The sequence below is a fragment of the Serratia sp. KG1D genome (assembly GCF_037150675.1).
In the GTDB taxonomy this organism is placed as follows: domain Bacteria; phylum Pseudomonadota; class Gammaproteobacteria; order Enterobacterales; family Enterobacteriaceae; genus Serratia; species Serratia nematodiphila.
The window spans coordinates 1,816,579-1,872,818 of the sequence record NZ_JBAGIH010000001.1; the positions used below are offsets into that span (position 1 = coordinate 1,816,579).

General features: G+C 60.5%; 53 protein-coding genes (2 of these 53 only partly in view). 28 read left to right on the forward strand and 25 right to left on the reverse strand.

Annotation, left to right across the window (positions count from 1 at the left end; all coding sequences use genetic code 11):
* The 3 genes in view from rstA to WFM45_RS08855 are tightly spaced (at most 34 nt apart) and all read left to right on the forward strand, a layout consistent with a single transcriptional unit that may run on beyond the window.
* A protein-coding gene (gene rstA, locus WFM45_RS08845) for a two-component system response regulator RstA (protein WP_004938307.1) crosses the window boundary here: on the forward strand, window positions 1-203 show its final stretch. The gene continues 523 nt to the left of window position 1, outside the view; 203 of the gene's 726 nt are visible here — the last part of the coding sequence; its start codon lies off the left edge, out of view; it ends in the stop codon at window positions 201-203.
* Window positions 200-1,504 carry a two-component system sensor histidine kinase RstB gene (gene rstB, locus WFM45_RS08850; RefSeq protein ID WP_031299665.1) on the forward strand — a complete coding sequence of 435 codons (1,305 nt, stop codon included), beginning with the start codon at window positions 200-202 and terminating at the stop codon, window positions 1,502-1,504. Before rstA ends, rstB begins: the two co-directional genes overlap by 4 nt.
* 34 nt (window positions 1,505-1,538) lie before the next feature.
* Window positions 1,539-3,038: a carboxypeptidase M32 gene (locus WFM45_RS08855; protein ID WP_004938314.1), complete on the forward strand. Its 1,500-nt coding sequence runs from the start codon at window positions 1,539-1,541 to the stop codon at window positions 3,036-3,038.
* A gap of 166 nt (window positions 3,039-3,204) precedes the next feature.
* Here the strand turns inward: WFM45_RS08855 and WFM45_RS08860 are convergent, their stop codons facing one another.
* On the reverse strand, window positions 3,205-4,110 hold the full coding sequence (locus WFM45_RS08860) for an alpha/beta fold hydrolase (RefSeq protein WP_033632939.1): 906 nt from the start codon (window positions 4,108-4,110) through the stop codon (window positions 3,205-3,207).
* 184 nt (window positions 4,111-4,294) lie between these two features.
* On the opposite strand from WFM45_RS08860, the gene asr reads away from it, so the two are divergent.
* The 3 genes from asr (at window position 4,295) to WFM45_RS08875 (ending at window position 5,677) form a co-directional block, all read left to right on the forward strand.
* Window positions 4,295-4,570, forward strand: a complete 276-nt coding sequence (gene asr, locus WFM45_RS08865) for an acid resistance repetitive basic protein Asr (RefSeq protein WP_004930450.1) — start codon at window positions 4,295-4,297, stop codon at window positions 4,568-4,570.
* A 35-nt stretch (window positions 4,571-4,605) separates the two neighbouring features.
* The gene (locus tag WFM45_RS08870) at window positions 4,606-4,737 is read left to right on the forward strand and encodes a hypothetical protein (RefSeq protein WP_016927581.1); all 132 of its coding nucleotides are present in this window, start codon (window positions 4,606-4,608) and stop codon (window positions 4,735-4,737) included.
* 127 nt (window positions 4,738-4,864) lie between these two features.
* Window positions 4,865-5,677, forward strand: coding sequence for a trypsin-like serine peptidase (locus tag WFM45_RS08875; protein WP_336955221.1), 813 nt, complete (start codon window positions 4,865-4,867; stop codon window positions 5,675-5,677).
* 96 nt (window positions 5,678-5,773) lie between these two features.
* Here the strand turns inward: WFM45_RS08875 and hrpA are convergent, their stop codons facing one another.
* The gene (gene hrpA / locus WFM45_RS08880) at window positions 5,774-9,661 is read right to left on the reverse strand and encodes an ATP-dependent RNA helicase HrpA (RefSeq protein WP_336955223.1); all 3,888 of its coding nucleotides are present in this window, start codon (window positions 9,659-9,661) and stop codon (window positions 5,774-5,776) included.
* A 269-nt stretch (window positions 9,662-9,930) separates the two neighbouring features.
* Here hrpA and azoR point away from each other — a divergent pair, with 269 nt between their 5' ends.
* The gene (azoR, locus tag WFM45_RS08885; protein ID WP_015377994.1) at window positions 9,931-10,536 is read left to right on the forward strand and encodes an FMN-dependent NADH-azoreductase; all 606 of its coding nucleotides are present in this window, start codon (window positions 9,931-9,933) and stop codon (window positions 10,534-10,536) included.
* A 118-nt stretch (window positions 10,537-10,654) separates the two neighbouring features.
* On the opposite strand, the gene WFM45_RS08890 is transcribed toward azoR, so the two are convergent.
* From WFM45_RS08890 to WFM45_RS08900, 3 genes are read right to left on the reverse strand one after another with little or no spacing between them, the layout of a single operon-like run.
* Window positions 10,655-10,978: a YdbL family protein gene (locus WFM45_RS08890; protein WP_015377995.1), complete on the reverse strand. Its 324-nt coding sequence runs from the start codon at window positions 10,976-10,978 to the stop codon at window positions 10,655-10,657.
* Between the two features lie 8 nt (window positions 10,979-10,986).
* Window positions 10,987-11,184 (reverse strand): YnbE family lipoprotein, encoded by a 198-nt coding sequence (locus WFM45_RS08895; RefSeq protein ID WP_004930472.1) that lies wholly within the window; start codon window positions 11,182-11,184, stop codon window positions 10,987-10,989.
* Window positions 11,181-13,793: a YdbH family protein gene (locus WFM45_RS08900; protein WP_336955225.1), complete on the reverse strand. Its 2,613-nt coding sequence runs from the start codon at window positions 13,791-13,793 to the stop codon at window positions 11,181-11,183. The genes WFM45_RS08895 and WFM45_RS08900 overlap by 4 nt, the downstream gene beginning before the upstream one ends.
* A 467-nt stretch (window positions 13,794-14,260) precedes the next feature.
* Here WFM45_RS08900 and WFM45_RS08905 point away from each other — a divergent pair, with 467 nt between their 5' ends.
* Together WFM45_RS08905 and hslJ are read left to right on the forward strand one after the other, a co-directional pair.
* Window positions 14,261-15,253, forward strand: a complete 993-nt coding sequence (locus WFM45_RS08905) for a 2-hydroxyacid dehydrogenase (protein ID WP_016927571.1) — start codon at window positions 14,261-14,263, stop codon at window positions 15,251-15,253.
* A 50-nt stretch (window positions 15,254-15,303) separates the two neighbouring features.
* Entirely contained in the window at window positions 15,304-15,732 is a 429-nt protein-coding gene (hslJ, locus tag WFM45_RS08910) for a heat shock protein HslJ (protein ID WP_033640169.1), read from the forward strand.
* A gap of 23 nt (window positions 15,733-15,755) precedes the next feature.
* On the opposite strand, the gene WFM45_RS08915 is transcribed toward hslJ, so the two are convergent.
* Together WFM45_RS08915 and ssmE are read right to left on the reverse strand one after the other, a co-directional pair.
* Window positions 15,756-16,010 (reverse strand): DUF333 domain-containing protein, encoded by a 255-nt coding sequence (locus WFM45_RS08915; protein ID WP_016927569.1) that lies wholly within the window; start codon window positions 16,008-16,010, stop codon window positions 15,756-15,758.
* A 477-nt stretch (window positions 16,011-16,487) separates the two neighbouring features.
* Window positions 16,488-16,820 (reverse strand): multidrug efflux SMR transporter SsmE, encoded by a 333-nt coding sequence (gene ssmE, locus WFM45_RS08920; protein ID WP_004930487.1) that lies wholly within the window; start codon window positions 16,818-16,820, stop codon window positions 16,488-16,490.
* A gap of 238 nt (window positions 16,821-17,058) precedes the next feature.
* On the opposite strand from ssmE, the gene nifJ reads away from it, so the two are divergent.
* The 3 genes from nifJ to WFM45_RS08935 all read left to right on the forward strand — a co-directional run bounded on the left by nifJ (window position 17,059) and on the right by WFM45_RS08935 (window position 22,305).
* Window positions 17,059-20,592 (forward strand): pyruvate:ferredoxin (flavodoxin) oxidoreductase, encoded by a 3,534-nt coding sequence (gene nifJ / locus WFM45_RS08925; protein WP_103085322.1) that lies wholly within the window; start codon window positions 17,059-17,061, stop codon window positions 20,590-20,592.
* Between the two features lie 229 nt (window positions 20,593-20,821).
* Complete coding sequence (gene ttcA / locus WFM45_RS08930; protein ID WP_004930494.1) at window positions 20,822-21,760, forward strand: tRNA 2-thiocytidine(32) synthetase TtcA; 939 nt, start codon at window positions 20,822-20,824, stop codon at window positions 21,758-21,760.
* Window positions 21,761-21,906: 146 nt separating this feature from the next.
* The gene (locus WFM45_RS08935) at window positions 21,907-22,305 is read left to right on the forward strand and encodes a VOC family protein (RefSeq protein ID WP_004930496.1); all 399 of its coding nucleotides are present in this window, start codon (window positions 21,907-21,909) and stop codon (window positions 22,303-22,305) included.
* Window positions 22,306-22,523: 218 nt separating this feature from the next.
* Here WFM45_RS08935 and zntB read toward each other — a convergent pair whose 3' ends face one another.
* Complete coding sequence (zntB, locus tag WFM45_RS08940; protein WP_004930499.1) at window positions 22,524-23,507, reverse strand: zinc transporter ZntB; 984 nt, start codon at window positions 23,505-23,507, stop codon at window positions 22,524-22,526.
* Between the two features lie 154 nt (window positions 23,508-23,661).
* On the opposite strand from zntB, the gene WFM45_RS08945 reads away from it, so the two are divergent.
* From WFM45_RS08945 to WFM45_RS08955, 3 genes are all read left to right on the forward strand, one after another.
* Complete coding sequence (locus WFM45_RS08945) at window positions 23,662-24,363, forward strand: hypothetical protein (protein WP_235363715.1); 702 nt, start codon at window positions 23,662-23,664, stop codon at window positions 24,361-24,363.
* Window positions 24,315-25,406, forward strand: a complete 1,092-nt coding sequence (locus WFM45_RS08950) for a hypothetical protein (RefSeq protein WP_336955236.1) — start codon at window positions 24,315-24,317, stop codon at window positions 25,404-25,406. Before WFM45_RS08945 ends, WFM45_RS08950 begins: the two co-directional genes overlap by 49 nt.
* A 194-nt stretch (window positions 25,407-25,600) precedes the next feature.
* Entirely contained in the window at window positions 25,601-25,849 is a 249-nt protein-coding gene (locus WFM45_RS08955) for a hypothetical protein (protein ID WP_004930507.1), read from the forward strand.
* Window positions 25,850-26,008: 159 nt separating this feature from the next.
* On the opposite strand, the gene WFM45_RS08960 is transcribed toward WFM45_RS08955, so the two are convergent.
* Both WFM45_RS08960 and WFM45_RS08965 read right to left on the reverse strand, forming a co-directional pair.
* Window positions 26,009-27,643, reverse strand: coding sequence for a peptide ABC transporter substrate-binding protein (locus tag WFM45_RS08960; protein WP_015378005.1), 1,635 nt, complete (start codon window positions 27,641-27,643; stop codon window positions 26,009-26,011).
* 160 nt (window positions 27,644-27,803) lie between these two features.
* Entirely contained in the window at window positions 27,804-28,154 is a 351-nt protein-coding gene (locus WFM45_RS08965) for a hypothetical protein (protein ID WP_015378006.1), read from the reverse strand.
* A gap of 205 nt (window positions 28,155-28,359) precedes the next feature.
* Between WFM45_RS08965 and mpaA the strand changes: the two genes are divergently transcribed.
* Window positions 28,360-29,067 (forward strand): murein tripeptide amidase MpaA, encoded by a 708-nt coding sequence (gene mpaA / locus WFM45_RS08970; RefSeq protein WP_004930517.1) that lies wholly within the window; start codon window positions 28,360-28,362, stop codon window positions 29,065-29,067.
* Window positions 29,068-29,070: 3 nt separating this feature from the next.
* Here the strand turns inward: mpaA and ycjG are convergent, their stop codons facing one another.
* Window positions 29,071-30,045, reverse strand: coding sequence for an L-Ala-D/L-Glu epimerase (gene ycjG / locus WFM45_RS08975; protein WP_250602481.1), 975 nt, complete (start codon window positions 30,043-30,045; stop codon window positions 29,071-29,073).
* Window positions 30,046-30,270: 225 nt separating this feature from the next.
* On the opposite strand from ycjG, the gene tpx reads away from it, so the two are divergent.
* Window positions 30,271-30,774 (forward strand): thiol peroxidase, encoded by a 504-nt coding sequence (gene tpx / locus WFM45_RS08980; protein ID WP_004930536.1) that lies wholly within the window; start codon window positions 30,271-30,273, stop codon window positions 30,772-30,774.
* A 57-nt stretch (window positions 30,775-30,831) separates the two neighbouring features.
* Here tpx and tyrR read toward each other — a convergent pair whose 3' ends face one another.
* The 7 genes from tyrR to pspA form a co-directional block, all read right to left on the reverse strand.
* A complete protein-coding gene (gene tyrR, locus WFM45_RS08985) occupies window positions 30,832-32,403 on the reverse strand; it encodes a transcriptional regulator TyrR (protein WP_015378008.1) in 1,572 nt (523 codons plus the stop codon).
* Between the two features lie 313 nt (window positions 32,404-32,716).
* Window positions 32,717-33,778, reverse strand: a complete 1,062-nt coding sequence (locus WFM45_RS08990) for a YcjF family protein (protein ID WP_336955242.1) — start codon at window positions 33,776-33,778, stop codon at window positions 32,717-32,719.
* Entirely contained in the window at window positions 33,775-35,172 is a 1,398-nt protein-coding gene (locus WFM45_RS08995; RefSeq protein WP_049188991.1) for a YcjX family protein, read from the reverse strand. Before WFM45_RS08995 ends, WFM45_RS08990 begins: the two co-directional genes overlap by 4 nt.
* On the reverse strand, window positions 35,153-35,419 hold the full coding sequence (gene pspD, locus WFM45_RS09000; protein WP_031299672.1) for a phage shock protein PspD: 267 nt from the start codon (window positions 35,417-35,419) through the stop codon (window positions 35,153-35,155). Before pspD ends, WFM45_RS08995 begins: the two co-directional genes overlap by 20 nt.
* A 96-nt stretch (window positions 35,420-35,515) precedes the next feature.
* Window positions 35,516-35,875, reverse strand: a complete 360-nt coding sequence (pspC, locus tag WFM45_RS09005; protein WP_015378011.1) for an envelope stress response membrane protein PspC — start codon at window positions 35,873-35,875, stop codon at window positions 35,516-35,518.
* The gene (gene pspB, locus WFM45_RS09010; RefSeq protein ID WP_004930553.1) at window positions 35,875-36,102 is read right to left on the reverse strand and encodes an envelope stress response membrane protein PspB; all 228 of its coding nucleotides are present in this window, start codon (window positions 36,100-36,102) and stop codon (window positions 35,875-35,877) included. Before pspB ends, pspC begins: the two co-directional genes overlap by 1 nt.
* A gap of 63 nt (window positions 36,103-36,165) precedes the next feature.
* Window positions 36,166-36,831: a phage shock protein PspA gene (pspA, locus tag WFM45_RS09015; RefSeq protein ID WP_004930555.1), complete on the reverse strand. Its 666-nt coding sequence runs from the start codon at window positions 36,829-36,831 to the stop codon at window positions 36,166-36,168.
* 184 nt (window positions 36,832-37,015) lie between these two features.
* Between pspA and pspF the strand changes: the two genes are divergently transcribed.
* On the forward strand, window positions 37,016-38,023 hold the full coding sequence (pspF, locus tag WFM45_RS09020; protein ID WP_033632928.1) for a phage shock protein operon transcriptional activator: 1,008 nt from the start codon (window positions 37,016-37,018) through the stop codon (window positions 38,021-38,023).
* Window positions 38,024-38,216: 193 nt separating this feature from the next.
* Here pspF and zigA read toward each other — a convergent pair whose 3' ends face one another.
* Genes zigA through folE2 form a run of 3 tightly spaced genes read right to left on the reverse strand, consistent with a single transcriptional unit; the run spans window position 38,217 to window position 40,891 of the window.
* Entirely contained in the window at window positions 38,217-39,404 is a 1,188-nt protein-coding gene (gene zigA / locus WFM45_RS09025) for a zinc metallochaperone GTPase ZigA (protein WP_015378013.1), read from the reverse strand.
* 10 nt (window positions 39,405-39,414) lie between these two features.
* Entirely contained in the window at window positions 39,415-39,975 is a 561-nt protein-coding gene (locus WFM45_RS09030; RefSeq protein ID WP_048323719.1) for a carbonate dehydratase, read from the reverse strand.
* Entirely contained in the window at window positions 39,965-40,891 is a 927-nt protein-coding gene (gene folE2, locus WFM45_RS09035) for a GTP cyclohydrolase FolE2 (RefSeq protein WP_033632926.1), read from the reverse strand. Before folE2 ends, WFM45_RS09030 begins: the two co-directional genes overlap by 11 nt.
* A gap of 204 nt (window positions 40,892-41,095) precedes the next feature.
* Between folE2 and sapA the strand changes: the two genes are divergently transcribed.
* From sapA to sapF, 5 genes are read left to right on the forward strand one after another with little or no spacing between them, the layout of a single operon-like run.
* Complete coding sequence (gene sapA / locus WFM45_RS09040) at window positions 41,096-42,745, forward strand: ABC transporter substrate-binding protein SapA (protein ID WP_033632925.1); 1,650 nt, start codon at window positions 41,096-41,098, stop codon at window positions 42,743-42,745.
* A complete protein-coding gene (sapB, locus tag WFM45_RS09045) occupies window positions 42,742-43,707 on the forward strand; it encodes a putrescine export ABC transporter permease SapB (protein ID WP_004930575.1) in 966 nt (321 codons plus the stop codon). Before sapA ends, sapB begins: the two co-directional genes overlap by 4 nt.
* Window positions 43,694-44,584 carry a putrescine export ABC transporter permease SapC gene (gene sapC, locus WFM45_RS09050; RefSeq protein WP_004930580.1) on the forward strand — a complete coding sequence of 297 codons (891 nt, stop codon included), beginning with the start codon at window positions 43,694-43,696 and terminating at the stop codon, window positions 44,582-44,584. The genes sapB and sapC overlap by 14 nt, the downstream gene beginning before the upstream one ends.
* A complete protein-coding gene (gene sapD / locus WFM45_RS09055; protein WP_016927551.1) occupies window positions 44,584-45,576 on the forward strand; it encodes a putrescine export ABC transporter ATP-binding protein SapD in 993 nt (330 codons plus the stop codon). The genes sapC and sapD overlap by 1 nt, the downstream gene beginning before the upstream one ends.
* Before the next feature lies 1 nt (window position 45,577).
* The gene (sapF, locus tag WFM45_RS09060) at window positions 45,578-46,390 is read left to right on the forward strand and encodes a putrescine export ABC transporter ATP-binding protein SapF (protein WP_004930589.1); all 813 of its coding nucleotides are present in this window, start codon (window positions 45,578-45,580) and stop codon (window positions 46,388-46,390) included.
* A gap of 146 nt (window positions 46,391-46,536) precedes the next feature.
* On the opposite strand, the gene WFM45_RS09065 is transcribed toward sapF, so the two are convergent.
* The gene (locus WFM45_RS09065; protein WP_004930590.1) at window positions 46,537-46,794 is read right to left on the reverse strand and encodes a hypothetical protein; all 258 of its coding nucleotides are present in this window, start codon (window positions 46,792-46,794) and stop codon (window positions 46,537-46,539) included.
* Between the two features lie 17 nt (window positions 46,795-46,811).
* Here WFM45_RS09065 and WFM45_RS09070 point away from each other — a divergent pair, with 17 nt between their 5' ends.
* Window positions 46,812-47,996, forward strand: coding sequence for a CMD domain-containing protein (locus WFM45_RS09070; protein WP_103085325.1), 1,185 nt, complete (start codon window positions 46,812-46,814; stop codon window positions 47,994-47,996).
* Between the two features lie 461 nt (window positions 47,997-48,457).
* A complete protein-coding gene (locus WFM45_RS09075) occupies window positions 48,458-49,006 on the forward strand; it encodes an inclusion body family protein (protein WP_015378018.1) in 549 nt (182 codons plus the stop codon).
* Between the two features lie 88 nt (window positions 49,007-49,094).
* On the opposite strand, the gene WFM45_RS09080 is transcribed toward WFM45_RS09075, so the two are convergent.
* Window positions 49,095-50,000 (reverse strand): LysR family transcriptional regulator, encoded by a 906-nt coding sequence (locus WFM45_RS09080; protein ID WP_103085326.1) that lies wholly within the window; start codon window positions 49,998-50,000, stop codon window positions 49,095-49,097.
* 65 nt (window positions 50,001-50,065) lie between these two features.
* Window positions 50,066-51,235, reverse strand: a complete 1,170-nt coding sequence (gene dacD / locus WFM45_RS09085; protein WP_049188995.1) for a serine-type D-Ala-D-Ala carboxypeptidase DacD — start codon at window positions 51,233-51,235, stop codon at window positions 50,066-50,068.
* A gap of 282 nt (window positions 51,236-51,517) precedes the next feature.
* Between dacD and WFM45_RS09090 the strand changes: the two genes are divergently transcribed.
* Window positions 51,518-53,824 (forward strand): FdhF/YdeP family oxidoreductase, encoded by a 2,307-nt coding sequence (locus WFM45_RS09090; protein WP_336955253.1) that lies wholly within the window; start codon window positions 51,518-51,520, stop codon window positions 53,822-53,824.
* A 15-nt stretch (window positions 53,825-53,839) separates the two neighbouring features.
* Here WFM45_RS09090 and WFM45_RS09095 read toward each other — a convergent pair whose 3' ends face one another.
* Window positions 53,840-54,694: a LysR family transcriptional regulator gene (locus WFM45_RS09095; RefSeq protein WP_103085328.1), complete on the reverse strand. Its 855-nt coding sequence runs from the start codon at window positions 54,692-54,694 to the stop codon at window positions 53,840-53,842.
* Between the two features lie 99 nt (window positions 54,695-54,793).
* On the opposite strand from WFM45_RS09095, the gene gloA reads away from it, so the two are divergent.
* Together gloA and WFM45_RS09105 are read left to right on the forward strand one after the other, a co-directional pair.
* Window positions 54,794-55,321 carry a lactoylglutathione lyase gene (gene gloA, locus WFM45_RS09100; protein ID WP_004930603.1) on the forward strand — a complete coding sequence of 176 codons (528 nt, stop codon included), beginning with the start codon at window positions 54,794-54,796 and terminating at the stop codon, window positions 55,319-55,321.
* Between the two features lie 185 nt (window positions 55,322-55,506).
* Window positions 55,507-56,240, forward strand: the 5' end (the start) of a protein-coding gene (locus WFM45_RS09105; RefSeq protein ID WP_060559725.1) for an exoribonuclease II. 1,201 nt of this gene lie beyond the right edge of the window; only the first 734 of its 1,935 coding nucleotides appear in the window; the start codon lies at window positions 55,507-55,509; the stop codon falls past the right edge of the window.

Sequence of the window (56,240 nt, forward strand, 5' to 3'; positions counted from 1 at the left end):
CCGGGCAGATCATGGATCGTGAGGCGTTGCTGCAAAACCTGCGAGGCGTAAGCTATGACGGCATGGATCGCAGCATCGACGTGGCGATCTCCCGCCTGCGCCGCAAGCTGTACGATAACGCGCTGGAACCGTTCCGCATCAAGACCGTGCGCAATAAAGGCTATCTGTTCGCCCCTAACGCCTGGGCATCGGTGCAACAATGAGAAAACTTTTCGTCCAGTTCTTCCTGTTGCTGTTCGTCTGTTTTCTGGTGATGGCGATGCTGGTTGGCCTGGTGTACAAGGTGACCGCCGAGCGCGCCGGCCGCCAGTCGATGGACGATCTGATGAAAAGTTCGCTGTACCTGATGCGCAGCGAGCTGCGCGAAATCCCGTTGAAGGACTGGAACAAGACCATCGCCACGCTGGATCTCAATCTGTCGTTCAAACTGCATATAGAACCGCTCGGCAAACAGGCGCTGAGCGAGGATCTGAAAAAACGGCTGCGGCTGGGGGAAATCATCGCCCTCGACGATCAGTACACCTTTATGCAGCGCATTCCGCGCAGCCACTACGTGTTAGTGGTCGGCCCCATTCCTTATCTGTTCTACCTGCACCAGATGCGCCTGCTGGATCTGGTATTGCTGGTGTTTATCGGCATGTCGCTGGCGCTGCCGGTGTTTCTGTGGATGCGGCCGCACTGGCAAGACCTGCTCAAATTGGAAAACGCCGCCCAGCGGCTCGGCGCCGGGCATCTGGATGAGCGCACCCACTTCGATCCCACCTCCAGCCTGAGCCGGCTCGGCGTGGCGTTCAACCAGATGGCCGACAGCGTCAACACCCTGATCGCCAGCAAGAAACAGCTGATCGACGGCATCGCGCACGAGCTGCGAACGCCGCTGGTGCGCCTGCGTTACCGGCTCGAAATGAGCGATAATCTGTCCGAAAGCGAGCAGCAGGCGCTGAACCGCGATATCGGCCAGCTGGAGTCGCTGATCGACGAGCTGCTGACCTATGCCCGTTTGGACCGCCCGCAGGTTGCGTTAAACATTGAACCCATCGATCTGCCAAAATGGCTTGAGGACAAGGTCGATGATATCCGTCTTATTCATCAGGAACGTGACATCCAGCTCGATATCCCACACGTCGGCGACTTCGGCGGCGTCGATCTGCGCCTGATGGAGCGCGTGCTCGACAACCTGGTCAACAACGCGCTGCGCTATTCCGAACAGCGTCTGCGCGTCGGCCTGTGGTTTGACGGCGACCTCGCCTGCTTGCAGGTCGAGGATGACGGGCCGGGTATTCCGCCGGAAGAGCGTGAACGGGTGTTTGAACCTTTCGTCCGTCTCGACCCCAGCCGCGATCGCGCTACCGGCGGCTGCGGGTTGGGACTGGCCATCGTCCATTCCATCGCCGTCGCCTACCAGGGGCAGGTGTTCGTCGAAGGCAGTTCGCTCGGCGGCGCCAGTTTCCGTTTCTGCTGGCCGGTAAAGCCGACATTCAGTTTAAAAGCCGATCTGGCATAATGCCGCCAGACCTTCTCATTGGAGCCGAATAATAATGACATCTGCACATTCCAACACGTCTGCTTACGATCACCTGCGCGCCCTATTCAGCCGGTTGTCGCGTTTCGGCCACCTGTCCGCCATCGCCGGTTGGGACATGCAAACCATGATGCCGCCGGGCGGCAGCAAGGCGCGCTCCGAAGCGCTGGCCGAGCTGAGCGTGCTGCAGCACCAGATTTTAACGGCACAAAGCACCGGCGCGCTGTTGGATCGCGCGCAGCAAGAGACGCTGGACGAACTCGACCGCGCCAACCTGCGCGAAATGCGCCGCCAATATGAAGACGCCGTGCTGCTGCCGGCGTCGCTGGTCGAGGCCAAGTCGCTGGCGGGTGCGCGCTGCGAACACGCCTGGCGCGCCCAGCGCCCTGCCAACGATTGGGACGGCTTCGCCGACAACCTGCGCGAGGTGGTCAAGCTCAGCCGGGAAGAGGCGCAGATCCGCGCGCAGGCGGCCGGCACAAGCCGTTACGATGCTCTGCTCAACCTGTATGAGCCGGGCATGCGCAGCAGCGATCTCGACCGCATCTTCGGCGATCTGAAAACCTGGCTGCCGGATCTGCTGCAGCGCGTGGTGGCCAAACAAGCTAATGAGCCCTGCCAGGCGCCACAAGGCCCGTTCAATGTGGACACCCAGCGTCAGCTGAGCCTGAGCGTGATGAAACTGCTCGGTTTCAACTTCGACAATGGCCGCGTCGACGTCAGCGCCCACCCGTTCTGCGGCGGCGTGCCGGAAGATGTACGCATCACCACGCGTTACAACGAGAAAGAGTTTCTGACCGCGCTGCTCGGCATCGTGCACGAGACCGGCCACGCCCGCTACGAGCAAAACCTGCCGCGCGATCTGCTTGGCCAGCCGGTCGCCTTGGCCCGTTCTACCGCTATCCACGAATCGCAGAGCCTGCTGTTCGAAATGCAGCTGGCGCGCGGCAATGAATTCCTGAAAATCTTGCGTCCGTTAGTCACCGCGCAGTTTGGCGAACAGCCGGCGCTGGAAGAGGCCAACTTCATTCGCCTCAACCAGCGCGTTAAACCGGGCCTGATCCGCGTCGACGCCGACGAAGTGAGCTATCCTGCTCACGTCATCCTGCGCTACGAAATTGAAAAAGCGCTGATCGAAGGCGATATCGAAGTGGAAGACATTCCGGCGCTGTGGAATGAGAAGATGAGTGCTTACCTCGGCCTCGACACCATCGGCAACTACCGCAACGGCTGCATGCAGGATATTCACTGGACCGACGGTGCCTTCGGCTACTTCCCGACTTACACCCTCGGCGCGATGTACGCCGCGCAGCTGTTCCACAGCGTGCGTCAGGCCCTGCCTTCGCTGAACGAAGATATCGCCGCCGGCAACCTGCAGCCGCTGTTCCACTGGCTGCAGCACAACATCTGGCGCCACGGCAGCCGTTTCCCGACCGAGACGCTGATCGCCAACGCAACCGGCGAAGCGCTCAACCCACGCTATTTCCGTCAGCATTTGGAAAACCGCTACCTGTAATCTCCCCTGGCGCGGCCCTGCCGCGCCCTTTTCCCACCTGCAAGACCGGATAATGCTTCATAACGCACGTTCTGTGCCGACATCGCCTTGGCTACAGAGCGACGGGTGGCGACCCACTATTAGTATGTTGTAACTAAAATAGCCAAAACGCTGGCGATCCGGCTTATCATCCCAGCGCATGACGGGCGATCATCGCCGCCAGCTGCAGCCTCAACGGCGCAGGCAGGTCATGCCCCATGCCCGGCATAATATGCAATTTGGCGTTGACGACCGCGCGGGCGATCGCCACTCCACCCGCCTTGCGTACCAGCCGATCGCGATCGCCGTGAATGACCAGCGTCGGCGCGGCTATGCGCCGGCTGTAGCGACGCAGATCGCCGCTGCCGAGCAACGCGGAAAGTTGCCGCTGCACGCCTTCGGGATCCACGCCCCGCTTCAACAACCGATTCACCAATGCATCCAGCTCCGCCTCCTCCGGCGGATAAAACCGGGTACCGAGCGCGCGCAGGAAGGCCTTCATTCCCTCGTGGCGCTGCTGCAGCGTCAAATCGGCCGCCGGCCGGCGCACCAACAGCCACAGCAGCGAAGGCGCCGGCGGTGGCAACAGCGGCTGATTGGTGCTGGAGAACAAGATGCATAACGAGGCGACGCGCTGCGGGTATTCGGCGGCCAGCACCTGGGCGATCATCCCCCCCATCGAAGCGCCAAGTACGTGAGCCTGCGGGATGCGTAAATGATCGAGCAGATGCGCCGCGTCCGTCGCCATGTCCGCCAGGGTATAAGGCACCGGCGTTTGCCAACCGAGCTGGGCGCGCAGCATCAGCAGCCACAACGGCTGCGTGCGTTGCGCCTGCGTTTTGCCGGAAAGGCCGACATCGCGGTTGTCATAACGGATCACCCGAAACCCCTGAGCCACCAGGGCGCGGCAGAAGTCATCAGGCCACAGCAACAGCTGCGCGCCGATGCCCATGATGAGCAGCAGCGGCGGGTGCGCCTCATCGCCCCAGTCCTCATAGGCCAGCGGCACCTCGCCCTGTTCGGTTACGCCATAACGAATCACTATCTCGTTCATTTTAAATCCCTTTTATCGCGCCTGGTGGTCATTATAGCAGCAATCCCCTCGCCGCCGTCGCCCTGTACATTAGGTTACATGCCGAAACCAATCACTCACGGAAAGCCGGGCGCCGTTTGCCTACTATCATTTCAACGGCCCCGCAGTGGGGTTGATACCCAAAAGTCATGTTGAGGATTCTACGATGAAAAAAGTATTAGCTCTGGTTGTTGCCGCTGCAATGGGTCTGTCTTCCGTGGCTTTCGCTGCCGAGGCTGCCACCACCGCACCTGCGGCAACCGCAACCACCGCCACCGCTGCGCCGGCTAAAGCTCAGGTGAAACACCACGGCAAGAAAGCGCCGGTACAGAAAGCGCAGGCGGCCAAGAAGCATCACAAAAAAGCCGTGAAGAAAGCCCCGGCGCAAAAAGCCCAGGCGGCTAAAAAGCACCACAAGAAAACCAGCCACAAAAAAGCGTAATGACGTGAGGGTCCCCTCACCGCTTCAGGCTTGACGTGTACGACACCCGGTTCGCCGGGTGTTTTTTCATCGGGGGGTTCTCATTGATGCTGCGCCGCTACCTGTTCGAGATCGTTCTGACCGCCCTGATCCTTTGCGGACTGATCGCCGTCTTTTTTTACCTGTAGCCTGCCGCGTCGCCGGCGGGAAATTATTGAAAAATCAATTATTGCCCATCCACATGGCTGCTAAATCAGTCTATAGTTAGCATTCAGTGTGTTTATGGATGATCCGTATTTGTCAGGCAAGAGATCTATGCGCATATCCGTTTTACTGTTGCTGTGCTCACTCCCGCTCATCGCTGCTCAGGCGGCACGCGCCGACTGCCCGTCCAAGGCCGAGCAAACGCGTCTGTTTTTCGGCAAAGATGAACGAATCAAGGTCACGGATACCGCCGCCCAGCCGTGGCAGGCCATCGGCCAGGTCGAAACCGCCAGCGGCAATCTGTGTACCGCCACGCTGATCTCCCCGCACCTGGCGCTGACCGCCGGCCACTGCGTGCTGGCGCCGCCCGGGCAACTGGATAAAGCCATCGCTCTGCGGTTTGTGGCAGGCGATAAATCCTGGCAGTATCAAACCGGCGATATCGAGACCCTGGTCGACAGCAAGCTGGGCAAAAAGCTGAAGCCGGACGGCGATGGCTGGATCGTCCCGCCCGCTGCGGCCGCTTATGATTTTGCGCTGATCCGTCTGAAAGACAAAAAGCCGCTGCCGATCGCACCGTTGCCGCTGTGGCAAGGCGACAGCAAGGCGCTGACCCAGGCCCTGAAACAGGCCAAACGGCTGATCACTCAGGCGGGTTACCCGGAGGATCATCTGGATGACCTCTACAGCCACCAAAACTGCAAGGTCACCGGCTGGGCCCAGCAAGGCGTACTGTCGCACCAGTGTGATACCCTGCCCGGCGACAGCGGCTCACCGCTGCTGTTGAAAACCGCCGACGGCTGGCAGCTGATCGCCATCCAAAGCTCGGCGCCGGCGGCGAAAGATCGCTATCGCGCCGATAACCGCGCCCTGGCGGTGCCCGGCATCCGCGACGCGCTGGACGCCCTGGCGGCGGGCAAGTAGCTCTCGCAACGGCGCATCAAGCGCCGTTGCTGTTTATCTGTTCCCTGAATTTCAACTTGCGCTGCGCCGGCCGCTTGCCGGCCGGCGCGCCTGAGCTTAGCCTGAAAGCTGTTCGATGGTTTGCAGAATGCGCTTGTCGGAGATCGGGTAAGGCGTGCCCAACTGCTGCGCGAACAGGCTGACGCGCAGTTCCTCGATCATCCAGCGCACCGCTTTCACCTCTTCTTCCTGCTGCCGCTTCGGCGGCAGCTTGTTCAGCCACTGCTGCCACGCCTGCTGCACCTGCTCCACCCGCAGCATCTGCGCGCGATCGCGGTGTGGATCGATAGCCAGTTTCTCCAGCCGGCGCTCGATCGCCTGCAGGTAACGCAGCGTGTCCGGCAGGCGTTTCCATCCGTTGCCGGTGACGAAGCCACGGTAGACCAGGCCACCGAGCTGGGTCTTGATATCCGACAGCGCCAGCGCCAACGACATGTCCACCCGGCCTTTCAGCCGCTTGTTGATATTGAAGACCGCCGTCAGGATCTGCTCAACCTGCTTGGCCACCTCGACCACCGTGTCGTTCAGCTCGGCGCGGATCTGCTCTTGCAAACGCGCAAAGCCTTCTTCCTGCCAGACCGGTCCGCCGTGTTCGGCGATCAGCTTGTCGATGCCGCACGAAATGCAGTCGTCGATCAGCTCCAGTACCTTGCCGTACGGGTTGAAATAAAGCCCCAGTTTGGCCTTGTTCGGCAGCTTCTCATGCAGATATTTGATCGGCGAAGGAATATTCAGCAACAGCAGGCGGCGCGTGCCCTGCCACATCGCCTGTTGCTGCTCGCTTTCGCTGTCGAACAGGCGGATCGCCACGCTGTCCTTCTCATCCACCAGCGCCGGGTAGGCCTTCATCGAATAGCCGCCGCGCTTCTGCTCGTAGAACGCCGGCAGTTGGCCAAAGCTCCAGACATGCAGATTGCTCTGCTCCAGCCCGTCATCGGCCACCGCCGACAGCGTCTCCTGCACCTTCTCTTTCAGCTGCAGGCGCAACGCGGCCAGGTCTTTGCCTTCGCGCAGCGTCTGGTTCTTCTCGCCCACCACGCGGAAAGTCATTTTCAGGTGATCGGGCACCTGATCCCACTGCCAGTCATCACGTGACACGGTCACGCCAGTCATGCGCCGCAGCTCGCGCTCCAGCGCGTCCAGCAGCGGCAATTCCAGCGCCGTAACGCGGCCGAGGAATGCTTCGGCGTAGTTCGGCGCCGGCACGAAGTTGCGGCGCACCGGTTTCGGCAGCGACTTGATCAGCGCGATCACCAGCTCACGGCGGATGCCGGGGATCTGCCACTCGAAGCCCTGCTCCTCCACCTGATTGAGGATCGGCAACGGAATGTGCACCGTCACGCCGTCGGCGTCGGTGCCCGGTTCAAACTGGTAGCTCAGCCGCAGCTTGAGATTGCCCTGATGCCAGAAGTTCGGGTAGTCCAGCGCGCTGATCTTGTTGGCGCCATCCTTAATCAGCATCTCTTTTTCGAAGTTCAGCAGGTCGGGCTGCTGTTTGGCGGCATTCTTCCACCAGCTGTCGAAATGACGGCCGGAAACCACGTCGTTGGGGATGCGGCGATCGTAGAAGCCGAACAGCGTCTCGTCGTCCACCAGAATGTCGCGGCGGCGCGATTTATGCTCCAGCTCTTCCACTTCGGCGCGCAGCTTTTGGTTTTCACGGAAGAAGGCGTGGCGCGTCTGCCAGTCCCCCTCCACCAGCGCATGGCGGATAAACAGCTCACGGCACAGCAATGGATCGATGGCGCCGTAATTGACCTGGCGCGCCGCGACGATCGGCAAACCGAACAGCGTGACCTTTTCGCTGGCCATCACCGCCCCTTGCGACTTCGACCAGTGCGGCTCGCTGTAGCTGTGTTTCACCAGATGCTGAGCCAGCGGCTCGATCCATTCCGGTTCGATGCGCGCGGCGATGCGCCCCCACAGGCGGCTGGTTTCCACCAGTTCGGCCACCATGGTCCACTTCGGCGGCTTCTTGAACAGGCCGGAGCCGGGGAAGATCGAGAAACGGGCATTGCGCGCGCCGGTGTATTCCTGCTTGTCCGCATCCTTCTGGCCAATGTGCGACAGCAAGCCGGTCAACAGCGCGGTGTGCACGCTGCGGTAGTCGGAAGGCGTGCTGTTGATCGGCAGCCCCAGCTCTTTCACCACCTGGCGCAGCTGGGTATAGATATCCTGCCACTCGCGCACCCGCAGGTAGTTGAGGAAATCGTTGCGGCACAGCCGACGGAACTGGCTGGAAGAGTTCACCTTTTGCTGCTCCTGCAGATAATCCCACAGGTTGACGAACGCCAGGAAATCGGAGTCTTTGTCGGCGAAGCGGCGGTGTTTTTCGTCCGAGGCCTGCTGCTTGTCCATCGGGCGCTCACGCGGATCCTGAATCGATAGCGCGGCGGTGATGATCATCACCTCGCGCACGCTGCCGCTCTTCTGCGCTTCCAGCACCATGCGCGCCAGACGCGGGTCAATCGGCAACTGCGCCAGCTGACGGCCCTGCGGCGTCAGCTGATAGTGGCCGTTGTCGGCGGTGGCGATCGCCCCCAGCTCTTCCAGCAGGCGCACGCCATCCTGAATGTTGCGTTTATCCGGCGCTTCGACGAACGGAAACGCGGCGATGTCGCCCAGCCCCAGCGAGGTCATCTGCAGAATGACCGACGCCAGGTTGGTGCGCAAAATTTCCGGATCGGTAAACGCCGGCCGCGACAGGAAGTCCTGTTCGGAATACAAGCGAATGCACACCCCTTCCGATACGCGGCCGCAGCGCCCTTTACGCTGGTTGGCGGAAGCCTGGGACACCGGCTCGATCGGCAGGCGCTGCACCTTGGTGCGGAAGCTGTAGCGGCTGATGCGCGCGGTGCCCGGATCGATGACGTACTTGATGCCCGGCACCGTCAGCGAGGTTTCCGCCACGTTGGTGGCCAGCACGATGCGGCGACCGTGGTGCGACTGGAACACCCGGTTCTGCTCGCTGTTCGACAGGCGCGCATACAGCGGCAGCACTTCGGTGTGCGGCAAATTGAGGCGGTTCAGAGCGTCGGCGGTGTCGCGGATCTCGCGCTCGCCGCTCATGAAGATCAGAATGTCTCCCGGCCCTTCGCGCCCAAGCTCGTCCACCGCATCGAAAATCGCCTGCAGCTGGTCGCGGTCGGTATCGTCGCCGTCGTCGACCACCGGGCGGTAACGCACCTCCACCGGGTAAGTGCGGCCGGAAACCTCGATGATCGGCGCATTGTTGAAGTGGCGCGAGAAGCGCTGCGGATCGATGGTCGCCGAGGTGATGATCACCTTGAGATCCGGGCGCTTCGGCAGCAGTTCACGCAGGTAGCCGAGAATAAAGTCGATGTTGAGGCTGCGCTCGTGCGCTTCATCGATGATCAGCGTGTCGTACTGCATCAGCAGGCGATCCTGCTGAATTTCCGCCAGCAAGATGCCGTCGGTCATCAGCTTGACCAGGGTGTTTTCCCCGACCTGATCGTTGAAGCGCACCTTGTAACCGACGCTGCCGCCGAGCGGGGTTTCCAGCTCGTCGGCGATGCGGTTGGCGACGGTGCGCGCCGCCAGGCGGCGCGGCTGGGTGTGGCCGATCAGCCCTTTCACCCCACGCCCCAGCTCCAGACAGATCTTCGGCAACTGGGTGGTTTTCCCCGAGCCGGTCTCCCCGGCGACGATCACCACCTGGTGATCGCGGACAGCGTTTAAAATGTCCTGCTTTTTCTGACTGACCGGCAGGCTTTCCGGATAGGTAATGCGCGGGCAAGACGCGGCGCGCGCCAGCACTTTTTGCCGCGCCGCCGCGATGTCGCTTTCCACTTCGGCGGCGACCGCCAGCTGGGCATCGGGATTTTTGATTTTTCGTGCGCCCTGCAGGCGACGACGCAGGCGTTGTTGATCGCGGAGCATCAGCTCGCCCAGTTGGGCCGGCAGTGCCTCGAGCGGAGATTTCACGTTCAGTGTTCCTTGTTTCTTCGCCGCCAAGACCAGGCTTAGCAACGGTTTAATGTTTTTTTAGCGATTTTTTTGCTTTAGCCGCACAGCCTATCACAAACGGCTTTTTCGCCCTACTTCCGCGAGCAAAACCTCGGCATGTCATTCAATAAAATCGAACGAAGATCTCGAAATATTGCGCTATCACTGTTGGAGGAATGTGAATAGCATGTACTTCATGCAAGGGACGCTGAGTCCTGATGTCACTGTCACAACGTAAGGAATTATCGATGAGCAACGTATTGGTTCTGAAATCAAGCATCCTGGCGACCTACTCTCAGTCTAACCAACTGGCCGATTTCTTCGTAGAGCAATGGAGCAACGCCCATAGCGGCGACACCATCACCGTGCGCGATCTGGCCGCACAGCCAATCCCGGTGCTGGACGGCGAACTGGTTGGCGCGCTGCGTCCTTCCGATGCGCCGTTAACCCCGCGTCAACAAGAAGCGCTGGCGCTGTCGGACGAGCTGATCGCCGAGCTGCAGGCCAATGACGTCATCGTGATTGCCGCACCGATGTACAACTTCAACATCCCGACCCAGCTGAAAAACTATTTCGATCTGGTTGCCCGCGCCGGCGTGACCTTCCGCTACACCGAAAACGGTCCGGAAGGCCTGGTGAAAAACAAACGCGCCGTGATCCTGACCAGCCGCGGCGGCATCCATAAAGGCACCCCAACCGACCTGGTAGAACCTTACCTGCGTCTGTTCCTGGGCTTCATCGGCATTACCGACGTGGAGTTCGTCTTCGCGGAAGGTATCGCCTATGGCCCGGAAGTGGCGACCAAAGCCCAGGAAGACGCCAAAGCGGCCCTGTCTCAGGTGGTTGCTGCCTAAGACCCTGCGCAGGGGCGCCGTGCCCCTGCCGGACAAAAGGCAAGTCCTGTCAAACCTGCACTACCCTCATAATAATCATCTATCCGTATCATTTAGCGCGCCAGACGGCGCGCTTTTTTTACTTCTTCAACCATTGTCCGTTGATGCCGCGCACATACTCGCCGCTCTGCGCACGCGTCACCAGCTTCTGCCCCGCCATGCGCGCCACTTCGTCGACGGCGATATGGTTGCCGTCCGCCACTTCCTGATACTTCTCGGCGCGGCCGGCGTTGATGCGCTTCACCAGCGCCAGCGTTTCCGCATCCTGTTTCACCGGCGCAATATAGCCGCTCAGGGTTTCGCCCACCCGCCCTTGCTGCTTCGCCTCATCCAGCGTCAGCGCCATCGCCACGCTGCTGAACAGCCAGGCGGCGCCGGCCAGCCACACATAACGTTTTTTCATGTCGGCTCCTAGAACAGACCGCTTTGGGTTTTCAGCAGGTTTTCGACGTCCTTATCCACCTTGATATGAATCTCATGCTCGATCTTGACGTTCATATTGATGGTGATCGGATCCTTCGGCGTCGCCACCTCGATGCGCGGCACGCAGCCGCTCAGCAGCGAAACGCACAGCACCGCTGCCAGCGCCGACACACTCATGATTTTCATTGTTGCTCCCCAGGTTGTGAGAGGGCCTGCTCCAGCCACTCCTGTAAATTGTCGCCGAAGCGCAAACTGCGCCACAGCTGAAACACGTTTTCCTGATGGCGATAGTTCAGGATCACCTCGCGCTTGGCGCTTTTCTGCGGGTTGATGCCGTCGATGCGCGCGCTCAGCGTCAGCTCGCCCAGGTTGTCGAGATCGACCCGGGCGTGCGAACGGTTGATTTCCATGTAGCGCAGCCAGTCGATCGCCGCGCCGGTCGCCAGGTTGTTGCTGCCGATGGCGTCGGCCATGTCTTTGTCCAGGCGCAGCGTCAGGGTGCCGGCGTTGGCGATCCAGCCGTTTTGCACCAGCCATTTCGGGTGATTCAGGAACAGCGGCAGTTCGCCGTCGACCCGGCCGGACATGGCGAACTGCTTCGGTTTCAGAGCGGTGAACAGCGCGCTGAGATCGACCTTGTCCAGCTTCAGCACCGCGGCGTCATGCTGCGGCAACCGCAGCGCCGACAGGCTGATATGCCCGTTGAGCATGTCCACGCCGACGTTGCTCAACGTCAGCGGCTGCCTTTCGCTATAAGGATAGGTGCCCTGCAGATCGGCGGAAATATTCTGCATCTCGAACAGGTTGGTGAAAGACTTGATGCGCAGCGACACCGGCTGTTTGGCCCCCAATTGCCACTGATGCTGCTTGAACCGGTACGACAGGACAAAATCCAGGCCGCTCATCTCGCCGTCCTTCAGCCACATGCCGCCGTTTTTCACCACCCAGTGGCCACCGGCCTCGAACCCCTGTTCGCGAGCGGCGGAAAACGCCGACTGCGCGTAAAACTCGCCGTCGCGCAGCGTGAGATTGAGATCCGGCGCCAGCAGCGGTTGGAACACCTTCAGCGACTGTTTCGGCCACCAGGCTTCGCCGCGCAGACGTTCGCCGTCCCAACGGCCGCGCAGCGCGATCGGCCCAATCTGTTGCGCCTGCAGTTTGCCCTGCAGCTGGAAACTGCCCGGTGAACGGCCGTTCACCTGCAGCGCCAGCACCGGCGCCGGCAGATAGCCGCCGTCGCTGAAGCTGACCTTATCCGCCGCCAGCTGCAACTCGCCGTTGAACTGCGGACTTTGTTCATCACGCCGCCAGCGCAGCGGCTGATTGAGGCTCAGGCGCGGCGCGGCGACCGTCACCAGACCGTACTTCAACTTATCGAAGCCGGTGGAGAGTTTATCGAGCACCAACTCACTGTCGCGCCAACGGCCGCTGCCGGCGACGTCCCAGGCGGCCTGCAGCGGCGGCAAGCGGCCATTGCCCCAGTAACGCCATTGCCAGTTGCCCTTGTCCGGCCAGAAATCCTGTGCCTGGCCGTCCAGGTGCAGCTTGAAGCGGCCCCAGTAACTGTCGCTGGCGCTCAAAATCGCCTGCAGGCGGCCGGTGATGCCGGCGGCGGTCACCTTCACGCCCGCCAGCGGTAAACGCGCCTCTTCCAGCGTCATTTCCGGCGTCACCTTGCCCCACAGGCGCAGCAGCGAACCGGGCTGCAGCACCAGCGTCGGGTTGAGAATGCTGCCGCCGATCACACCCGGGATCGACGCGGTAGTGGAAAAGTCGGCCAGATTGGCCTGGCCGGTCAGTTGGAAGCGCAGATCGCTGTCGGTCAACCCCACCTTGCCCGGCCCGAGGGTGAGCACCGCATTGCCCTTGCCGTTGTGACCCGCAGTGATCACGTTCAGCCGCGCGCTGATCTCCGTTTCATCCAGCCCTTTGCTCCAATCGTGCAGCGCGATGCTGAGCCCGCCGTTCAACGGCTGCTCGCTGTACGGCCAACGCCACTCGCCCTGCTTGATGCTGACCCGCTGCGGCGAGACTTCCCACGGCAACACCGCCAGCGGGCGATCGTCGCCTTTCTCGCTCACCGTCAATACGCCCTGCTGCTGTTGCCAGCGCATGTCCAGCAATACCGGTTTTTCCAGATAGGCGGTTTGCATTTCCCCCTGCAACGCGCCCTGCGTCGGCAGGCTGGCCAGATCCAACGGGATGGTTATCTTGCCGGCGAGGTGCAGCGGTTGTGCGCTGTTGGGCGGAACCACGGTCAGGTTCTGCAACGTCAGCTGTTGTTTTTCATCCAGCTGCGCCTCGGCGCTGAGATTCGGGCCCCGATAATGCAGACGTTGCCCGTCGGGGCCGGAGGAAAGCTGCAGCTTGCCGGCATAGCGCTGCCAGGGAATGAGCGTCAGGTCATTAATGGTGAGATCCAGCGGCGGCAGCTGTTGCTGCAGCTGATCGAGCGCCAGCGGCGCGCTGTTGGCATCGCCGCTCGGCAGTTTTGACAAACAGGCGCTATCGATGCTGACCTTATCGCTCGACAGCTGCCAGCGGCCCTGGCGGTAAGCCAGCCGCGTCGGCCCGACGTTGGCCAACAGGCAATCTTGCGCAGTGAAACGCGCCCCCGCCAACGCCAGACCGCCCTGGCGCCAGTGCAATTTGCCCTGCAATTCCAGGCGGCTCCCCGCCGGCAACCAATGCGATAACACCCCCGGCAGCCAGCGCGGCAAGGTTTGCCACAACGTCAGCACCAGGATTGCGCAGCCCGCCACCGTCCCTATGAATACTTTCAATCGCCTGGTCATTAAATGATTGCTTCGTTCCTGAGTTAGGCATTGGTTAAGTCTATGCCTGAATTGACAATAATGATGGCACGAATTTGACATAGGGTGAAGCCGAGCGGGCTCGCAGAAGCGATTTGCACCTTTTTGGCGCAAACGTGTGCGGGGTTGTAGATTTTCGTTACATATACATCACATAAACAGGACAGTTTTCAGACTTTTGTTATTGTTGTTACCATTGATGATTAATAGTCTTGCAACCATTCTAATAAAAGTTTAGCTGCTAGCTAACTGTGTACTAGAGAAGCCATTCCCCACACCCCCGTGGGGATTTTTTTGCCGCCTGTCGCCACCGTCGTCTTCCCTCCATCGTATCCAGACCCACCGCAGCCTTGCAGCAGCGATTTCGGCCATGTCGAAACGGGCTAACCAATTGTCGAATTTACTAAAATCTGTTAAATTGATCACAAAATCACGGTGGAGAAACCACGATGAAATTGGCGATATACAGTACCAAACAGTATGACCGTAAATACCTCGAACTGGTGAATCAGCAGTTTGGCTATGAGCTGGAATTCTTCGACTTTTTACTCAGTAAAAAAACCGCCAAAACGGCCGCCGGTTGCAAGGCGGTGTGTATCTTCGTCAACGACGACGGCAGCCGTGAAGTGCTCGAAGAACTGGCGGCGCTGGGCGTCGAAATTCTCGCCCTGCGCTGCGCCGGTTTCAATAACGTCGATCTGGACGCCGCCAAAGAACTGGGCATCAAGGTGGTGCGCGTGCCGGCCTACTCGCCGGAGGCCGTGGCAGAACACGCGGTCGGCATGATGATGTGCCTGAACCGCCGTATTCACCGCGCTTATCAGCGTACCCGCGACGCCAACTTCTCGCTGGAAGGGCTGATCGGCTTTAACATGCACAATCGCACCGCCGGCGTGATCGGCACCGGTAAAATCGGCGTGGCGACGATGCGCATTCTAAAAGGCTTCGGCATGAAACTGCTGGCCTACGATCCGTTCCCGAGCGAACAGGCGTTGGAACTGGGCGCGGAGTATGTCGATCTGAAGACGCTGTACGCGCAATCCGACGTGATCACCCTGCACTGCCCGCTGACGCCGGAGAACCACCATCTGCTGAATGCCGACGCCTTTGCGATGATGAAAAACGGCGTAATGGTGATCAACACCAGCCGCGGCGCGCTCATCGACTCCACCGCCGCCATCGATGCGCTGAAGCAGCAAAAAATCGGCGCCCTCGGGATGGACGTCTACGAGAACGAACGCGATCTGTTCTTTGAGGACAAGTCTAACGACGTGATTCAGGATGACGTGTTCCGCCGCCTGTCGGCCTGCCACAACGTGCTGTTCACCGGCCATCAGGCTTTCCTGACCGAAGAGGCGTTGACCAGCATTTCCCAAACCACGCTGCAGAACATCAGCCAGTTGGATCGCGGCGAAGCCTGCCCGAACCAGTTGAACGCCTGAGCGTAACCTCGGGGCGCCCTTGCGGCGCCCTGTTTATTTGAGAGAACGCGATGAGAAAAACCACGGTGGCCGCCCTTGCGGCGCTGGCCTTAGCGGGGTGCAGCATGAAACCACACACGGCCGTCACGCCAGGCGATCTGCTGCATCACAACTTCGTGTTGCAAAGCGTGGATGGCGACACGGCAAAATCACCGGCGGGCGGCGGCCTGCTCAATCTGGAGTTCGGCGAGAACCTGCATGTCTCCGGCACGATGTGCAACCGCTTTTTCGGTCAGGGGCAATTACGCGACGGCGTGCTGACGGTGAAATCGCTGGCCACGACGCGCAAGCTGTGCCCTGATGAGCAGCGCAACCGCTGGGATCGGGTGATCGGCACCGTGCTGGAAAACGGCGCCGAAGTGACGCTAAACGCACAGCAGCTGACGCTCACCGGCAGCGGCCACACGCTTATTTATACCCTGCGCGATTGGGTGTATTGATCCTGCAGGCCAGGCGCCGGGGCTTACCCGGCGCAGCTGCCCAGGGCCAGCGTGCGCTCTTCGCACTGCTTGCCGTTCGGCATCTGGCACATGCGCAGCGCTTCACCGTTCAAATTGTGCGCGATGGTGGTAACGCCACCGACCGCCGCGCAACCGGTGCTGGTCTGCAACGTATTGATTCTGGCACTGTTGCCCTGCTGTACTGGCTCTTCGTTATTGCTGCTGCAGGCGGCTAAAAGCAGCACGGCGCTGGCAAGCAGCCATTTTGATGTCGTCATTATCCCACTCCTGAACCCGGAACTGCGCTGTGTAAAATCGCCATTGCTGATAACGCGCGTCACTTGGCGGACACGTTTCGCTATCTTTGATGCAAACTTGTTTAATCTAGCTCGATATATAAATAATGAAAATATATTCCAGCCATTATTTGTCGTTTTTTTGCGCCGGCCGAACATTTATTTTGTTTGCAGAATATTTCCGTGACGGCGCCACTCGCTGTCAGGCGCTGGCCGCACGCAAAAAAGTGATAACGTCACCGCGGCCATCGAGGAAGTTTTTCCCGCGACAGCAGTATTAATTATCTTCGTGTGCTTTCATTGCAGCGGCGCATTTTTTGCTACCGGAGAGAACGATATTTTTGTCTATGCTGGCGGCGCTAAGTAATTAGCATTCCACTATTTTCAGTGAATGATGACTGAATTCTTCAACCGGCGTGACTTGCTGTCACGCCGGCTTTTTTTACATCAAAATAACATTCAGTGCACCGAGGCTTTCGACAGTAAATTAATCACCAGCACGCCGGCAATAATTAATCCCATGCCGACGATCGCCGGCCAATCCAATTTTTGCTGATAAACGAACACCGCGGCGACCGACACCAGCACAATCCCCATGCCCGACCAAATCGCATACACGATGCCCAGCGGCATGCTCTTGACCACCATCGACAGCCCCCAAAACGCCACACCGTAGCCCAGCACCACCAGCAGCGACGGCCACAGGCGGGTAAAGCCCTCAGAGGCTTTCAACATGGTGGTGGCGATCACTTCCGCGACTATCGCCATCGTCAAATACATAAATGCGCTCATGGTTTTCTTCTGTCAATTTGCCGATGCGCAATTATGACGCGCCGGAAATAAATTGTCTTTAAACGGTGAAAACAATTTATTGCCGCCGGCCCCTAATCGGCGAGGAAATATGCCTTTGACGATTTATCACCCGCCACACAAACGCGATAAAGCCACGTTCGCCCCCTCTGTTAGACTTTTTTCCATTACTGCGAAAGTGCGCTTTCGCGGCTTTGTGAGCAATGAAAAGGTAACGCCGATGATAACTACAGATGGTAATAATGCAGTCGCTTCCGTGGCCTATCGCACCAACGAAGTGATTGCCATCTACCCTATCACGCCAAGCTCCACCATGGCGGAGCAGGCTGATGCCTGGTCCGGCGATGGCCGGCAAAACATCTGGGGCGATATTCCGCGGGTGGTGGAAATGCAGTCGGAAGGCGGCGCGATCGCCACCGTGCACGGCGCCTTGCAAACCGGCGCGCTGTCGACCTCGTTCACTTCATCGCAGGGCCTGCTGCTGATGATCCCCACGCTGTACAAACTGGCCGGCGAGCTGACGCCGTTCGTGCTGCACGTCGCCGCGCGCACCGTGGCCACGCACGCGCTGTCCATCTTCGGCGACCATTCGGACGTGATGGCGGTGCGCCAAACCGGCTGCGCCATGCTGTGTGCCGGCAACGTGCAGGAGGCGCAGGACTTCGCGCTGATCTCGCAGACCGCCACCCTCAACGCGCGCGTGCCGTTTATCCATTTCTTCGACGGTTTCCGCACCTCGCACGAGATCAACAAGATTGTGCCTCTCAGCGACGATACGCTGCGGCAGATGCTGCCGCAGGCGGCGGTCGACGCGCACCGCAGCCGGGCGCTGTCGCCGGATCATCCGGTGGTGCGCGGCACTTCCGCCAACCCGGACACCTATTTCCAGTCGCGCGAAGCCACCAACCCGTGGTATGACGCCACCGGCCAACACGTGATCGACGCCATGGAAGCCTTCGCCGCCCTCACCGGCCGCCGCTATCGGCCGTTCGACTATTACGGCCACCCGCAGGCCGAACGCGTGGTGGTGGTGATGGGTTCCGCCGCCGGCACCTGCGAAGAAGTGATCGACACCCTGCTGACCCGCGGCGAGAAAGTCGGCGTGCTGAAGGTGCGGCTGTTCCGGCCGTTCTCCGCCCAGCATCTGCTCGGCGCGCTGCCGGACAGCGTGCGCAGCGTCGCGGTGCTCGATCGCACCAAAGAGCCGGGCGCGCTGGCCGAGCCGCTGTATCTGGACGTGATGACCGCGCTGGCGGAAGCCTACAGCCGGGGGGAGCGCGCCACGCTGCCGCGGGTGATCGGCGGCCGCTACGGCCTGTCGTCGAAAGAGTTCGGTCCGGACTGCGCGCTGGCGGTATTCCGCGAGCTGGCCCTGCCGCAACCGCGCCCGCGTTTCACCGTCGGCATCTTCGATGACGTCACCGGGCTTTCGCTGCCGCTGAGCGACGAAATCCTGCCGCAGCGCGCCTCGCTGGAAGCGCTGTTCTACGGTTTGGGCAGCGACGGCTCGGTCTCGGCCACCAAGAACAACATCAAAATCATCGGCAACGCCACGCCGCTGTATGCCCAGGGCTATTTCGTCTATGACTCCAAAAAGGCCGGCGGCCTGACGGTGTCGCATCTGCGCGTCAGCGAGCAGCCTATCAACTCGGCCTACCTGGTCAGCCACGCGGACTTCGTCGGCTGCCACCAGCTGCAGTTTATCGATAAGTACCAGATGGTCGAACGCCTGAAGCCCGGCGGCACCTTCCTGCTCAATACCCCTTACGGCGCCGATGAGGTCTGGTCGCGCCTGCCGCAGGAGGTTCAGGCGCTGTTGCACCAACGCCAGGCGCGTTTCTATATCATCAACGCCGCCAAGCTGGCGCGTGAATGCCGGCTCGGCGCGCGCATCAACACCGTAATGCAGATGGCGTTCTTCCACCTGACGCAGATCCTGCCGAGCGACGTGGCGCTGCAACAGCTGCAGGACGCCATCGCCCGCAGCTACAGCAGCAAGGGCCAGGAGATCGTCGAGCGCAACTGGCAGGCGCTGGGCGCCACCCGCGCCGCGCTGACCGAGATCCCGCTGCAGCCGGTCGACGCCAGCAGCCCGATGCGCCCGCCGGTGGTGTCGGACGCCGCGCCGGACTTCGTCAAAACCGTTACCGCCGCGATGCTGGCCGGGCTGGGCGATGCGCTGCCGGTTTCCGCCTTCCCGCCGGACGGCACCTGGCCGGTGGGCACTACCCAGTGGGAAAAGCGCAACATCGCCGAAGCGATCCCGATCTGGCAGCCCGACCTGTGCACCCAGTGCAACCACTGCGTCGCCGCCTGCCCGCACTCCGCCATTCGCGCCAAGGTGGTGCAGCCGGCGGAGATGGAACACGCCCCCGCCTCTCTGCAGTCTCTGGATGTGAAAGCGCGCGATATGCGCGGCCAGAAATACGTGCTGCAGGTAGCGCCGGAAGATTGCACCGGCTGTAACCTGTGCGTCGAGGTCTGCCCGGCGAAAGATCGCCAGAACCCGGAAATCAAGGCCATCAACATGGCGTCGCGCCTCGATAATCTGGCGGCGGAGAAAGACAACTACGACTTCTTCCTGCAGTTGCCGGAAATCGATCCGGCGCAGCTGGAGCGCATCGACATTCGCACCTCGCAGCTGATCACGCCGCTGTTCGAGTACTCCGGCGCCTGCTCCGGCTGCGGCGAAACGCCGTACATCAAGCTGTTGACCCAGCTCTATGGTGACCGTTTGCTGATCGCCAACGCCACCGGCTGTTCGTCGATCTACGGCGGCAACCTGCCGACCACGCCGTACACTACCAACGCCGAAGGGCGCGGGCCGGCGTGGGCCAACTCGTTGTTCGAAGACAACGCCGAATTCGGCCTGGGCTTCCGCCTGACGGTCGATCAACATCGCGCGCGAGTGCTGCGTCTGCTGAACGCACTGGCGCCGCAGCTGCCGGAGCAATTGGTCAACGCCCTGCAGATGGAAGACGTGGCGCCGGAGCCGCGTCGCAAGCAAATCGCCGAACTGCGCACGCTGCTGGCGAGTTTCGAAGGCGAAGACGCGCGCCAGCTGGCGGCGGACGCCGACTACCTGGTGGATAAATCGATCTGGCTGATCGGCGGAGACGGTTGGGCCTACGACATCGGCTTCGGCGGTTTGGATCACGTGCTCAGCCTGACGGAGAACGTCAACGTGCTGGTGCTCGACACCCAGTGCTACTCCAACACCGGCGGCCAGCAGTCGAAGGCCACGCCGCTGGGCGCGGTGACCAAGTTCGGCGAGCACGGCAAGCGCAAGGCGCGCAAGGATCTGGGCGTCAGTATGATGATGTACGGCCATGTCTACGTCGCGCAGATTTCGCTGGGGGCGCAGCTTAACCAGACGGTGAAAGCGATTCAGGAGGCCGAGGCCTATCCGGGGCCGTCGCTGATCATCGCCTACAGCCCGTGCGAAGAGCACGGCTACGATCTGGCGCTCAGCCACGATCAGATGAAACAGCTGACCGCCACCGGTTTCTGGCCGCTGTACCGCTTCGATCCGCGCCGCAGCGCCGAGGGCAAGGCCGCATTGGCGCTGGATTCGCGCCCGCCGAACAGCAGCCTGGCTGAAACACTGCTGAACGAGCAGCGTTTCCGTCGCCTGAACGCGCAGCAGCCGGAGGTGGCCAGCGCGCTGTATCAGGCCGCCGAGAAAGAGCTGAAGGAGAAATACGATTTCCTCAGCCTGCTGGCCGGCAAGGCGGAAAAGTCCGCCGCTGAGTAACCTCCCTCAGGGCGCGAGCGATTCGCGCCCTGTTCTTTTACCGCCGACGTAAATCGCAGCAACAAAACCTGCTGGCATTCCGGCGCGCAATCCGTACCATACAGGCCTCGCGTCGGGTGCGTGGCGACTGGATGATGAATAATGATCAAAATCGGCCGGTTGAATGGTAAACTCGCGGTCTATAACGCCATGCCCCTAGTGCCCCCCATTGAGAATGAGCACGATTTAAATGTCAGAAAAGCAATCCGTTAGCCAAAAAGAGCAGTACAACCTGAACAAATTGCAAAAGCGCCTGCGCCGCAACGTGGGCGAAGCGATCGCCGATTTCAATATGATTGAAGAAGGCGACCGCATCATGGTCTGTCTGTCCGGCGGCAAAGACAGCTACACCATGTTGGAGATCCTGCGCAATCTGCAGCAAAGCGCGCCGGTCAACTTCTCGCTGGTGGCGGTGAACCTCGATCAGAAACAGCCCGGCTTCCCGGAGCACATTCTGCCCGCCTATCTGGAAAGCCTGGGGGTGGAGTACAAGATCGTCGAAGAAAACACCTACAGCATCGTTAAAGACAAGATCCCGGAAGGGAAAACCACGTGTTCGCTGTGTTCGCGCCTGCGCCGCGGCATTCTGTACCGCACCGCCACCGAACTGGGCGCCACCAAGATCGCTCTGGGTCACCACCGCGACGACATTCTGCAGACGCTGTTCCTCAACATGTTCTACGGCGGCAAGATGAAAGGCATGCCGCCCAAGCTGATGAGCGACGACGGCAAACACGTGGTCATCCGCCCGCTGGCCTATTGCCGCGAGAAAGACATCGAGCGTTTCTCGATCGCCAAAGCGTTCCCGATCATTCCATGCAATCTGTGTGGCTCGCAGCCTAATCTGCAGCGCCAGGTGATCGGTGACATGCTGCGCGACTGGGACAAGCGTTACCCAGGCCGGTTGGAAACCATGTTCAGCGCCATGCAGAACGTGGTGCCTTCGCACCTGAGCGATATCAACCTGTTCGATTTCAAAGGCATTCACCACGGCAGCGCCGTGGTGGACGGTGGCGATTTGGCCTTCGATCGCGAAGACATCCCGATGCAGCCGGTCGGCTGGCAGCCGGAAGACTCGGACGACGCGGCGCCTGCGCCAGAGCGTTTGAACGTGCTGGAAATCAAATAAGCCCCCTCGCCGCTTGCCATCCTGCGAGCGGCGACATTTACCTTTCCCGACGATCTCGATCCTGTTCACAGTTTGCGCAAAATTTACTGGGCAGTGCCGTTTTTACCCTATACTGTTTATTTATACAGTCATATGGAGATCGCGCAATGAACATCACCCCCTGCCTGTCCCACGTCTCACTGGGCTCCAACGATTTCGAGGCCGCCGCCGCCTTTTACGATCGTGCACTGGCCGCTTTGGGTTGCCGACGCGTGCTGGAGCATCCCGGCGCCATTGGTTACGGCCGCGACTACCCGGAGTTTTGGCTGCAGGTGCCGATCGACGGCCGGCCGGCCTCGCCCGGCAATGGCACGCACGTCGGTTTTTTCGCCACCAGTAAGCAACAGGTGGATGAATTCCATCGCCAGGCGCTGCTGGCCGGCGCCGTCGATGAAGGCGCGCCCGGTTCGCGGCCGCATTACGGCGAGGCTTACTACGGCTGCTTTGTCCGTGATTTGGATGGGCACAAGATTGAAGCCAGCTTCTGGGATGAAAGCGCGGCCTGAAGAAGAAGGAAAGCCGAATAAAAAAATGCCGGTGATTAAACCGGCATTGTACGAATCAAATGTGCTATGCAGTAATTCAAAAATAAGAAAGTAAGACAATTATGGAGCGCAACGCCCATCGCTTGACGTTGCATTCACCTGCGAGAGAGATCATGCCCCATTTACCCCGGCTAAATGTTGATATTGCTCAATGTTAACCGGGTTTTCGTCATTTTTGCCTACAGCCAGCGGCTGCGCTTCAACCACCAGGCGACGCCAAGCACCAATCCGACCAGCATCAGGCAAAATGCCGCGAAACCGAAAGGATTACCGCCGCCCGGAATACCGCCAAGGTTGACCCCGAACAACCCGGTCAGGAAAGTGGTGGGCAGAAATACCATCGCCAACAATGACATGGTGTAAGTGCGGCGGTTCATCGCGTCGGCCATCACCGTGGTGATTTCGTCGGACAAGATGGCGGTGCGCGCGATGCTGCCGTCCAGATCGTCCAATCCCCGTCCCAGGCGATCGGCGATATCCTGCATGCGGCGACGATCGTCATCGCTCATCCACGGCAGGCGGTCGCTGGCCAGCCGCGCGAAGACGTCGCGCTGCGGCGCCATGTAACGGCGCAGCACGATCAGCTGTTTACGGATCAGCGCCAGCTGGCCGCGCTCCGGCACCTGCTGCTCCAGCAAGGCGTCCTCCAGATCGATAATCTTGTCGTGCAGATCCTCGATAAATTCACTGGTGTGATCGGTCAACGCATCGGAAATTTCCACCAGCCAGCTGCCGCTGTTGGTCGGCCCAGCGCCGCTTTGCAGATCGTTCACCACTTGATCGATGGAATACACCTTGCGGTGCCGCGTGGAGATAATCAGTTTATCGGTGATGTACACGCGGATGGTGACCAACTGGTCCGGCCGTGAGTTGGCGTTAAAGTTGATGCTGCGCAGGGTGATCATGGTGCCTTCGCCCTGGCGGCTGACGCGCGGCCGTGAGCTTTCGCCGGAGAGCGCTTCACGCACCGAGTCCGGCAGCAGCGGCGTGGTACTCAGCCATTCAGCGCTGGCCGGGTGCGCGTAATCAAGATGCAGCCAGCACGGTGCGTCGCAGGTGATCTTGTCATCCCGCTCGATCGGCGTGACGCCCCCCTTGCCGTCGAGCTGGTAGGCGTAAACCGCATCGGCGACCTGCAGCTCGCTCCCCTCAATCACATCCATTCATTTATCCCCTCAGTCTTGCTTATGTTGCTGAGTCTAGCGTTAACGCCTTGGAGATCAAAGGCCAAGCTGTAACGCCAGTTTTCTCGTTGTCCCATAAACGTGATCTATACTTCTGCCGCAAGGAACGAACGGAGAACCGCAGGAGATCGCCATGCTAAAAACTTTTCTGGACATCGTCGTACCCACCGTAGGCGCCTTTGGCGCGATGTTTTTCGCCCTCGTCAAAATGCCCTTCCGCATTCGGCGGGAAAACCACGATAAGCTGCTAAACCTGCTCGAATCCGTCGAGAAGCCCCAAAGCGCCCCCATACGCCTGTTACGCTTTCGCGACTATATCGGCAACAGCAGCGCCAGCCTCACTGCACTGCAGCTGCTGTTGGCGTTACCGGACAGCGTAGCGGCGCTGGAACGCTATCGCTTCACCGGTGGCCGCCAGCAAATCTTGCGCGCCACGTCCGCTGGCTTCGTGTTGCGGCCAAGCGCCAATAACGCTTTCAAACGTTTCCTGCTTTCCTGCCGCTATTTTTTGCTGTATTTGGTGTTCGTTACGCTGCTGGTGCTGTTCCCCGCTTTGACTCAATGGGGACTGCAGCAGTTAGGGGTATTGATTACGCCCCATTCACTCCACTATCTGCCTAATGCGCGCATCACCGACGGCTGGCAGCTGCTGTTCCCCGGCCTATTATTTATTATGATTATGTTCAGCCTGGCATTCCTGACCTTCAGGCAGCTGGCACGCGCGGGTAACCTCAGTTCGGAACGCGCCTTTTATCGCTACTATCAACGCGCGCGTGAGGAACAACGATGCCGGGAAGTCCTGAGACAACTGCGCACGGTGCTGCGCCGAACCTGACGAGGCGCCGCCGCCTGCGCTGCATCGCCATGGCCACTCTGCTGCTGTTCGGCCAATCGGTTCGCGCAGAACCGGTGTTAGAACGTCTCGCCACGCCCTACCACGCGCCGACGGCGGCGGGTTCTCTGCCTTATTTTGTCGCTCGCGCTCGATCCCCCCAGCCGCATACCGCGCTGGTGGTGATGCACGGGCATCCACGCGACGCCGCCAAGACGTTGCAAGCGGCGATCGATGCCGCGCAGGGAGCGGGAGACAACAGCTTGCTGGTCGCCCCGCTGTTCCAGGTGCCGGTGAAACTCGCCGCCCGCTGCCATTCCGCCGGTCTGCCCCAGCCGCAAGACGGTGACGCTCTCTGGCGCTGCGGCTCGTGGATCGCAGGCGGTTTGGATAATGGCGGGAAAACCGGCTCGTTCAACGCCATGGATAACCTGCTGGCCGATCTGAAACGGCGTTGGCCGTCGCTGCAGTCGATCACCGTGGCCGGTTTTTCCGCCGGCGCCCAGTTCGTACAACATTATGTCGGCTTTGCTCATCCGCCAAGCGGAGTGCGTCTGCGCTATGTGGTGGCCGATCCCGGCAGCTGGCTCTATTTTGATCGCCTGCGCCCTCTGCCCACAAGCTGGGGAAGCTGCGGCAGTGAAACAGCCTGCCGTTTCCGCTGGCAAACGCTGGACGCCGGCCGCTGCCCGCAGGCCAATCGCTGGAAATACGGTCTGGAAGCGCTTCCCGCTCACCTGCAGCGCACTGCAGACGCGGCTCGCAGGCGCTATGCTGCGGCCGATATCACCTATCTGGCCGCCGCCGATGATACCGGCACCGCGCCGGGCGCCTACTATCGGATACTCGACAAATCCTGCGCCGCCCAGCTACAGGGTCCCTATCGGCTGCAGCGCGCCCTGGCCTATGCCGACTATAACCGACGTTATCTGGCGCCGGATAAACCGCATCGGTTAACGATCGTGCCCGGCTGTGGGCACAACGTCGCCTGCGTCTTTCCCGCGCCGGCGGCCAGGCCGGCGCTGTTTCCCATTAATGCAGACTAATAATAACGGCAATGAAATAAACCCTTGCCGATAAATCAGACAATATCACCGATAAAGCGCTGGTAATGCCGTTATTATTATGACTTAACATATTGCTATCAATTTTAATTCAAAATGATAATAATAAATCAACACAAAGCTGTTTCAGCGCAAATTTTAGGGGCATATACTTTTCTCACTACGAGGAGGTAGTTATGTTACGCGACCATTTAAAAATAAACGCCAGCGATACGCTGGAAAAAATCAGCAATATTCATTTGCAAAACCAGGGCCAGGAAGAGATCAGTGAGTTCGTGGTGAAAAACGCCGCCGGCCTGCAGATTGGCAAGGTCTCCGTCCACGATCGTTTCAGTACCCGTCGTTCTTATCCCACCAGCTACCGCATTACTCAGACCGATATGAGCGGCCGCGTAGTGGTGGACGCCATGCGGGACTGTCTGTAAGCGTAACCGCGCTCTGAAATAGACAATATTAATGTGATGATGGCAACCCTGTTTATTATTAAACGGGGTTTATCGCGTGGAAAATTAATTATTCTCGTGGTTTCGCCGCCGAAAAAAAATAACGCCCCCACATTGCGCAGGGGCGGTAAATAAACCAACTCAGTGTTTGATGATATACATCGTTTGGCTATAGGCCACGTCTTCCGGATTGGTGATCGGGTAGCCTTTTACCCACGGTTTGATCAGGCGGCCGTTGGTGTATTGGTATATCGGCGCGATCGGCGCCTGATCGGCAATGATCTGTTCCATCTTGTTGTAATCGGCGGTCACCGCCGCCGGGTTGGTTTCCCGCCCCGCCTGCGCCAGCAGCTTGTCGTAGTCCGCATTCTTGAACTTGGCGATATTGCCGCTGTGGGTGGAGGTCAGCAGCGACAGGAAGGTCGACGCCTCGTTATAGTCACCCACCCAGGAGGCGCGGATCACATCGAAATTGCCGGTATTGCGGCTGTCGATGTAAGTTTTCCACTCCTGATTCTGCAGCTTGACGTCAATCCCCAGCTTTTTCTTCCACATCGAGGCCACGGCGATGGCGATCTTCTGGTGGCTTTCCGAGGTGTTATACAGCAGCGTCAGCTTCAGCGGGTTGTTCGGGCCGTAACCGGCCGCCTGCAGCAACGCTTTGGCCTGCGCGTCCAGCTCCGCCTGCGATTGCTGTTGCAGCAAGCTCGCCTCGGGTTTGAACCCGGCGGTGACGTCCGGCGTAAAGTGGTAGGCCGGTTTTTCGCCGGTGCCCAGCACTTTTTCCGCGATAATCTTGCGATCGATGGCGTAGGACAAGGCCTGACGCACCCGCACGTCGTTGGTCGGCGCACGCTGGGTGTTGAACGCGTAGTAATAGGTGCCCAATTGATCCGGGGTGTACACCTGCCCCGGAATGTCTTTCAGCAGCTTCTGATACATGTTTTTCGGGAAGGATTCGGTGATGTCGATGTCACCCGCCAGGTAACGCTTGGTGGCGTTGGATTCCTGGTTGATCGGCACGAAGGTCACTTTGGTCAGCACGGTGCGCGCATGATCCCAGTAATGGTCGTTAGGCGTCAGCACCAGCTTCTCGTTCACCACCCGTTCCTGCAGTTTGAACGCGCCGTTGCCCACCAGATTGCCGACCTTGGTCCAGTCGTTGCCGTATTTTTCCACCACCGCCTTGTTCACCGGGAACAGGCTGAAGTTGGCCGTCAGGCTGACGAAGTACGGCACCGGCTTGTCCAACTGCACCTTGAGCGTGTAGTCATCCGGCGCCGATACGCCCAAGCGATCGGCAGGCAGTTTGCCGCTGATGATCTGCTCGGCGTTCTGGATCCCCGCCAGCTGCGCGAACCAGGCGAACGGCGACAAATTTTTCGGTTCTACCAGCCGCTGCCAGCTGTAGACGAAGTCTTTTGCCGTGACAGGGTCACCATTTGACCACCGCGCGTCTTTACGCAGATGGAAGATATAAGTCTGGTTGTCGCTGGTCTGCCAGCGGGTGGCGACACCGGGGATCACTTTGCCGTTGGCGTCCTGATTGACCAGCCCTTCGAACAGATCGCGCGCCAGCTGAGCCTCCGGCAAGCCCACCGCTTTGATCGGATCGAGCGAGGCCGGTTCGTCTTTAATGTGGCGCACGATTTCCTGTTTGTCCGCCAGCGCGGTGCCCGGGGGAACCTGCGCCGCCATGGCGCTGCTCATACAGGCGCCGATCGCCGCCGCGCAGAGCGCCAAACGAAAACCCCGTTGCATTTTTTTTCCCGTCATTGTGATTTGTCCCCCGTTAACCATCTGAATTTTTTATCATATAGCACAAGATCCATCCGGCCTAGCGCTCACGGCCGAGAAGTTGCAAAAAGTGCGATTCAGGCGATAAAAAAACCCGTGCGGCACAGGGCGGCACGGGCGGTGTTTGCAGCGGCGACCGTCAGTCGTACAGGTGGATGCTGTTGATGCGGTAGCTGAACTCTTCGCCCTCTTCTTCATCGAACACGGTGAAAAAGCCTTTCTCGGCCAGCGGACGTGCCGAGATATCGGTTTTTTGCAGCTGGCGCGCATCCGCGTCGTCGTAACCGTAGTCGAGGTAGAAGGCATCTTTCTGGTAATCGATATGCAGGGTGAACGGATAGTTCGATTCGTCCCCGCGCCCGTCGTCGTTTTTCACCACGCCGAACCATTCCCCCTGGCGGATCTGGTTTTCAGCGTCTACGCCGCACAGCAGCGTGATGGTGTCATTTTCATTTTCGCTATAGCTGGCGATGATTCTGGCTACTGGCATGTTAAATCCTCTTGCGGGTGATTGGCTTAGCTCTGCCGTTAGTATAACAACAGCCTCAGGCCAGGTGCGGTTTAATTGGCGTTTTCGCCGCTACCGCATCACAGATCGCGCAAACGCCGCACAATTGCGATGGGAAAGATGTCTCAAAGCGTAATACACTGAATAAAATGACAATGACTCTCGGCTTTAACTCAGGGACAATACCATGACCGAACATCGACCACGCAGTGAACGTGGCCAGTTGGCCATCGCAGGAGAGAACTACGGCAGCTCGCTGCTGGGCGCACCGCTGCTCTATTTCCCGGCGGCGGTCAGCGGCCCGCAGACCGGGCTGATCATCGCCGGCACCCACGGCGATGAGAGCGCCGCCATCGTAACCCTGTCCTGCGCGCTGCGCAGCATCGCCCCCGAACAGTTGCGCCACCACGTGGTGCTGGCGGTCAACCCCGACGGCTGTCAGCTGGGGCTGCGCGCCAATGCCAACGGCGTCGATCTGAACCGCAACTTCCCGGCCGCCAACTGGCGCTCCGGCGACACCGTCTACCGCTGGAACAGCGCGGCGCCGGTGCGCGACGTCAGGCTCTCCACCGGCGGGCGCCCCGGCTCCGAACCGGAAACCCAGGCGCTGTGTCATCTGATCCATCGCCTGAAGCCGCATTGGGTGGTGTCGTTCCATGAGCCGCTGGCCTGCATTGAAGATCCCGCCAGCTCGCGGCTCGGCGTTTGGCTGTCGCACAAGTTCGAGCTGCCGCTGGTGACCAGCGTCGGTTATGAAACGCCCGGCTCGTTCGGCAGCTGGTGCGCGGATCTGTCGCTGCCGTGCATCACCGCCGAATTCCCGCCGATCTCCGCCGATGCCGCCAGCGAGCGTTACATCGACGCGATGACCGAGTTGTTGACCTACCCGGATTAATCCCTACGGGGCGATATCGACGATCGCCCCGCATTCGAACGCCAGGCCCGGTTCGGCGTCTCGCGCCAGCCAGGTCGGGCCGTCCAGATCGACGAAGCGCGCCGCCGGCGCCAGCGGCAAGGCAGCGGATATCGCCCGCGACGTACATAACATGCAGCCGAGCATGATGGCGAACCCTTGTTCGCACGCGGCCTGCGCCAGCGCCAACGCCTCGGTCAAGCCGCCGGTTTTGTCCAGTTTGATGTTGACCATCTGATAGCGTTGCGCCAGCCGCGGCAGATCGGCACGGGTGTGGCAGCTCTCATCGGCGCAGATCGGCAGCGGATGGATAAAGTGCTCCAGCGCGGCGTCGTCACCGGCCGGCAGCGGCTGCTCCAGCATCGCTACGCCGAGATCGGCCAGCAGCTGGCAGCGCGCCGCCAGCCCTTCCGCCTGCCAGGATTCATTGGCGTCGACGATCAGCGTCGCCTGCGGCACCGCGGCGCGGATCGCCACCAGCCGCTCGCTGATATAGTGATCGTCGAGTTTGATCTTCAGCAGCGTGGCGCCCTGCCGCTCCAGCTCACGCGCGGCGAAGGCCATCGCTTCCGGCGTGCCGATGCTGACGGTCTGCGCCATGCTGATCTGCGCCGGCGCCGTCACGCCGCTGCGCTGCCACAGGCTTTGCCCGTGCAGACGACACTCCAGATCCCACAGCGCCGAATCCAGAGCGTTGCGGGCCGCGCCCGCCGGCATCTGCGACAGCAGCTGCTCGCGGGTGATGCCCCGCGCGATCGCCGGCGCCATCTCAGCCAGCTGCGCCATCACCGATTCCTCGCTCTCGCCATAGCGCGGATACGGCGTGCATTCGCCGACGCCGCGCACGCCCTGCTGTTCGATTTCGACCACCACCACCCTGGCTTCGGTGCGGCTGCCGCGCGCGATCACGAAGGCGGTGTGCAGCGGCCAGGCTTCCGGGTAAAAACGCATGTCTCTCATAACGGCTCCTGAGCGAAAACTGCGCATCCAGGCAGGCTGATGCGCCGGTGATGTTTTATAGAACAGCCTAATATATACAACTATTTAGCAAACTTTGATATCCAATCCGCCCCGCTTGTCATAAACTGGCGCCAGGGTGTGAACCTGATGTTAACAGCCGTCGCCGGCGCGCCGTTCCATCAGGTTCATACCCTTTGTATAAACACCTGTAAAAGGAATCTAGCAATGACTCAGACAGTACATTTTCAAGGCAATCCGGTCAGCGTAGCGGGCAAACTGCCACAGCAGGGCGAACAGGCCAAGGCCTTCTCGCTGGTTGCCAAAGACCTGTCAGACGTAGCGCTGAGCAGCTTCGCGGGTAAACGCAAAGTCCTGAACATCTTCCCAAGCATCGATACCGGCGTCTGCGCGACGTCGGTGCGTAAATTCAACCAGTTGGCCAGCGGCCTGGATAACACCGTGGTGCTGTGCATTTCCGCCGATCTGCCGTTCGCGCAGTCGCGTTTCTGCGGCGCGGAAGGCCTGAGCAACGTGGTCACCCTGTCCACCCTGCGCGGCGCCGAGTTCAAACAGGCATACGGCGTTGAAATCGCCGAAGGTCCATTGGCGGGCCTGACCGCGCGTGCGGTCGTGGTGCTGGATGGCCAGGACAACGTGCTGTACAGCGAGCTGGTGAACGAAATCACCACCGAGCCGGATTACGACGCGGCGCTGGCAGCGCTGAAATAACAAAGCCGGCGTTCGCCGGCTTTGGAAACACGCTAAAGGCGCCGCAAGGCGCCTTTCTTATTCTTCGCCCTCGGCGCCGCCTTTACGGCTGCTCAGGCCATACTCGCGCAGCTTGTTGGCGATGGCGGTATGGGAAACGCCCAGGCGCTTCGCCAGCTTGCGGGTGCTGGGATAGGTGCGATACAGGCGCGTCAGCACCGAGCGCTCGAAACGCTTGCTGATGTCGTCCAGCGAGCCGTCCAGCACCTCGTCGCCCAACGACATCTCCACCTCGAACTCCGGCAACACGATATCCTGCGGCCGCAGTTCGTAGCCTTCGGTTTGCGTCAGCGCGCGGTAGATGGCGTTTTTCAGCTGGCGCACGTTGCCCGGCCAGCCGTATTTGCTGAGGAAGCCGCCCAGATCGTTCGCCAGCTTGGGCCGCGCCACGCCCTGCTCATCGGCGAAGCGCGCCACGAACAGCTCGGTCAGCGGCATGATGTCCTGCGGACGTTCGCGCAGCGGCGGGATGGTGATGGTCAGCACGTTGAGGCGATAATAGAGGTCTTCGCGGAATTCGCCGCGCTGCACCAGCTCGGTCAGGTTCTTCTGGGTGGCGCAGATCACGCGCACGTCGACGTGCACCTCATGCTCTTCGCCGACCCGGCGGAACGTGCCGTCATTGAGAAAACGCAACAGTTTGGTCTGCATGCGCGGCGACATTTCGCCGATCTCATCCAGCAGCACCGAACCGCCGTTGGCCTGCTCGAAGAAGCCCTTTTTGCCTTCCAGCGCGTTGGGATAAGCGCCCGGCGCATGGCCGAACAGCTCGCTCTCCACCACGTCATCCGGCAGCGCGGCGCAGTTCAGCGCCAGGAACGGCTGCTTGCCGCGCGGGCTGCGCAGGTGGCAGGCGCGGGCCAGAATATCCTTGCCGGTGCCGGTATCGCCCACGATCAGCAGCGGCGCATCGAGCATCGCCAGCTTGCGCGCCTGCTCCAGCACGTGACGCATCTTGGCGCTCACCGCGACGATGTGGTCGAATTCGGTATCGTCGTTCACCGACAGATTTTGCAGTTGGCGGCCCATTCGCGCGGTGGACTTCAACATCACCACTGCGCCGACCGCAGCCGGCTGTTGCTGTTCGTCCTCCAGATAGATAGGCGTAATGTCCATCAGGAAGTCCTGGCTGCGGATCACCACCCGTTCTGAGTGCGGCGCCGTATGCTCGCTCTCCAGCCAGCGGCTGAAGTTATAGCCGCCGATCAGCGCCCCGGCGGTCTGGTTGCGGATCTTGTCTTCGCTCAGGCTGAACAGCGCCAGCGCCGCCGGGTTGGCCAGCTCGACCTTGCCCTTCATATCGATAGAGAACACCGGCTCCGGCATCGACTCCAGCAGCGCACGCAGCGCGCGATGCTCGCGTTCGGAAGGCATAAAGCTGACGGTGCGCACGTCGGTCACGCCGGCGATGCGACGGATCTCCGCCATCAACGCGCGGAAAGTATCGAAGTCCAGCTGGGAAAAATTGAGGTAAATGCGGCCGATGGGATCGATCTCGATGCCACGTAAGTCAATGCTGCGCGATACCAAAAGATCGAGTAATTCTCGAGTGAGACCGAGGCGGTCTTCGCAAAATACTTCCAAACGCATCAGTGTTGGCCTTATCTCTGCAAGTGCGGGGATCGTTGACGATGATGATACTCCCTCGCACCGGGCGGTAGAAGCGATCTGTCAGCAAAAGTTGACAGAACTCTGATTTATTGCCGTGGTTGCTGATTTTAAACGCAAGTGAATAACAGCATCGGCGTAATTTTAGCCTGTAAACAGAGAGTTATCACAATCATAATTAATTTTGCAGAGATTTATCACGCAATCACAGGGGGATCGACTGTCGTCAAGTCTCGATTACGTCCGGCGTCGGCGCCGCTCAGAAAACGGCGCTCCTGAGAGCGCCGTCGCGGGGTTATTTGGCCTTGCCGTCGCCCTTTTTCAGCGTATCTTTCAACTGGCCGATCAGCTGGCTGCGGAAATCGCCAAGCTTCGGTTTTTCCCCTTCCAGCCACGGCAGCGGGCGGCACAGTTCCATCGCCTTGATGCCCAGTCGCGCGGTCAACAGCCCGGCGCCAATGCCCTGCGCCGCGCGCGCCGACAGCCGCGCCGCCAGATCCTGCGACATCCAGTCCATGCCCACTTCGCGCACCAGCTCGGAAGCGCCGGCGAAAGCGATATTGAGCAGCACCAACCGGAACAGACGAATGCGGCTGAAGTAACCCAGTTCGATGCCGTACAGCGCGGCGATGCGGTTGATCAAACGGATGTTGCGCCAGGCGATAAACGCCATATCCACCAACGCCAACGGGCTGACGGCGATCATCAGCGTCGACTCGGCGGCGGAGCGGCTGATTTCGCGCCGCGCCTGGTTGTCGAGCACCGGCTGCACCAGTTTGGCGTACAGCTCCACCACTTCACGATCGTTTTGCGTTTCATGCAGCGAGGCCTGCCAGCGCTGCAGCGCCGGATGCCCCTGATCCAGCCCGGCCTGGCGCGCCAACTTCTCGCAGAATTCGCGCCCTTGCCCCAGCCCGTGGCTGTGCAACAGCTCGCGCGCCACGTCGCGCTCCTCCGCGCGCTGGCGCAGCCGATACAAACGCCGCCACTCGGTGACCACCGAACCGACGCCGGCGAACACGATCAGGCCGCCGGCCACGCCGCCGCCCATGGCGATCCAGTCCTGCTGCGCCCAGGCGGTATGCACCCACTGCACGCCCTGCGCCACCACGCTGACGCCGAACAGCGCCAGCCCGGCGGTGACCATTTTGCGCCACAGGCTGCGTTTCGGCTTCAGCGCGGCGTTAATGATGCCTTCGGCGCGCCCTTCTTCCTCCTCCTGCTGCAGCTCCGGCGCCGCCGGAAAGAAGCTTTCCGCCTGCTCGGCGTCGAAAGCGACGCCGGCGCGCAACGCCGGTTCCTGCGGCGGCTGCAGCGGCTCGTCAAAATCGATACGCGGTTTGATCGGCTCGCTCATCGCAATTTATCTCCCAATAAAAACTCCATCACCGCATCCAGACGGATATGCGGCAACGGGCTGTCCACGCTCATGGCGCGCGGGCGAAACTCATCGAAGTGGAACCCCTGGCTCTGCCAGAACGCCGGCCCCGGCAGGCGGGCGGGCACTTCGCCAGGGAACACCGTCAGCGGCGCGCCGTCGCTGAGGCGGTTGCCCTTCAGCGCCGGGATACGCTGCCCCTGATGATCGACGATGCCGCTCTCGGTCGCCTGCACCGAGGCCAGGCCGACGCAATCCATGCTGATGCCTTCGAACGCCGCATTCTGCCACGCCTCTTGCACCAGCTGTTGCAGCAAGGACACCAGATTGGCGTGCTGATCGGCGGTGATATGGTCCGCTTTGGTGGCGGCGAACATCAGTTTGTCGATGGTCGGCGAGAACAAGCGGCGAAACAGCGTGCGCTTGCCGTAATGAAAGCTCTGCATCAGTTGGGTCAACGCCAGACGCATGTCGTTGAACGCCTGCGGGCCGCTGTTGAGCGGCTGCAGGCAGTCGACCAGCACGATTTGCCGATCGAAACGGACGAAATGCTCTTTGTAGAAGTTCTTGACGATCGACTGGCAGTAGTAATTGAAGCGAGCGCGCAACATGCCGATGTTGGTGTGTTTGTCGGCCTGCGCCAGCTTCGACTCGCCGATCGCGGCCACGTCAGGCCACGGGAAAAACTGCAGCGCCGGCGCGCCGGCCATGTCGCCCGGCAGCACGAAACGCCCCGGCTGAATGAAGTGCAGCCCTTCGCTTTTGCAGCGCAGCAGATAATCGGTGTAGGCCTGTGCGATCGCCGCCAGCCGGTTTTCGTCGGCCGGCGCCAGCGGATCGCAGGTTTTGCACAGCTCAAGCCAGGGCTTAGCCCATTCGGCGCGTTCGCCCTGCAGCAGCCCGGTCATCTGGCGCGACCAGGCCAGGTAATCCTGTTCGAGCATCGGCAGATCCAACAACCATTCACCAGGATAGTCGACGATCTCCAGGTACAGCGTTGAGGTGTCTTTGAAGTGGCGCAGCAGCGAGTCGTTGGAGCGGTAGCGCAACGCCAGACGAATTTCGCTGACGCCGCGCGTCGGCGTCGGCCAGGCCGGCGGCGTGCCGTACAGTTGCGCCAGCCCTTCGTCATAGGTGAAACGCTGGATGCCGAGATCGCGCTGCGGGATACGTTTAACGCCCAACAGGCGTTCTTCGCGCACCGGTGAAAACAGCGGCATGCGCGCGCCGCTGTGCACATGCAGCAGTTGGTTAACGAAAGCGGTGATAAAGGCGGTTTTGCCGCTGCGGCTCAGGCCGGTCACCGCCAGGCGCAGATGGCGATCCATTCCGCGGTTGACCAGCGAGGTTAACTCATTTTGCAGTCGTTTCATTGCTCTCCTTGACGTAACGCCCGAAAGCCTTGTTCAGGCCTTTACGGAACAGCGGTTCCAGCACCAGCGCCAGCACGAAGCGCACCGGTTTGCGGCCGACGGTTTTCAACAGCCAGCCGGCAGCGCCCGCCGGGCCATAGTTCAATAACGCTATGATGATGACTTTAGCCAATGTCTTCAACATTGCCGCCGCTCCTCGTTTAAATCCACCCGTTCTGGCGGTGTTTGCGACATCGATTTTATTCATGACAATGCCCTCCGGCACTAGATGATTAAGGTTACATTCACGGGATAACGGCGGCGAAGATGCCCGGCCTGCGCAGGCCGGGTATCGCAAGAAGGGTTACAGCTTGCGGAAACGGCTCTGTACGCCGAAGGTGTCGGACGTCACGTAACGCTCGACCTGACGCAGCTGCTGCTCGCCGCTGCCCAGCTCATATTCCAGTTGATCGAGCAGCTGGCGCGGCGTCTTCTGATGCTCGCCTTCGAAGCGGCTGGCCGGCGCCTCGTCCAACACGAACACCAGCGCGATATAGGCCACCAGCGTGAAGAAGAACAGCCCAAAGAACAGCGACAGCACCACCATCACGCGGATCAGGCGCACCGGCACGTCGAAATAGTGGGCCAAACCGGCGCAGACGCCTTTCACCATGCCTTCTTCGGGTACGCGATAAAGCTTTTTACTGCCCAGCGTATTACTCATCAGGACTGTCTCCAGTTCGGGTGTTCCGCATCAAGGATCTCTTCCAGCGCCTGAATGCGTTCACGCATGCGTTTGGCGTCTTCCGCCAGCTGCGCCAGGCGCTGCATTTCTTGCTGACTCAGCTGGATGCCGGTCTGTTGCCGATTGCTGTAATGCAGCCAAAGCCAAATCGGCGCGACAAACAGCACGAAAATTGTCAGCGGAATGGCAAGTAATAAAGCACTCATTGTTATTCCTTCTTATCGGGTCCTGGATAGGCGGCCACCTCCGGCGTGTGGCCGCGGTTCGCCTTACTCTGAGCGGTTCATCTTGGCTTTCAGCGCCGCCAGCTGCTCACTGATGGCGTCGTCGGCTTTCAGCTCGGCAAACTCTTGGTCCAGCGACTTCTTTTTACCGATGCTGATGCTTTCCGCTTCGGCTTCCATGTGGTCGATGCGGCGCTCGAACTGTTCGAAACGCGCCATCGCCTCATCCAGCTTGCCGCTGTCGAGCTGACGGCGTACCTCGCGCGAGGAAGAGGCGGCCTGATGGCGCAGCGCCAGCGCCTGCTGCCGCGCGCGGGTTTCGGTCAGCTTGTTTTCCAGCTCACCGATTTCGCTCTTCATGCGCGCCAGCGTTTCTTCTACGGTCGCCACTTCCTGCGTCAGCGTGGCGATCAGGTCGGCAACCTTTTGTTTTTCGATCAGCGCCGCGCGGGCCAAGTCTTCTTTATCTTTGCGCAGCGCCAGCTCGGCTTTTTCCTGCCAGTCGCTGACTTGGCTTTCACCCTGCTCGATGCGGCGCAGCAGCTGTTTCTTTTCCGCCAGCGCGCGCGCCGACGTAGAGCGGACTTCAACCAGCGTGTCTTCCATCTCTTGGATCATCAACCGCACCAGCTTCTGCGGATCTTCCGCCTTGTCCAGCAGGGTGTTGATGTTGGCGTTCACGATGTCGGCAAAACGAGAAAAAATACCCATAATTCACTTCCTCTTGGTTCTGATGGCGTCTGAAGCGCCGCGTTAAGTCGTACAGCTTGCCCAAAGAGATAATCAAAACCCGTGCCAACTTTTATATCATTGAAAAACAACAACTCTTTATTTTTGACTCTCCGTGCGCTTGCTGTAGAGTGATTATTTTCACCAAACATTGGCGAATTTCATCATGAACGAACAGCCAGAGAATTTGTTGGGCGAAGCAAACGCCTTCGTCGACGTATTGGAGCAAGTCTCCCAGGTGGCAAAGCTGAACAAACCGGTACTGGTGATCGGCGAGCGCGGCACCGGCAAGGAACTGATCGCCCACCGCCTGCACTACCTCTCCAACCGTTGGCAAGGGCCGTTCATCTCGCTCAACTGTGCGGCGCTGAATGAAAACCTGCTGGACTCCGAGCTGTTCGGCCACGAGGCCGGCGCCTTTACCGGTGCGCAGAAACGTCATCTGGGCCGCTTCGAGCGCGCCGACGGCGGCACACTGTTCCTCGATGAGCTGGCGACCGCGCCGATGCTGGTGCAGGAGAAATTGCTGCGGGTGATCGAATACGGCCAGCTGGAACGCGTGGGCGGCAGTCAGCCGCTGCGGGTGGATGTGCGGTTGGTGTGCGCCACCAACGACGATCTGCCGGCGTTGGCGGCGGCGGGCAAGTTTCGCGCCGATCTGCTGGATCGGCTGGCGTTCGACGTGGTGCAGCTGCCGCCGCTGCGCCAACGCCGGCCCGATATCATGTTGCTGGCCGAGCACTTCGCCATTCAAATGTGCCGCGAGCTAGGGCTGCCGCTGTTTCCCGGCTTTACCGAACGCGCCAGGCAGACGTTGCTCGAATATGGCTGGCCGGGCAACGTGCGCGAACTGAAAAACGTGGTGGAACGTTCGGTCTATCGTCACGGCGACAGCGACAGCCCGCTTGACAACATCGTCATCAACCCGTTTGCGCCGCGCGAGGCCACGCCGCTTGCACCCGCACCTGAAGGCGCCGGCGCGTTGCCGGCGCTGCCGCTGGAACTAAAACACTGGCAGCTCGAGCAGGAGAAGGCGCTTCTCGAAGCGGCGCTGCAGCAAGGCCGGTTCAATCAGCGCAAGGCGGCGCAGCTGCTGGGACTCACCTACCATCAGCTACGCGGCATGCTGAAAAAACATGCGCTGCTGCAAAACGGCGAAACGGACGAGGAATAGCGGGCAAAAAAAAAGCCAGCACCCGAGCTGGCTTAAAAAACACTGGAAGCAATGTGAGCAATGTCGTGCCTTCCACATCAGAGCCGCAAACTGTGGCCTTCCGTGAACTGCCAGGCGATGATAATAGTTATCAGTATCGTCTGTAAAGCACTTTGTTGAGAATTTTTCTCATTACCACACGAAGATTGCGCAATTACCACTCAGGGAACGGGTCCGCCATGTCCAGCCAATAGTCCACGCCGGCGGCCATTTCGTCGTCGTTCAGCAGGCAGTCGTCCAGCAGACGCACGATCGCCGCCTGTTGCAAGTGCTGGCCGATAAACACCAACTCCTGGCGCATGTCGCCGAACGGCTCCACCCATTTCTCCTGAATATGCGCCCGCGTTTGCGGATCCTGCGGCCAATTATCTTGCGGGATCGCGCGCCAAAAGGTGCCCGCCAGGCCGTAATGGGCGATGCCGCCGGCCTGGCTCCACTGCCCGGCCTGCCGCGGCCGCGTCGCCAGCCAGAAGAAGCCTTTCGAGCGCAGCAGCTTGCCGCCGCCCCAATCGCCGTTGATCACGCGGTAGAACTTGTCCGGCGCAAACGGCCGCCGCGCCTGATAGACAAAGCTGCTGATGCCGTAGCTTTCCGTTTCCGGCACGTGTTCGCCGCGCAGCTCTTTCAGCCAGCCGGGCGCCTGCTGCGCCTTTTCAAAGCTGAAGCTGCCGGTATTCAGCACCGCCTCCAGCGGCAGTTTGCCCGGCGCGATCGGCACAATGCGGGCGTCGGGATTCAGGCTGGCCAGCAGCGCCATCACTTCGCCCTGCTGCGTTGGCGTCAACAGATCGGTCTTGCTGACCAGGATCACGTCGCAAAATTCAATTTGCTCAATCAACAGGTCCGCCACGCTGCGCAGATCGTCCTCACCCAGGCTTTGGCCGGCCTCCTGCAGGCTTTGCGCCTGCTGGTATTGCTGAATGAAATTCACCCCGTCGACCACCGTCACCAGCGTATCCAGCCGGGCGAATTGGGACAGGCTTTCGCCCGTTTCATCCTCAAAGGTAAAGGTTTCCGCCACCGGCAGCGGCTCCGAGATGCCGCTCGATTCGATCAACAGGTAATCGAAACGCCCCTCCTGCGCCAGTTCGCGCACCGACACCAGCAGGTCTTCGCGCAGCGTGCAGCAGATGCAGCCGTTGCTCATCTCCACCAGCTTCTCTTCCTGGCGATCGAGATGTACTTCATTCTCCACCAGCGCGGCGTCAATGTTCACTTCGCTCATGTCGTTGACAATCACCGCCACGCGCATGCCCTGCCGGTTGTTCAGGATATGGTTCAGCACCGTGGTCTTGCCGGCGCCGAGAAAGCCGGAAAGCACGGTCACGGGAAGTTGTTTCATGGAAACCTCATTAAAATTCATTGCGTAATGCCTGATAACCGCGCACCAGTTCGACGTTGGTGGCGGCCACTTCTTCCGAAAACTGCAGCGCGCCGCGATCGACCTGGCGATAGCGCGACAGATCGCTGTCCGGCCCCACGCGTTCGGTCGAGGGGATATAGCGGTTTTCCGGCAGCGTCACGCCGTCCACCACCGCGTTGTAGCGCACCACGCAGCCGGACTGAACGTGGCAGTTGAACAGCACGCTGTTGAAACCGATAAACACCCGATCGCCGATGCGGCACGGGCCGTGCACGATGGCGCGGTGGGCGATCGAGCTGTAACGGCCGATGGTCACCGCCGCCCCGCTCTTGGAGTGGATCACCACGCCATCCTGAATATTGGAGTGCGAGCCGATGACGATCGGCTCCATGTCGCCGGCGGCGTTCAACTCGTCGGCGCGGATCACCGCATACGGGCCGACGTAAACGAAATCTTCGACGATCACCCGGCCGCATAGAATGGCGGTGGGATCGATGTAGGCCAGCGGCGAGACCTGCGGCAGATGGCCACTGGGATTTTTACGCAGCATGGTGTTCTCCCCGCCAGCTCAGCTCCGCCACCGCATTGTGGGCATGCAGGCTCTCCTGATGTTCAACGCGCAGCGAGAAAGCGCGGTAGTCGCACTGGCTGCGCAGCATGCGATACAGACGGCGCGCCGCGTCCTCGCAAAACATCAGGTTCTGACCGTTGGCCAGCGCGAAGGCCTGCTCGTCGCGGCGTTTCACCAGCGTTTGTACCGGCGTGCCCAGCGCGTGTTCGATACGGTCAATCAGCTTCACCGGTTCGAACGCCCGTTCATTCTCGGGCGTCACGGTGATCCAGGCCCAGCTGCGCTGGCTGTGGGGGGTGGCCGGCATCCCTTGCTCCAACAGCCACTCGCTCACCTGCCGCTGGTTGACCCGCTCCGCCTCCTGTTCAAAATCAAACTGGAACTGTTGCTGCGCCAGCTGGCGGCTGAGCGCCGCCGAACTCGGGCAGGTGGAGGAGTAAGGCACGCCGACGGTCAGCGCCAGCGTCAGCGTGTCTGCCAGAGTGGCCTCGATGCGCAGCGGATAGGCTTTCCAGCCGCGCTGCGGCGACAGCAGCGCCGGGCGTGACAGCAACAGCTCGCCGCTGAGCGTCAGGCTGGCGCGATCGCTGTGTTCCGGCTGCGAAGCCAAAAAGGCCTGCAACGTTCGGCCGATGCGCTGTGGCGTCAGCTCTCCCTGCGTCAACTCGTCCAGCGCCAGATACAGCCGCGACATGTGAATGCCGCGTTCCCCCGCCGCTTCGGCGCGCAGGTTGATACCGGCGTCGACCTTCGCCATCAATGGCTTGCCGGCCAGCTCCAGCGGCAGCGCGATCCCTTGCATCCCGACCCAATCGAGCCCGACATCACTCATTTCGCCGCGCCATGCCTGAGCGTCCGGCAGCGAACGGCGTGGTGGAAGTGCAACTTCGTTCATACATCCCCTTGCGTTATTGTGACTTTGCCGGGGAACGGTAACATGATTTTGTTATATTATAACATAACATGGAAAACTTTTTTCTTGCCGCTGAACGGGCTGATTAATCAAGTCGCAGAAAACTCAGCGATTTTGCTCAATGGATTGGGCTGCTGGTCAGAGTGCGATACACTAACGCTATTGCTGATTAACCCATGAGCCTCTATGCGTGGTTTACCCTTTTGGATACTGTCGTTGTGCCTGACGGGCTCTGCCCTGGCCGCGACAACACCGCCCGCGCCCGCCGCGGCGCCGCTGCCGGACATTCGCCAAAGCGGCTTTGTTTATTGCGTCAGCGGCATACTGAATACCTTCAACCCGCAAATGGCCAGCAGCGGCCTGACGGTGGATACCCTGGCCGCCCAGCTGTACGATCGCCTGCTGGACGTCGATCCCTACACTTATCGCCTGATCCCCGAGCTGGCGCAAAGCTGGGAAGTGCTGGATAACGGCGCCACCTACCGCTTCCATTTGCGCAAGGACGTGCCGTTCCAGACCACCGCCTGGTTCACGCCCACCCGCAAGATGAACGCCGACGACGTGGTGTTCAGCTTTGCCCGCGTATTCGATCAGAAACACCCGTATCACGACGTGAACGGCGGCGAATATCCCTATTTCGACAGCCTGCAGTTCGGTGATTCGGTGCAGAGCGTGAGAAAGCTCGACGACTACACGGTGGAGATTCGCCTGCAGTCGCCGGACGCCTCGTTCCTGTGGCACCTGGCCACCCACTACGCGCCTGTGTTGTCCGCCGAATACGCCGACACGCTGACGCGCGAAGGCCATCAGGAGCTGATCGATCGCGAGCCGGTCGGCAGCGGCCCGTTCCTGCTCAACGAATACCGCTCGGGGCAATATATTCGCCTGGCGCGCAACGCCGCCTACTGGAAAGGCCTGCCGCGCATGCCGCAGGTGGTGATCGATCTGGGCGCCGGCGGCACCGGCCGCCTCTCCAAGCTGCTGACCGGCGAGTGCGACGTACTGGCCTATCCGGCGGCCAGCCAGCTGTCGATTCTGCGCGACGATCCGCGCCTGCGCCTGACGCTGCGCCCGGGGATGAACATCGCCTATCTGGCGTTCAACACCCGTAAACCGCCGCTCGACAACCTCAATGTGCGCCAGGCGATCTCGCTGGCGATCAACAACCAACGGTTGATGCAGTCGATCTATTACGGCACGGCGGAAACCGCCGCCTCGATCTTGCCGCGCGCCTCCTGGGCCTACGACAACGATGCGCACGTCACCGAGTATGATCCGGCCAAATCGCGCGAGATGCTGCGGCAGGCCGGCGTCAGCCAGCTGAACCTGAAGCTGTGGGTGCCGACCGCCTCGCAATCTTACAACCCGAGCCCGCTGAAAACCGCCGAACTGATCCAGGCCGATCTCGGCCAGGTGGGCATCAACGTCACCATCGTGCCGGTAGAGGGCCGTTTCCAGGAAGCGCGCCTGATGGAGATGAACCACGATCTGACCCTGACCGGCTGGGCCACCGACAGCAACGATCCGGACAGCTTCTTCCGGCCGCTGCTGAGCTGCGCGGCAATCCGTTCGCAAACCAACTATGCTCACTGGTGTGATCCGGGCTTTGACGAAGTGCTGCAGAACGCGCTGCTGTCGCAGCAGCTGTCTCAGCGCATCGACAACTACCGCAAGGCGCAGAAAATCCTCGAGCAGCAATTGCCGGTGCTGCCGCTGGCGTCTTCTCTGCGCCTGCAGGCCTATCGTTACGACATCAAGGGATTGGTGCTGAGCCCGTTCGGCAACGCCTCGTTCGCCGGGGTGTACCGTGAATCCGCGCCGGAGGTGAAAAAGTGATTATCTTTACCCTGCGCCGCATTCTGCTGCTGCTGATCACGCTGTTCTTCCTGACGCTGGTCAGCTTCAGCCTGAGCTATTTCACGCCGCGCGCGCCGCTGAACGGCGCCGCCCTGCTGGACGCCTATCAGTTCTACTTCGTCAGCCTGCTGCACTGGGACTTCGGCGTCTCCAGCATCAACGGCCAGGCGATCAGCGAACAGCTGCGCGAAGTGTTCCCGGCCACCATGGAACTGTGCCTGCTGGCCTTCGCTCTGGCGCTGTTCATCGGCATTCCGCTGGGCATCATCGCCGGCGTGCTGCGCGGCAAGTGGCAGGACACCGCCATCAGCACCTTCGCGCTGCTGGGCTTCTCGATGCCAGTGTTTTGGCTGGCGCTGCTGCTGATGCTGTTTTTCTCGCTGCATCTCGGCTGGCTGCCGGTTTCCGGCCGTTTCGATCTGCTGTATCAGGTGAAACCCATCACCGGTTTCGCGCTGATCGACGCCTGGCTGTCGGACTCGCCGTATCGCGCCGAGATGATCGGCAGCGCCCTGCGCCACATGATCCTGCCGATCGCCGCGCTGGCGGTGGCGCCCACCACCGAAGTGGTGCGGCTGATGCGCATCAGCACCGACGACGTGCTGAGCCAAAACTACATCAAGGCCGCCGCCACCCGCGGCCTGTCGCGCTTCACCATCATTCGTCGCCACGTGTTGCACAACGCGCTGCCGCCGATCGTGCCCAAGCTGGGGCTGCAGTTCTCCACCATGCTCACGCTGGCGATGATCACCGAAGTGGTGTTCAGCTGGCCGGGCCTCGGCCGGTGGCTGATCAACGCCATTCGCCAGCAGGACTATGCGGCGATCTCCGCCGGCGTGATGGTGGTCGGCACGCTGGTGATCACCATTAACGTTCTGGCCGACATTCTGGGTGCGGCAACCAACCCGCTGAAACATAAGGAATGGTATGCCCTTCGATAACGTATACCGCGAAAAAAAGATGCCGAGCCCGCTGCGCTACACCTGGCGGATTTTCTACGGCGACGCGCTGGCGATGATCGGTTTTTACGGCGTGATCGCCCTGCTGCTGCTGTCGCTGTTCGGCAGCCTGCTGGCGCCCTACGCGCTGGATCAGCAGTTCCTCGGCTATCAACTGCTGCCGCCGTCCTGGTCGCGCTACGGCAACGTGTCGTTCTTTCTCGGCACCGACGATCTCGGGCGCGACATCCTCAGCCGCCTGTTGACCGGCACTGCCGCTACCTTCGGTTCCGCGCTGGCGGTGACGCTGGCCGCGGCTTTCTGCGGGGTGATCCTCGGCGTGTTCGCCGGCGTCACCCACGGGCTGCGCTCGGCGGTGCTCAACCATATCCTCGATACCCTGCTGTCGATTCCGTCGCTGCTGCTGGCGATCGTGGTGGTGGCGTTTATCGGCCCCAAACTGGAACACGCCATGCTGGCAGTGTGGCTCGCCTTGTTGCCGCGCATGGTGCGCACCATCTACAGCGCGGTGCACGATGAGCTGGAGAAAGAGTACGTGGTGGCGGCGCGGCTTGACGGCGCTTCCACGCTGCAGATCCTGTGGTATGCGGTCATGCCGAACATCGCGGCGGTGCTGGTGACCGAATTCACCCGCGCGCTGTCGATGGCTATTTTGGATATCGCCGCGCTCGGCTTCCTCGATCTCGGCGCGCAGTTGCCTTCTCCTGAATGGGGAGCGATGCTCGGCGATTCGCTCGAGCTGGTGTACGTCGCGCCCTGGACGGTGATGCTGCCCGGCGCGGCCATCCTCGTCAGCGTGCTGCTGGTTAACCTGTTAGGCGACGGTATGCGCCGCGCAATCAATGCCGGGGTGGAATAATGCCGTTACTCGATATCCGCAATCTGACGATTGAATTTATGACCGCCGAAGGGCCGGTCAAGGCGGTCGATCGCGTCAGCATGACGCTGACCGAGGGCGAGGTGCGCGGCCTGGTGGGCGAATCGGGCTCCGGCAAGAGCCTGATCGCCAAAGCCATCTGCGGCGTGACCAAAGACAACTGGCGCGTCACCGCCGATCGTTTCCGCTTCGACGACATCGATCTGCTGCAGCTGAGCCCGCGCGAGCGGCGCAAGCTGGTGGGCCACAACGTCTCAATGATCTTCCAGGAGCCGCAGTCCTGTCTCGACCCTTCCGAGAGCATCGGCCGCCAGCTGGCACAGGCCATCCCGGGCTGGACCTACAAGGGCCACTGGTGGCAGCGCTTCAACTGGCGCAAACGCCGCGCCATCGAGTTGCTGCACCGCGTCGGCATCAAGGATCATGACGACATCATGGGCAGCTTCCCGTACGAGCTGACGGAAGGCGAGTGCCAAAAAGTGATGATCGCCATCGCGCTGGCCAACCAACCGCGCCTGCTGATCGCCGATGAGCCGACCAACGCCATGGAACCGACCACGCAGGCGCAGATTTTCCGCCTGTTGGCGCGTCTCAACCAGAACAACAACACCACCATTCTGCTGATCAGTCACGACCTGCAGATGATGAGCAAGTGGGCCGATCGGGTGAACGTCTTGTACTGCGGGCAAACGGTGGAAAGCGCCCAGTGCGAAGAACTGCTGGCGGCGCCGCACCACCCTTACACCCAGGCGCTGATCCGCGCCATGCCGGACTTCGGCCGCTCGCTGCCGCACAAAAGCCGGTTGAATACGCTGCCGGGCGCCATTCCTTCGCTGGAGCACCTGCCGATCGGCTGCCGCCTGGGGCCGCGTTGCCCTTACGCGCAGAAGAAGTGCATCGAAACGCCGCGCCTGCGCCCGGTCAAGAACCACTTCTTCGCCTGCCACTTCCCGCTGAACATGGAGGAGCAATAACATGGAAACGCTGTTGGAAGTGCGCAACCTGAGCAAAACCTACCGCTATCGCACCGGGCTGTTCCGCCGCCAGCACGTCGAGGCGGTGAAATCGGTCAGCTTTACCCTGCGCGAAGGCCAGACGCTGGCGGTGATCGGCGAGAACGGCTCCGGCAAATCCACGCTGGCGAAGATGCTCTCCGGCATGGTGGAACCGACCGCCGGCGAACTGTTGATCGACGATCATCCGCTGGAATTCGGCGACTATCGCTACCGCAGCCAGCGCATTCGCATGATTTTTCAGGATCCGAGCACCTCGCTCAACCCGCGCCAGCGCATCGGCCAGCTGCTGGACGCGCCGCTGCGGCTGAACACCGATCTTGAGCCTGCCGAGCGCGAGCAGCGTATCAACCAGACGCTGCGCCAGGTCGGCATGCTGCCGGATCACGCCTACTACTATCCGCACATGCTGGCCTCCGGGCAAAAACAGCGCGTCGCGCTGGCCCGTGCGCTGATCCTGCAACCGAAGGTGATCGTCGCCGATGAGGCGCTGGCCTCGCTGGACATGTCGATGCGCTCGCAAATCATCAACCTGATGCTGGAGCTGCAGGAAAAACACGGTATTTCCTATATCTACGTCACCCAGCACCTCGGCATGATGAAGCATATCAGCGACCAGGTGCTGGTGATGCACGAAGGGGAAATCGTCGAACGCGGCAGCACCGCGGAGGTGTTGGCGGCGCCGCTGCACGAATTGACCAAGCGCCTTATCGCCAGCCACTTCGGCGAGGCGCTGACCGCCGATGCCTGGCGGCGCGACGGCGGCCGCTTCTGAGTCACACCTTCACCTACAAACCCGCTGCGGCGGGTTTTTTATCGCCTTGCGCGCCTGCCGCTTAGCAAGAAAGCGCACATGCAAATTACATTCTTGTTATATATCCTTATATTTTATTCCTTTCAGTTATTGATTAGTCCGTAACATTATTTTATCTCGCCAGGGCGATCGGTGAGGATATCCCCTACGTTGCACTTCTCATACGACAGGATATCGCACTGATGAACAGCATTCGCCATCGCCGCCTTACGCAGTTTCTGCTCACGCTGGCAGCCGGTTTTTCTGTTTACGGCCACGCCCTCTGCTGTGATGAGCTGCGCTAAAACCGCCTTTCGCCCCGCCTGCGGGCATGTTGCCTCTTTGTCCAGCCGACGCTGCCGCGCGCAGCGGCGGCTGTTGATCATGATTAAGGATTGACCCTATGGAACGACTCCGTCGACAACATAATGCCCAGTGGTATCACGAAACCCAAAGCAGCGTGCGGGGCGATGCGCCGCTGGAACCGCAGGCGGCCACCCTTCGCGATCGCTTTCTGCTGGGGCTGGGCGCCTTCGCCGATGAAGCCTTAAACAATGCGCTCAGCGCTCGCGCCGGCGTGTTCAGCGCCTCGTTGGCCGGCTACCACGCGCTGTTTCCCGATCAGGTGCCATTATCACGATACGTGACATTGTCACCCTACGATCGCCTCAGCACCGCGTTGACCGTCGCTCAGGTGACGGGCGTGCAATCGCTTTGTAGCCACTACGCCGCCCGCCTCGCCCCGCTGCACAGCCCGGACGCCTCCCGGGAAAGCAATATCCGCCTTGCTCAGATCACCCAATATGCCCGCCAGCTTGCCAGCCAGCCCACGCTGATTTGCCGCAAGGCGCTGCAACAGCTCGCCGACGTCGGGCTGAGCCCAGCGGATATCGTCACCTTTTCGCAGGTGATCGGTTTTGTCAGCTATCAGGCGCGCGTGGTCGCGGGTGTCGCGGCGTTGGCCGGCCGGCCGGCGGTGGTGGTGCCCGGCTTCCCTAACGTCGAAGACGCCGATGGCGTCGCGTTCAGTGCCGAAGAGTTAAGCTGGACCGCGCGTCTGCCGCCAATCGACACCGAAGCCGCCGCCGCCGAACAGCTTGATGTGCTGGATCAGAGCCACCCGCAGGCGCGCGCCGAATCTTATTATCTGCTGTTGGCGCACGATGCCGCCGCATTGCGCGAGCGTAACGGGGTGTTCAACGGCATCAATGCCGAAGGATATGGGTTATCGAGCCGCCTGAAGGCGCTGGCGACGCTGGCGGTCTCGCGCATCAACGGCAGCCATTACTGCGCGGCCACCGTCGCGCAAGAATTGCAGGATGAGGGATTGGTTCAGGCGCTGTTCGCCGGGCTGCCTCAGGGGCTGACGTATACCGAAGATTCGGTAAAACTCGCGGTGATGCGCACCGCCGCCGAGCTGACTCGCGCACCTGAGAAGTTCACCCCGCAGAGCGTGCAGCCGCTGTTCAACAGCGGCCTGGATCAGGCGCAGGCGCTGGAGGTGATCCTCACCGTCGCGCTCTACGCCTGGGAAAACCGCCTGCGCCAAACGCTGGGCGATGCGGAACCGGCACAACCGGCGCCGTGATTTGTCATCACTGAGTTGACGGCTAGCGTCCTTCGCCGTTAACTCACCCTTCTCTGTTTCGGCGAAAAACTTCACCAAAATATAAATTGATAAAGCAAAAATCCAAACACACTTCATTTATCAGGATTATGATTCGTTTTGTTCTACCATCGGCGAAAAACAGGGTTCGTCAAAATTATGTCTGCAAACAAAGTAATAGGCAGATTGCGCCATCGCTCAATTCTGTAACCGTCCTCATCGCATAAGCAGTAAAACAAGGTTTTAACCCTGCTAATTAATAGATGGACTCATTAACACCCCTAACCTTTCAGCAGTGGTCGTCTTGCTATTTAGTTTCTATGATTAAGCCGATAGCGGCGTTGTGATGACCCCTTTTAAATATTCAACAAAGATAAACGCTCGCCGTTATTCCCATTATTTTAATTTTCTATCACAGCAAAAAAATATTGTGAGGTAACCCTATGTCTGAACAAGAACTGAAATCCAGCAACAGTATCGTTAACGTGATTGTCGTCATCGATACCGATGCCCTGATAGAAGCATTCGAGAATAACAACCCCAGCCAGGACGCCGGCAACCCGACGGGCATTGGCCATCAATACGCCTACATGGTCGTCACCTCCGAACAGGTGATCGGCGGCTCCGGCACGGCGGACCTGAACTTTAAGGCCAATGTCGGCGATGTCATTCGCTGGACCGGCACCTCGGAATCCGCCAATTTCGACGCCAGCGTGCTGATCTACGGGCTGCCGCAGTTCGGCAGCGGCACCCAGGTTTTCTCCAACCCGACCTTCAAAATGTATACCCGCAGCTCGATGATGCCGGCGCAAAATACCGTATTCCCCGTCAGCTTCACCAACCAAACCTATTGGTTTATACAGGCGGACATTACCAATACCGGCACGGAAAACTATTGCATCCAATTTGGCCTTTATTATCGGCCAAACGGCGGCGATCAGAAATTACTGGGTTATTTCTATTGGGATCCGACCATTACCATCAGTAATTAACATGATTTCATCGGCCGTTAGAGAAAACATGATTATGGCCCCGTAGGGCCATAATCATGGCGGGAACATAGGATAAACATAAACGTCTCTATTCTTTTTGCCGCCGCAACCACTCGCTGGCGGCATCGAAAAACTTCTGCGCCAACGGCGTGGCGCGCTCCGCCATATCGACCACCACCGCCGCATGACGCGGCATGGCGCCGATGGCCACCGGACGGCGCTGCAACGCCGGCATCAGCGGCGATTGCAGCTGGCCGCGCGGGAACAGTCCGCAGCCCAAGCCGACGAAAATGCCCTCGAGCAGCTGGAAGATCGAGGCAGTCTCCAGCCGCGTGTGCAGCGTCAACCCGGCGTCGCGGAAATGCTGATCGAGATAGCGGCGGAAATACCGCGTCGGCTCGGCCAGGCACAGCGGCAAGGCGGCCACCGCCTCCAGCGGCAACGGTGTGTCGCCCACCAGCTTAGGGAAGTGTTGCGGATGAAATACCAGCTCAACGCCGGTTTCCACCAGCGGTTGTGATTGAAAATGCAGTTCCTTCAGCGTCGACAGCTCGAAAAAGCCGATGCCGATGTCGACGGTATGCGCCGTCAACGCCTCCAGCAGTTGATCGGCGCTCAGCACCGCCAGCCGGTAATCAAGATGCGGATAACGCTCGCTGACCGCCTTGAGCATTTCCGCCACCGAGATGCTGCACTGCGGCACCACGCCAAGGCGCAACGTACCGTGCAAACCGTGCTTGAGCGACTCCACCTCCAGCTTCAGCCCTTGGTAAACCGAGACGATCTCACGCGCCCACGCCAGCACCCGCTCGCCTTCGGCGGTAAAACCGCCGAAATGGTTGCCGCGGTTAATCAGCGAAACGCCCAGCTCTTTTTCCAGGTTTTTCAATCGCATGGACAACGTCGGCTGGCTGACGAAGCTGGCCTCCGCCGCCCGGCCGAAGTGGCGTTCCCGTTCTAAATTACACAAATAAATCAGTTGTTTAATATCCATAGCGCGGCTCAATGATCGGCATTCGCGCTCAGTATACCACCGGGCGTCGTCGCTCGCCCGGTGAGTCAGAGCTTCAGCTTCATGTAATCCATCAGGCGTGAGAACACGCCGCCCTGCGGCACCGCCTGCAGCGCCACCAGCGGCAGGGTTTTCACCACCTGGCCATTATCGCTGATGCGGATCTCGCCAACGGTTTGTCCTTTGTTGACCGGCGCTTCCAGCCGCGCAGCATTGATCACGTACTGCGCCTTCAGTTTGTCCGCCTCGCTTTTCGGCAGGCTGAGCGACTGGTCCTGCGCACTGCCGACCGGCAAGCGGTGGCTTTCGCCGTACCAGACCGGTTCTTCCCCCAGGCTCTGGCCGGCGCTGAACAGGTGCACCGTGGTAAAGTCGCGCAGCCCCCACGTCAACAGCTTACGCGCCTGTTCCTCGCGGCCTTTGGAACTTTTTCCGCCCATCACCACGGCGATCAGGCGGCGATCTCCTTCGGTGGCGGAGGCGATGATGTTGAAGCCGGCCGAGGCGGTGTGCCCGGTTTTCAGGCCGTCGACGTGCAGAGTCTTATCCCACAGCAGGCCGTTGCGGTTCTGCTGCGTGATGCCGTTCCAGGTCAGCGATTTCTCGCTGTACATGTGGTATTCCGCCGGCTCGCTCATGATGATGGCGCGCGCGATCACCGCCAGATCGCCGGCGGTGGTGAACTGCCCTGGCGCATCCAGCCCGTGCACCGTCTCAAAATGGGTGTTCTGCAATCCCAGCTGGGCGCTCTTTTCGTTCATCAGCTTGACGAAGTTGGCCTGGCTGCCCGCCACATAGTCCGCCATCGCCACGCAGGCGTCGTTGCCGGAATCAATGATGATGCCGCGGCTGAGATCGCGAACCGTGACCCTGTCACCGGGTTTCAGAAACATCAGCGAGGATCCTTTGAACACCGGGTTGCCCTGCGCCCAGGCGTCTTTCCCCACGGTGACGACATCGTCGAGGCCAATCTTATGCTGGTCGAGCGCATGGTCGATCACCAACCCGGTCATCAGTTTGGTCAGGCTGGCCGGATTGCGCCGCTCGTCGGCATTGCCGGCGGCCAACACCTGGCCAGTGGTGTAATCCATCAACACGTAAGAGGCGGCGTCTATCGCCGGTGGAGTCATGGCGGGAAAATGGGACGCCGTTTCCGCCGCCTGCGCCGCCAAAGGCAGTAACATACCGCCGATCACTACTGATACTGAACGCTTCACGCTGTGTTCCTCAGGCCCGCAGGCTAAATAAAATGCCAATATAATCCGCGAGATAGACTGCATGAATTCACTTTCAGGCGAAACCATTACTCTTTTGCAGCGGGTGTCTTTATGCAACCATTTGTTTAGGTCAACATCCATCTGCGATAGATATGCTCTATGCCGCCATTGCACCATTCGATTAGACGCCCGCCTGCCGCGCTCCTAAACTTGTGACATAAATACGCAAAACGCATAAAAAAGCGTTTACTTTTTAGCTACAACCACCTGCGAAGTGTCACCATGAAATTCAAACCGTCAATCAAGCCTTATACCGGCCCGGCGGGCGGCTGGGGTTCGCTTGAAGCCACCACCCGCTTTGTCCTCGACAGTAAACAAACCCTAAAAAACATGCGCAACCTGATGCGCGTCAACAAGGCGCGCGGCTTCGACTGCCCCGGTTGCGCCTGGGGCGACGACAACCACAGCACCTTCAGCTTTTGCGAAAACGGCGCCAAAGCGGTCAGTTGGGAAGCGACGCGCAGCGCCGTGGAGCCTGAGTTCTTCGCCGCCCACAGCGTCAGCACCCTGCAGCAGCAGAGCGACTATTTCCTCGAATACCAGGGGCGCCTCACCCATCCGATGCGCTACAACGCCGAAACCGACCACTATGAGCCTATTCATTGGCCGGACGCACTGGCGCTGATCGCCAGGCACATCAACGCAATGGACAACCCGAACCAAATCGAGCTGTATACCTCGGGCCGCGCCAGCAACGAAGCGTCGTACCTTTATCAACTGTTTGGCCGCATGCTCGGCACCAGCAACTTCCCCGACTGTTCCAATATGTGCCACGAGGCGAGCGGCGTTGGGCTGAAACAGAGCATCGGCGTCGGCAAAGGCACCATCCGCATCGATGACTTCGAAAAGGCCGATGCCATCTTCGTGTTCGGTCAAAACCCCGGCACCAACCACCCGCGCATGCTGCACAGCCTGAAAAACGCCGCCCGACGCGGCGCGCGCATCGTCAGCTTTAACACCCTGCGCGAGCGTGGGCTGGAAAGATTCGCCGATCCGCAGGATCCGGTGCAGATGCTGACGCCAAAATCCTCGCCGATCAGCTCCTCCTATTACCAACCGAATCTGGGCGGCGATATGGCGGCGGTGCGCGGCATGGTGAAAGCGCTGCTTGAAACCCACCGCCAGCGGCTGGCCGCCGGTGAGCCCCCCCTGTTTGACCTGGCGTTTATCGAGCGGCACAGCGTCGGCGTGGAGGCATACCTGGCGCAGGTGGACGCCACCGAGTGGCGGACCATTACCGCGCAATCGGGTCTGAGCGAAGCGCAATTGCGCCAGGCGGCGGCCACCTACCAGGGCGCTGAACGAGTGATCTGCACCTGGGCGATGGGCGTGACTCAGCATAAGCACTCTATTGCGACGGTGCGTGAAATCACCAACCTGCAGCTGCTGTTCGGGCAACTGGGCAAACCGGGCGCCGGTCTGTGCCCGGTACGCGGCCACAGCAACGTTCAGGGCAACCGCACCATGGGGATCGATGAGAAGTCGCCCAAAGCGCTGCTCGACAGTCTGGAACGCCACTTTAACTTCACCGCCAATCGCGCGGTGGGCCACAACACGGTGGAAGCGATCGAAGCAATGCTGCGCGGCGAAGTGAAAGTGCTGATCGCGCTGGGCGGCAATCTGGCCGCCGCGGCGCCGGACACCGAGCGCACCGCCCGCGCCCTGCGCAACTGCGATTTGACGGTGCACATCAGCACCAAACTTAACCGCAGCCACCTGGTGACCGGCAAAGACGCGCTGATCCTGCCGACGCTCGGCCGCACCGAACTGGACATGCAGGCCAGCGGCTCACAGTACATCACGGTCGAGGATTCTTTCAGCATGGTTCACGCCTCGGAAGGCATCGGCAAACCGCTGGCGGATACGCAACGTTCGGAAACGGCGATCGTCTGCGGCATCGCCGACGCGGTGCTGGGCACACAGCAGCTGGACTGGCTGGAACTGGCCGACGACTACTCGCTGATCCGCGATCATATCGCCGCCACCATTCCCGGCTTTGAGGATTTCAACCGGCGCTGCGAGCAGCCCGGCGGTTTCTACCTGGGCAATGCCGCCGCCGAACTGCGTTTCGCCACGCCGAGCGGCAAGGCGGAATTCAGCGACGCCGCGCTGCCGACTACCCTGTTCCCGCAGCTGGGCGGCGAGCAAGCGCCGTTTACCCTGCAGACGCTGCGCTCGCACGATCAGTACAACACCACCATCTATGGTCTGGATGACCGCTACCGCGGCGTTTACGGTCAGCGCGAAGTGCTGTTCATCCATCCGGAAGATCTGGCGGCGCTGGGCCTGCAGGATGGCGAACGGGTAGAGATAGAAACCCTGTGGAACGACGGCGTGGTGCGTAAGGTAGATGGATTCAAGCTGGTGAGTTACGACATCCCGCGTGGCAATCTGGCGGCCTACTACCCGGAAACCAACCCGCTGGTGCCGCTGGCCAGCTTCGGCGACGGCACCGGCACCCCGACCTCAAAGTCGATTCCGGTGGTGATCCGCCGCAGCGAGCAGCAGCCGTCGCTGCGCATCGCCTGAAAACGCGCGCCCGGTTCACGCCGGGCGCGCCAATATTTCCAGGATAGTCTGCAATTCCTCGGACAGCTGATGCCGCCGCCAGACGAAATAGAGATCGCTCACGCCCTCCTCGCCCATTTCCACCACCTTCAGCCCCGGCGCCGGCAAGATCAGCGGCAGCAACGAACCCGGCACGCAGGCGACACCGCAGCCGGCCTGCACGCAGGCCGCCATCGCGGCATAAGATTCCATTTCCAGCGTCATGCGCGGTTTCAGCCCGCGCGAGGCCAGCCAGTGATCGACCTTCAGCCGGAACGAGCACTCGCGGCTGAACGTGTAAAACTCCAGCGGCGCCAGCGTGGCGGCGTCGGGCTGCCCGACATCCGCCGGCATCAGCAGCACCAGCCGCTCGTCAAACGCCTTTTGGCTGGCCAGCAACGGATGTTCAATCGGGCCGTCGGTGATCGCCAGATCGAGAGTACTGTCGATCAGCATGCGCTCCAGCACCAATGAATCGCGGCTGAGCACGTTGATCTGCAGATGGGGTTGTAAACGGCGCAGCCGGGCGATGCGCGCCGGCAAATGGCTGACCAGCGAGAAATCCAGCGCCCCGAGGTTCAGCAGCCCGTGCTGGTACTCGCCGGCGAACAGTTGCTTGCTGCGCTCAGCCTGCGCCACGATGTCGCGCGCCTGCTGGTAGAACAACCGGCCTTTGGGATTGACGTACAGCCGGTTCTTGTCGCGAAAAAACAGTTCGCCGCCCAGCGACTCCTCCAGCTCGCGCAGCCGCAGCGTGACGTTGGAAGGCACGCAGTGCAGCTCGCGGGCGGCGGCGGCGATGGTTTTATGCTCCACCACGGTACAGAAAAACTTCAGCTGACTCAGCTTCATTTATCATTCACTTTTAGTTAGTGTTTTAGTTAAAAACAATCACTTTAGATTAGCATCGATTTCATCTACAGTCTGCCGACACCCTGAGGAGGATCTCTGATGCCACTGAATGACCTACTGACGCTGCCCGGCGTGGCGGCCCAACCGGACGCGGTAACCGATGGTTACGTGTTCAACCACACCATGATCCGCGTGAAGGACCTGACCAAGGCGCTGGATTTCTATACCCGCGTACTGGGCTTTACGCCTGTCTATCTGGAAACGTTCGAAGAAGCCGCTTTCACCATCTGCTACCTGACGCGCAGCCCGCGCGAGCAGATCCCGCAGGATGACGACGAACGCAAACGCTGGGCGCTGAGCCAACCGGGCATTCTCGAACTGACCCATAACCACGGCACCGAAAATCAGGCGGATTTCCACTACCACAACGGCAACGGCGAGCCGCGCGGCTTTGGCCACCTGTGCGTCACGGTGCCGGACGTGCGCGCCGCCTGTGAGCGTTTTGAGCGCCTGGGCGTCACCTTCCAGAAACGCCTGCATGAAGGCCGCATGAACTACGTGGCGTTCATTCGCGATCCGGACGATTACTGGATTGAAATCCTGCAGCCGACGCCGCTGCAGGACTGATTGCCCCCTCCTTCACCCCGGCCCTCGCGCCGGGGTTTTTCATCTATCGCACTTCGATTGACCATTCTTGCGCAAAATCGCGCGGCAACGCGGGGTTCCGTGACGTTAGGCTTGCTCGCAGCGGGTGATTCGCGTAAAACTGTCAGCCGCAAATCTTGCCACTCACAACCCATTCACTGGACGATATGTTTCAAGATAACCCGCTGCTGGCGCAGCTTAAACAGCAACTTCACTCTCAGACCCCGCGCGTTGAAGGCGTCGTGAAAGGGACTGAGAAAGGCTTTGGCTTTCTTGAAGTAGACGGTCAAAAAAGTTACTTCATTCCACCGCCGTACATGAAGAAAGTCATGCACGGGGATCGCATTATCGCCACCCTGCACACCGAGAAAGAGCGCGAAATCGCCGAGCCGGAAACCCTGGTCGAGCCGTTCCTGTCGCGCTTTGTCGGCCGCGTGCAAAAGCGCGACGATCGTCTGTCCATCGTGCCCGATCATCCGTTGCTGAAAGAGGCGATTCCGTGCCGCCCGGTGCGTGAATTGACCCACAACTTCCAGGCTGGCGACTGGGCGGTGGCAGAAATGCGCCGCCATCCGCTGAAAGGTGATCGCGGCTTCAACGCCGATCTGACCCAGTTTATCACCAACGGTGAAGACCATTTCGCCCCGTGGTGGGTGACGCTGGCGCGTCACAACCTGGAAAAAGAGGCGCCGGAGATGCAGGCCCTCAGCGAGCCGAACGCGGCGCTGGTGCGTGAAGATCTGACCGCGCTCGAATTCGTCACCATCGACAGCGCCAGCACCGAGGACATGGACGATGCGCTGTACGTGACCGACAACGCTGACGGTTCGCTGCAGTTGACCATCGCCATCGCCGATCCGACCGCCTACGTCGAGCAAGGCAGCAAGCTGGACGATATCGC

Bases quoted from the DNA above. Each gene is read 5' to 3' on its own strand.
- rstB (WP_031299665.1), top strand. From the start codon at position 200: ATGAGAAAACTTTTCGTCCAGTTCTTCCTGTTGCTGTTCGTCTGTTTT.
- WFM45_RS08855 (WP_004938314.1), top strand. From the start codon at position 1,539: ATGACATCTGCACATTCCAACACGTCTGCTTACGATCACCTGCGCGCC.
- WFM45_RS08860 (WP_033632939.1), bottom strand. From the start codon at position 4,110: ATGAACGAGATAGTGATTCGTTATGGCGTAACCGAACAGGGCGAGGTG.
- asr (WP_004930450.1), top strand. From the start codon at position 4,295: ATGAAAAAAGTATTAGCTCTGGTTGTTGCCGCTGCAATGGGTCTGTCT.
- WFM45_RS08875 (WP_336955221.1), top strand. From the start codon at position 4,865: ATGCGCATATCCGTTTTACTGTTGCTGTGCTCACTCCCGCTCATCGCT.
- azoR (WP_015377994.1), top strand. From the start codon at position 9,931: ATGAGCAACGTATTGGTTCTGAAATCAAGCATCCTGGCGACCTACTCT.
- WFM45_RS08890 (WP_015377995.1), bottom strand. From the start codon at position 10,978: ATGAAAAAACGTTATGTGTGGCTGGCCGGCGCCGCCTGGCTGTTCAGC.
- WFM45_RS08895 (WP_004930472.1), bottom strand. From the start codon at position 11,184: ATGAAAATCATGAGTGTGTCGGCGCTGGCAGCGGTGCTGTGCGTTTCG.
- WFM45_RS08900 (WP_336955225.1), bottom strand. From the start codon at position 13,793: ATGACCAGGCGATTGAAAGTATTCATAGGGACGGTGGCGGGCTGCGCA.
- WFM45_RS08905 (WP_016927571.1), top strand. From the start codon at position 14,261: ATGAAATTGGCGATATACAGTACCAAACAGTATGACCGTAAATACCTC.
- hslJ (WP_033640169.1), top strand. From the start codon at position 15,304: ATGAGAAAAACCACGGTGGCCGCCCTTGCGGCGCTGGCCTTAGCGGGG.
- WFM45_RS08915 (WP_016927569.1), bottom strand. From the start codon at position 16,010: ATGACGACATCAAAATGGCTGCTTGCCAGCGCCGTGCTGCTTTTAGCC.
- ssmE (WP_004930487.1), bottom strand. From the start codon at position 16,820: ATGAGCGCATTTATGTATTTGACGATGGCGATAGTCGCGGAAGTGATC.
- nifJ (WP_103085322.1), top strand. From the start codon at position 17,059: ATGATAACTACAGATGGTAATAATGCAGTCGCTTCCGTGGCCTATCGC.
- ttcA (WP_004930494.1), top strand. From the start codon at position 20,822: ATGTCAGAAAAGCAATCCGTTAGCCAAAAAGAGCAGTACAACCTGAAC.
- WFM45_RS08935 (WP_004930496.1), top strand. From the start codon at position 21,907: ATGAACATCACCCCCTGCCTGTCCCACGTCTCACTGGGCTCCAACGAT.
- zntB (WP_004930499.1), bottom strand. From the start codon at position 23,507: ATGGATGTGATTGAGGGGAGCGAGCTGCAGGTCGCCGATGCGGTTTAC.
- WFM45_RS08945 (WP_235363715.1), top strand. From the start codon at position 23,662: ATGCTAAAAACTTTTCTGGACATCGTCGTACCCACCGTAGGCGCCTTT.
- WFM45_RS08950 (WP_336955236.1), top strand. From the start codon at position 24,315: ATGCCGGGAAGTCCTGAGACAACTGCGCACGGTGCTGCGCCGAACCTG.
- WFM45_RS08955 (WP_004930507.1), top strand. From the start codon at position 25,601: ATGTTACGCGACCATTTAAAAATAAACGCCAGCGATACGCTGGAAAAA.
- WFM45_RS08960 (WP_015378005.1), bottom strand. From the start codon at position 27,643: ATGACGGGAAAAAAAATGCAACGGGGTTTTCGTTTGGCGCTCTGCGCG.
- WFM45_RS08965 (WP_015378006.1), bottom strand. From the start codon at position 28,154: ATGCCAGTAGCCAGAATCATCGCCAGCTATAGCGAAAATGAAAATGAC.
- mpaA (WP_004930517.1), top strand. From the start codon at position 28,360: ATGACCGAACATCGACCACGCAGTGAACGTGGCCAGTTGGCCATCGCA.
- ycjG (WP_250602481.1), bottom strand. From the start codon at position 30,045: ATGAGAGACATGCGTTTTTACCCGGAAGCCTGGCCGCTGCACACCGCC.
- tpx (WP_004930536.1), top strand. From the start codon at position 30,271: ATGACTCAGACAGTACATTTTCAAGGCAATCCGGTCAGCGTAGCGGGC.
- tyrR (WP_015378008.1), bottom strand. From the start codon at position 32,403: ATGCGTTTGGAAGTATTTTGCGAAGACCGCCTCGGTCTCACTCGAGAA.
- WFM45_RS08990 (WP_336955242.1), bottom strand. From the start codon at position 33,778: ATGAGCGAGCCGATCAAACCGCGTATCGATTTTGACGAGCCGCTGCAG.
- WFM45_RS08995 (WP_049188991.1), bottom strand. From the start codon at position 35,172: ATGAAACGACTGCAAAATGAGTTAACCTCGCTGGTCAACCGCGGAATG.
- pspD (WP_031299672.1), bottom strand. From the start codon at position 35,419: ATGAATAAAATCGATGTCGCAAACACCGCCAGAACGGGTGGATTTAAA.
- pspC (WP_015378011.1), bottom strand. From the start codon at position 35,875: ATGAGTAATACGCTGGGCAGTAAAAAGCTTTATCGCGTACCCGAAGAA.
- pspB (WP_004930553.1), bottom strand. From the start codon at position 36,102: ATGAGTGCTTTATTACTTGCCATTCCGCTGACAATTTTCGTGCTGTTT.
- pspA (WP_004930555.1), bottom strand. From the start codon at position 36,831: ATGGGTATTTTTTCTCGTTTTGCCGACATCGTGAACGCCAACATCAAC.
- pspF (WP_033632928.1), top strand. From the start codon at position 37,016: ATGAACGAACAGCCAGAGAATTTGTTGGGCGAAGCAAACGCCTTCGTC.
- zigA (WP_015378013.1), bottom strand. From the start codon at position 39,404: ATGAAACAACTTCCCGTGACCGTGCTTTCCGGCTTTCTCGGCGCCGGC.
- WFM45_RS09030 (WP_048323719.1), bottom strand. From the start codon at position 39,975: ATGCTGCGTAAAAATCCCAGTGGCCATCTGCCGCAGGTCTCGCCGCTG.
- folE2 (WP_033632926.1), bottom strand. From the start codon at position 40,891: ATGAACGAAGTTGCACTTCCACCACGCCGTTCGCTGCCGGACGCTCAG.
- sapA (WP_033632925.1), top strand. From the start codon at position 41,096: ATGCGTGGTTTACCCTTTTGGATACTGTCGTTGTGCCTGACGGGCTCT.
- sapC (WP_004930580.1), top strand. From the start codon at position 43,694: ATGCCCTTCGATAACGTATACCGCGAAAAAAAGATGCCGAGCCCGCTG.
- sapD (WP_016927551.1), top strand. From the start codon at position 44,584: ATGCCGTTACTCGATATCCGCAATCTGACGATTGAATTTATGACCGCC.
- sapF (WP_004930589.1), top strand. From the start codon at position 45,578: ATGGAAACGCTGTTGGAAGTGCGCAACCTGAGCAAAACCTACCGCTAT.
- WFM45_RS09065 (WP_004930590.1), bottom strand. From the start codon at position 46,794: ATGATCAACAGCCGCCGCTGCGCGCGGCAGCGTCGGCTGGACAAAGAG.
- WFM45_RS09070 (WP_103085325.1), top strand. From the start codon at position 46,812: ATGGAACGACTCCGTCGACAACATAATGCCCAGTGGTATCACGAAACC.
- WFM45_RS09075 (WP_015378018.1), top strand. From the start codon at position 48,458: ATGTCTGAACAAGAACTGAAATCCAGCAACAGTATCGTTAACGTGATT.
- WFM45_RS09080 (WP_103085326.1), bottom strand. From the start codon at position 50,000: ATGGATATTAAACAACTGATTTATTTGTGTAATTTAGAACGGGAACGC.
- WFM45_RS09090 (WP_336955253.1), top strand. From the start codon at position 51,518: ATGAAATTCAAACCGTCAATCAAGCCTTATACCGGCCCGGCGGGCGGC.
- WFM45_RS09095 (WP_103085328.1), bottom strand. From the start codon at position 54,694: ATGAAGCTGAGTCAGCTGAAGTTTTTCTGTACCGTGGTGGAGCATAAA.
- gloA (WP_004930603.1), top strand. From the start codon at position 54,794: ATGCCACTGAATGACCTACTGACGCTGCCCGGCGTGGCGGCCCAACCG.